The sequence below is a fragment of the Lottiidibacillus patelloidae genome (assembly GCF_002262935.1).
Lineage (GTDB): Bacteria > Bacillota > Bacilli > Bacillales > SA5d-4 > Lottiidibacillus > Lottiidibacillus patelloidae.
Genome location: NZ_NPIA01000003.1, coordinates 346,029 through 392,329, shown reverse-complemented (window position 1 = coordinate 392,329; position 46,301 = coordinate 346,029). Strand labels below are relative to the sequence as shown.

General features: G+C 33.1%; 46 protein-coding genes, 2 rRNA genes, 1 riboswitch and 1 other annotated feature (1 of these 50 only partly in view). Of the genes, 38 read left to right on the top strand and 10 right to left on the bottom strand.

Features of this window, described 5'->3' with window-relative positions; translation table 11 throughout:
* Positions 1 to 99: ribosomal RNA gene (locus tag CIB95_RS08560) — 23S ribosomal RNA — on the top strand; the annotation flags it as partial.
* A gap of 188 nt (positions 100 to 287) precedes the next feature.
* Positions 288 to 404, top strand: a 5S ribosomal RNA gene (gene rrf, locus CIB95_RS08555).
* Positions 405 to 479: 75 nt separating this feature from the next.
* On the opposite strand, the gene CIB95_RS08550 is transcribed toward rrf, so the two are convergent.
* Both CIB95_RS08550 and CIB95_RS08545 read right to left on the bottom strand, forming a co-directional pair.
* On the bottom strand, positions 480 to 671 hold the full coding sequence (locus tag CIB95_RS08550) for a hypothetical protein (protein ID WP_094924194.1): 192 nt from the start codon (positions 669 to 671) through the stop codon (positions 480 to 482).
* 40 nt (positions 672 to 711) lie between these two features.
* The gene (locus CIB95_RS08545; RefSeq protein ID WP_094924192.1) at positions 712 to 1,896 is read right to left on the bottom strand and encodes a CapA family protein; all 1,185 of its coding nucleotides are present in this window, start codon (positions 1,894 to 1,896) and stop codon (positions 712 to 714) included.
* Positions 1,897 to 1,990: 94 nt separating this feature from the next.
* On the opposite strand from CIB95_RS08545, the gene CIB95_RS16505 reads away from it, so the two are divergent.
* The gene (locus CIB95_RS16505) at positions 1,991 to 2,119 is read left to right on the top strand and encodes a hypothetical protein (RefSeq protein WP_269844981.1); all 129 of its coding nucleotides are present in this window, start codon (positions 1,991 to 1,993) and stop codon (positions 2,117 to 2,119) included.
* A 51-nt stretch (positions 2,120 to 2,170) separates the two neighbouring features.
* Here CIB95_RS16505 and ligD read toward each other — a convergent pair whose 3' ends face one another.
* The 3 genes from ligD to ku are packed head-to-tail and all read right to left on the bottom strand — an operon-like array spanning position 2,171 to position 4,808.
* Positions 2,171 to 3,085, bottom strand: coding sequence for a non-homologous end-joining DNA ligase (ligD, locus tag CIB95_RS08540; protein ID WP_158217589.1), 915 nt, complete (start codon positions 3,083 to 3,085; stop codon positions 2,171 to 2,173).
* A complete protein-coding gene (locus CIB95_RS08535; protein WP_094924189.1) occupies positions 3,052 to 3,993 on the bottom strand; it encodes an ATP-dependent DNA ligase in 942 nt (313 codons plus the stop codon). Before CIB95_RS08535 ends, ligD begins: the two co-directional genes overlap by 34 nt.
* Positions 3,993 to 4,808: a non-homologous end joining protein Ku gene (gene ku, locus CIB95_RS08530; protein WP_094924187.1), complete on the bottom strand. Its 816-nt coding sequence runs from the start codon at positions 4,806 to 4,808 to the stop codon at positions 3,993 to 3,995. Before ku ends, CIB95_RS08535 begins: the two co-directional genes overlap by 1 nt.
* 316 nt (positions 4,809 to 5,124) lie before the next feature.
* Between ku and CIB95_RS08525 the strand changes: the two genes are divergently transcribed.
* From CIB95_RS08525 to CIB95_RS08460, 14 genes are all read left to right on the top strand, one after another.
* Positions 5,125 to 5,835 (top strand): YveK family protein, encoded by a 711-nt coding sequence (locus tag CIB95_RS08525; protein ID WP_094924185.1) that lies wholly within the window; start codon positions 5,125 to 5,127, stop codon positions 5,833 to 5,835.
* Entirely contained in the window at positions 5,835 to 6,467 is a 633-nt protein-coding gene (locus CIB95_RS08520) for a tyrosine-protein kinase family protein (protein ID WP_094924183.1), read from the top strand. Before CIB95_RS08525 ends, CIB95_RS08520 begins: the two co-directional genes overlap by 1 nt.
* A 54-nt stretch (positions 6,468 to 6,521) precedes the next feature.
* Positions 6,522 to 8,456: a nucleotide sugar dehydrogenase gene (locus CIB95_RS08515; protein WP_094924181.1), complete on the top strand. Its 1,935-nt coding sequence runs from the start codon at positions 6,522 to 6,524 to the stop codon at positions 8,454 to 8,456.
* The gene (locus CIB95_RS08510; RefSeq protein ID WP_094924179.1) at positions 8,453 to 9,427 is read left to right on the top strand and encodes a Gfo/Idh/MocA family protein; all 975 of its coding nucleotides are present in this window, start codon (positions 8,453 to 8,455) and stop codon (positions 9,425 to 9,427) included. Before CIB95_RS08515 ends, CIB95_RS08510 begins: the two co-directional genes overlap by 4 nt.
* A gap of 37 nt (positions 9,428 to 9,464) precedes the next feature.
* Positions 9,465 to 10,565 (top strand): DegT/DnrJ/EryC1/StrS family aminotransferase, encoded by a 1,101-nt coding sequence (locus CIB95_RS08505; RefSeq protein ID WP_094924177.1) that lies wholly within the window; start codon positions 9,465 to 9,467, stop codon positions 10,563 to 10,565.
* Position 10,566: 1 nt separating this feature from the next.
* Entirely contained in the window at positions 10,567 to 11,880 is a 1,314-nt protein-coding gene (locus CIB95_RS08500; protein WP_094924175.1) for an oligosaccharide flippase family protein, read from the top strand.
* Positions 11,870 to 12,805 (top strand): GNAT family N-acetyltransferase, encoded by a 936-nt coding sequence (locus CIB95_RS08495; protein ID WP_094924173.1) that lies wholly within the window; start codon positions 11,870 to 11,872, stop codon positions 12,803 to 12,805. The genes CIB95_RS08500 and CIB95_RS08495 overlap by 11 nt, the downstream gene beginning before the upstream one ends.
* A 27-nt stretch (positions 12,806 to 12,832) precedes the next feature.
* Positions 12,833 to 14,107: a glycosyltransferase family 4 protein gene (locus CIB95_RS08490; RefSeq protein WP_094924171.1), complete on the top strand. Its 1,275-nt coding sequence runs from the start codon at positions 12,833 to 12,835 to the stop codon at positions 14,105 to 14,107.
* Positions 14,100 to 15,299, top strand: a complete 1,200-nt coding sequence (locus tag CIB95_RS08485) for an O-antigen ligase family protein (RefSeq protein ID WP_233144093.1) — start codon at positions 14,100 to 14,102, stop codon at positions 15,297 to 15,299. Before CIB95_RS08490 ends, CIB95_RS08485 begins: the two co-directional genes overlap by 8 nt.
* Positions 15,300 to 16,427, top strand: coding sequence for a glycosyltransferase family 4 protein (locus tag CIB95_RS08480; protein WP_094924168.1), 1,128 nt, complete (start codon positions 15,300 to 15,302; stop codon positions 16,425 to 16,427).
* Positions 16,424 to 17,350 (top strand): NAD-dependent epimerase/dehydratase family protein, encoded by a 927-nt coding sequence (locus tag CIB95_RS08475; protein ID WP_094924166.1) that lies wholly within the window; start codon positions 16,424 to 16,426, stop codon positions 17,348 to 17,350. The genes CIB95_RS08480 and CIB95_RS08475 overlap by 4 nt, the downstream gene beginning before the upstream one ends.
* 13 nt (positions 17,351 to 17,363) lie before the next feature.
* Complete coding sequence (locus tag CIB95_RS08470) at positions 17,364 to 18,431, top strand: hypothetical protein (RefSeq protein ID WP_094924164.1); 1,068 nt, start codon at positions 17,364 to 17,366, stop codon at positions 18,429 to 18,431.
* Positions 18,432 to 18,524: 93 nt separating this feature from the next.
* Positions 18,525 to 18,740: a hypothetical protein gene (locus CIB95_RS08465; protein ID WP_094924163.1), complete on the top strand. Its 216-nt coding sequence runs from the start codon at positions 18,525 to 18,527 to the stop codon at positions 18,738 to 18,740.
* On the top strand, positions 18,721 to 19,041 hold the full coding sequence (locus CIB95_RS08460; protein ID WP_094924161.1) for a YbjQ family protein: 321 nt from the start codon (positions 18,721 to 18,723) through the stop codon (positions 19,039 to 19,041). Before CIB95_RS08465 ends, CIB95_RS08460 begins: the two co-directional genes overlap by 20 nt.
* A 43-nt stretch (positions 19,042 to 19,084) precedes the next feature.
* Here the strand turns inward: CIB95_RS08460 and CIB95_RS08455 are convergent, their stop codons facing one another.
* Both CIB95_RS08455 and CIB95_RS08450 read right to left on the bottom strand, forming a co-directional pair.
* Positions 19,085 to 20,110, bottom strand: a complete 1,026-nt coding sequence (locus CIB95_RS08455) for a cytochrome d ubiquinol oxidase subunit II (protein ID WP_094924159.1) — start codon at positions 20,108 to 20,110, stop codon at positions 19,085 to 19,087.
* 12 nt (positions 20,111 to 20,122) lie between these two features.
* Positions 20,123 to 21,451: a cytochrome ubiquinol oxidase subunit I gene (locus CIB95_RS08450; RefSeq protein WP_094924158.1), complete on the bottom strand. Its 1,329-nt coding sequence runs from the start codon at positions 21,449 to 21,451 to the stop codon at positions 20,123 to 20,125.
* A 170-nt stretch (positions 21,452 to 21,621) separates the two neighbouring features.
* Here CIB95_RS08450 and CIB95_RS08445 point away from each other — a divergent pair, with 170 nt between their 5' ends.
* From CIB95_RS08445 to CIB95_RS08390, 11 genes are all read left to right on the top strand, one after another.
* On the top strand, positions 21,622 to 25,233 hold the full coding sequence (locus CIB95_RS08445; RefSeq protein WP_094924156.1) for a dynamin family protein: 3,612 nt from the start codon (positions 21,622 to 21,624) through the stop codon (positions 25,231 to 25,233).
* Between the two features lie 186 nt (positions 25,234 to 25,419).
* A complete protein-coding gene (locus CIB95_RS08440; RefSeq protein ID WP_094924155.1) occupies positions 25,420 to 26,091 on the top strand; it encodes a phosphatase PAP2 family protein in 672 nt (223 codons plus the stop codon).
* A 133-nt stretch (positions 26,092 to 26,224) separates the two neighbouring features.
* Positions 26,225 to 27,328 (top strand): type III polyketide synthase, encoded by a 1,104-nt coding sequence (locus tag CIB95_RS08435; protein ID WP_094924153.1) that lies wholly within the window; start codon positions 26,225 to 26,227, stop codon positions 27,326 to 27,328.
* Between the two features lies 1 nt (position 27,329).
* Entirely contained in the window at positions 27,330 to 27,872 is a 543-nt protein-coding gene (locus tag CIB95_RS08430) for an isoprenylcysteine carboxyl methyltransferase family protein (protein WP_094924151.1), read from the top strand.
* 25 nt (positions 27,873 to 27,897) lie between these two features.
* Complete coding sequence (locus tag CIB95_RS08425) at positions 27,898 to 28,656, top strand: DNA polymerase beta superfamily protein (protein ID WP_158217588.1); 759 nt, start codon at positions 27,898 to 27,900, stop codon at positions 28,654 to 28,656.
* A 205-nt stretch (positions 28,657 to 28,861) separates the two neighbouring features.
* Positions 28,862 to 29,128 (top strand): DUF2533 family protein, encoded by a 267-nt coding sequence (locus tag CIB95_RS08415; protein ID WP_094924147.1) that lies wholly within the window; start codon positions 28,862 to 28,864, stop codon positions 29,126 to 29,128.
* 22 nt (positions 29,129 to 29,150) lie between these two features.
* Positions 29,151 to 29,978 carry a sulfurtransferase gene (locus CIB95_RS08410; protein WP_094924145.1) on the top strand — a complete coding sequence of 276 codons (828 nt, stop codon included), beginning with the start codon at positions 29,151 to 29,153 and terminating at the stop codon, positions 29,976 to 29,978.
* Positions 29,979 to 30,134: 156 nt separating this feature from the next.
* Complete coding sequence (locus CIB95_RS08405) at positions 30,135 to 30,608, top strand: GNAT family N-acetyltransferase (protein ID WP_233143993.1); 474 nt, start codon at positions 30,135 to 30,137, stop codon at positions 30,606 to 30,608.
* A 36-nt stretch (positions 30,609 to 30,644) separates the two neighbouring features.
* On the top strand, positions 30,645 to 32,036 hold the full coding sequence (gene fumC / locus CIB95_RS08400) for a class II fumarate hydratase (RefSeq protein WP_094924143.1): 1,392 nt from the start codon (positions 30,645 to 30,647) through the stop codon (positions 32,034 to 32,036).
* Between the two features lie 77 nt (positions 32,037 to 32,113).
* Complete coding sequence (locus CIB95_RS08395) at positions 32,114 to 32,692, top strand: glycerol-3-phosphate acyltransferase (RefSeq protein ID WP_094924142.1); 579 nt, start codon at positions 32,114 to 32,116, stop codon at positions 32,690 to 32,692.
* Between the two features lie 80 nt (positions 32,693 to 32,772).
* Positions 32,773 to 34,044: an MFS transporter gene (locus CIB95_RS08390; protein ID WP_094924140.1), complete on the top strand. Its 1,272-nt coding sequence runs from the start codon at positions 32,773 to 32,775 to the stop codon at positions 34,042 to 34,044.
* 481 nt (positions 34,045 to 34,525) lie between these two features.
* Here CIB95_RS08390 and CIB95_RS08385 read toward each other — a convergent pair whose 3' ends face one another.
* Positions 34,526 to 35,440 (bottom strand): zinc dependent phospholipase C family protein, encoded by a 915-nt coding sequence (locus CIB95_RS08385; RefSeq protein WP_094924138.1) that lies wholly within the window; start codon positions 35,438 to 35,440, stop codon positions 34,526 to 34,528.
* Positions 35,441 to 35,597: 157 nt separating this feature from the next.
* Positions 35,598 to 35,772, top strand: a binding site (T-box leader).
* A gap of 80 nt (positions 35,773 to 35,852) precedes the next feature.
* Here CIB95_RS08385 and CIB95_RS08380 point away from each other — a divergent pair.
* On the top strand, positions 35,853 to 37,235 hold the full coding sequence (locus CIB95_RS08380) for a glycine--tRNA ligase (protein ID WP_094924136.1): 1,383 nt from the start codon (positions 35,853 to 35,855) through the stop codon (positions 37,233 to 37,235).
* Positions 37,236 to 37,271: 36 nt separating this feature from the next.
* On the opposite strand, the gene CIB95_RS08375 is transcribed toward CIB95_RS08380, so the two are convergent.
* Complete coding sequence (locus tag CIB95_RS08375) at positions 37,272 to 38,216, bottom strand: AEC family transporter (RefSeq protein ID WP_094924134.1); 945 nt, start codon at positions 38,214 to 38,216, stop codon at positions 37,272 to 37,274.
* 165 nt (positions 38,217 to 38,381) lie between these two features.
* Positions 38,382 to 38,487: riboswitch (TPP riboswitch) on the top strand.
* 99 nt (positions 38,488 to 38,586) lie between these two features.
* On the opposite strand from CIB95_RS08375, the gene CIB95_RS08370 reads away from it, so the two are divergent.
* The 7 genes from CIB95_RS08370 (at position 38,587) to CIB95_RS08340 (ending at position 44,818) form a co-directional block, all read left to right on the top strand.
* Positions 38,587 to 39,192, top strand: coding sequence for an ECF transporter S component (locus CIB95_RS08370; protein ID WP_094924132.1), 606 nt, complete (start codon positions 38,587 to 38,589; stop codon positions 39,190 to 39,192).
* Between the two features lie 13 nt (positions 39,193 to 39,205).
* On the top strand, positions 39,206 to 40,687 hold the full coding sequence (locus tag CIB95_RS08365; RefSeq protein ID WP_094924130.1) for an ABC transporter ATP-binding protein: 1,482 nt from the start codon (positions 39,206 to 39,208) through the stop codon (positions 40,685 to 40,687).
* Complete coding sequence (locus CIB95_RS08360; RefSeq protein ID WP_094924128.1) at positions 40,677 to 41,474, top strand: energy-coupling factor transporter transmembrane component T family protein; 798 nt, start codon at positions 40,677 to 40,679, stop codon at positions 41,472 to 41,474. The genes CIB95_RS08365 and CIB95_RS08360 overlap by 11 nt, the downstream gene beginning before the upstream one ends.
* A 155-nt stretch (positions 41,475 to 41,629) precedes the next feature.
* Positions 41,630 to 42,157, top strand: a complete 528-nt coding sequence (locus tag CIB95_RS08355) for a DUF420 domain-containing protein (RefSeq protein ID WP_094924126.1) — start codon at positions 41,630 to 41,632, stop codon at positions 42,155 to 42,157.
* Positions 42,158 to 42,282: 125 nt separating this feature from the next.
* Complete coding sequence (locus CIB95_RS08350; protein ID WP_094924124.1) at positions 42,283 to 42,687, top strand: DUF4878 domain-containing protein; 405 nt, start codon at positions 42,283 to 42,285, stop codon at positions 42,685 to 42,687.
* Between the two features lie 78 nt (positions 42,688 to 42,765).
* A complete protein-coding gene (locus CIB95_RS08345) occupies positions 42,766 to 44,457 on the top strand; it encodes a M3 family oligoendopeptidase (protein WP_094924122.1) in 1,692 nt (563 codons plus the stop codon).
* Positions 44,458 to 44,491: 34 nt separating this feature from the next.
* A complete protein-coding gene (locus CIB95_RS08340) occupies positions 44,492 to 44,818 on the top strand; it encodes a hypothetical protein (RefSeq protein ID WP_094924120.1) in 327 nt (108 codons plus the stop codon).
* 61 nt (positions 44,819 to 44,879) lie between these two features.
* On the opposite strand, the gene CIB95_RS08335 is transcribed toward CIB95_RS08340, so the two are convergent.
* The gene (locus CIB95_RS08335; protein ID WP_094924118.1) at positions 44,880 to 45,263 is read right to left on the bottom strand and encodes a VOC family protein; all 384 of its coding nucleotides are present in this window, start codon (positions 45,261 to 45,263) and stop codon (positions 44,880 to 44,882) included.
* A gap of 144 nt (positions 45,264 to 45,407) precedes the next feature.
* Between CIB95_RS08335 and CIB95_RS16340 the strand changes: the two genes are divergently transcribed.
* Both CIB95_RS16340 and CIB95_RS08325 read left to right on the top strand, forming a co-directional pair.
* A complete protein-coding gene (locus CIB95_RS16340; protein ID WP_094924116.1) occupies positions 45,408 to 45,548 on the top strand; it encodes a hypothetical protein in 141 nt (46 codons plus the stop codon).
* 107 nt (positions 45,549 to 45,655) lie between these two features.
* Positions 45,656 to 46,301, top strand: partial view of a 5'-3' exonuclease gene (locus CIB95_RS08325; protein ID WP_269844980.1) — the 5' portion only. It continues 227 nt past the right edge of the window; 646 of the gene's 873 nt are visible here — the first part of the coding sequence; its start codon is at positions 45,656 to 45,658; its stop codon lies beyond the right edge, outside the window.

Here is a 46,301-nt window from a genome sequence, read left to right as displayed (position 1 = left end):
AAGTAAGATCCCTTAGAGATGATGAGGTTGATAGGTCTGGTGTGGAAGCGTGGTAACACGTGAAGCTGACAGATACTAATCGATCGAGGACTTAACCAAAATATAAAAAGCGAGGCGACTGTATAGTTTCGACAAGCGCTGGAACTCATGAATGAGAAGTCCAAAAGACTTCGACTGAGTGAGTGAAGCGACCTCGAGAAACTAGGAGCCGCAGCTGGACTATTAAATGTATGTGATTGTCGTTATCTAGTTTTGAAGGAACGATGTTCCTTTAATTTAATAACTTGTCTGGTAATGATGGCGAAGAGGCCACACCCGTTCCCATACCGAACACGGAAGTTAAGCTCTTCAGCGCCGATGGTAGTTGGGGGCTGTCCCCCTGTGAGAGTAGGACGTTGCCAGGCAAACAAAAAAAGAGATTAGCCATATGGCTAGTCTCTTTTTTTCATATTTTCTTTCTAAACTTTGAAATTCAATACTTAATCTTCGAAGTATGAAAGTACCTTTTGGTTTTGAATTTTCATTTCTTCTTCATTATAAGGATTTTGATCTAAAGCTGTTTTAGGATCAGAATCCATTTTGGCAACAATTTTTGGAGAAGTTGACGGCTCAGCATACAAACGGTTAGAAGTATTTATTTTAGACATGTTTTTTTCTTCATCATTATGCATTGCTATCACCTCTGTCTTAAGGTATGTTGTTTCGAATAAATTATTCAGTTGAAGATGTAGTTGATATCTTATCTATATAATTAATATCAGCTACCCAGTTTGTCATTAAATCTTTATACCTGTTTAGGTGTTCGTCAACATTTTGTAATTGTTCATTAGTTAATGATGCCATTGGTAAAATTCTAAAGTTTTTGAAACCTGGTGCATGTGTATATGTTGGAATAAATGTTGGTTCTTTTAATGAAATATCTATTTTTTTACCAACTACTTTTTTCTCAACATCAATTTGTAAAATTCCGCCTACTAGTTGGTCCACGCCATACATGGCAGATATAAAGTTGCCAAGTGAATAAGCGACAAAGGTCTTCTTTCCATCTGGTCGGTTTATCCATTGCACAGGTTGTAGGACATGAGGGTGGTGGCCAATAACAATATCAACACCTTCTTTTGCTAGAAACTCTGCCAAATCAATTTGATAATTATTCGGCATAAGTTCATATTCATTTCCAAAATGCATTGATACGATTGTTACATCACTATTTTGTTTTGCTTCGTTAATGTCTTTTTTCATCTTATCTTTATTTATCAAATTGACTAAATAATCTTTGCCCTTAGGAACGGGTATTCCGTTTGTTCCATATGTATAAGAAAGGAAAGAGAATTTTATATCATTTTTATTCATATATCTTATTTGTTGACTATCTTCTTTTGAAATATATGCCCCTGTATAAGTGATATCTAATGCATTCCAATGGTTTATTGCATTTTTAATGGCAACTTCTCCACGGTCTAATGTATGATTGTTTGCAAGTGTGACTACATCTACTCCGACATATTTTAGGGCATCCCCAACCTCAAAAGGGCTATTGAAACGAGGATAAGAAGATAAACCGATATCAGTACCACCGATCATCGTTTCTTGGTTAGCAATTGTTATGTCAGCGGACTCTAAGTAATGTTTTACTGGTTCAAACATCGGTCTAAAATCATAACCACCATCAGCAGTCTTTGCATCATAATAGACAACATTATGAATGAGAATGTCACCAATCGCTGCTATTTTAACGGTCGATATTTTAGGTAGTAATTGTTCTTTGTTAACATAATATAATTCTTTCGTTGTATGATGGTATACATATCTTTCCGAGTTATTTGGCTGATATGTTATAAATATAATTCCAAAAATGCCTATAATGATAAATACGATAATTGTTATTTTCTTCATGAGTAGGTCTCTCCTAGCAATTTTATTATGTATGAATAAAAATAGATATATGTACAATACTACCATTATATAGAAGTATTGAGGAGATGTTTTTATGACGAAAAGAAAAACGCAACGTAAAGCTGCTCTTACAAATAATCAAACACCGACAGAGAGTTTAAGAGAACATCATGATCCAGGAAAAGATACTTACACAAGAGAAAAAGAAAGAAGAGATGAGTAGTAAAAATACGCCAATTAGGCGTATTTTTTTGTGATAATTCATAAGATGCCTCTACGTTAAATTGTTTATATTTTTGATTAACTGGTGTAATCCTTTATTCTTTATTTCCATTTCTTTTAAATTAAGTTTCAGATGATTTTCACCTTTAATCCTATTTATAACTTCCCCCATCGTAAATGTACTTGGATTTAATTGTCTTGTTACTTCAGACCATTGTAATGGGGTAGAAACAAGAGCATCTTCATTTCCCCTAACAGAATATGGAGCTATAATTGTTTTTCCTTCTGCATGTTGAATGAAATCCACATAAAGTCTTTCCTTTCTATTCTTTTTAAGCCTTTCAATTGTAAACCATTTAGGTTCTTTATTAACTAAGTAAGACGCTATAAAAGCAGTAAATACCTTTGTTTCTTCATATGTAAATGAATTTGATAGGAGAGGAATAAGAATTTGCATTCCTTTGTTTCCTGATGTCTTTATATATGAAACAATATTTAACTTTTCAAGGATCTCTTTAATTATTAGAGCTGCCTCAATAGCTAACAAAAAGTGATCTCGAGAGGGAGGGTCTAAATCAAACACAATTTCTCTAGGTCCATTTTCATCAAATTGTTGAAATGGAATGTGATATTCAATTGCTCCTTGATTTCCTAACCATATTAATGTTTCTAGGTTAGAGCATAAAATATAATTCTTTCCATCATCCATTTTTGTTTCCACAAAGTCGGGTGTATACTCGGGACTGTTTTTTTGAAAAAAGGCTTCATTTTGTACACCGTTTGGGTAACGAATAACTGTTAATAAACGCTTTCTCAAATAAGGTAATAGCAAGGGGGATACTGTAATTAAATAATTGATATATTCACTTTTTGTTATTGAAGGCCATAGTTTTTTCATCGGATTAGTGATTGCTACTTCTTGGTCATTAATAGTCAGTTTGATGCGTTCATTTTTAGAAGCTCCCATGTGCATTCCTCCACAGGTTCATTTAATTCAAATGAGACAAATCGTGGCTCTCTTAACGTTCCGTTTTGTAAGCCGATGATATTTAAAACAACGACTATCCTTGCTTCCATTAGGACAGAGTTATTTTTCTTTGTAATTGCATTTCGATCGATAATGGTCTTTAGGGCAAGTTGTTGATCTGGAGTTAATCCATGAATAAAGGAACCAACATTCATTATCTTATTTTCATTATAGACACTGGCAATAAAATAACCGTTATCTATGTGATAACCAGTAACTATTATTTTTACTTTTTTATAATTTTTAATTTTTTTCCATAATTCTGTTCGTTTTCCTGGTATCCATTTACTTGAAGTATGTTTAGCGATAACTCCTTCATGGTTTTGGGATACTACTTTATTCCATAAAATTTTGAAGTTCTCTTCTTGTTTTATCACTGATAAAAACTTTCCATATACATCAATTTGTGAAAAATAGGATATTAGCTTTCGCTTTCTTTCTATATAATTAAGATCTAATGTTTTTTCATTATTAAAATATAGTAAGTCAAAAGCAAGAAAAGTAGCTGGATGATCCTTTGCGGCAGCTACCCTTTTAGTTTCGTTTTTAAGTCGACCTCTATATTGAATGGCATCAAAGTTTGGTACACCGTTTTGGTCCAAACAACATAGTTCGCCATCTAGGACAAAAGAGTTGTTAGCAAAACCCTTAGTAAACAGTACTTGTAGCTGCTTTAATTCAGGAAAGTAGTAACCCAAATCTTTCCCATTTCGACTGTATAATATTAGATTCTCTTGATCCCAATGTAATTGACAGCGAAACCCATCATATTTTATTTCGAAGTGCCACTCTGAACCTTTTGGAACAAGATTTGTAAGAGTAGGAAGAATTGGTTTTATGAATGACATTATTCACCTGACACTGCCTTCTTTTTTCTTATTTTCTTTTTCTTTTTAGGTGTCGTTTCATCTATACTTGCTTGCAAGGCATCCATTAAATCAATAATATTTGTTTCTGGTTCTTGATGAGGTGTACTATACTCTTGATTTTTCATTTTACTTTCAATTAAGTCCATTAAACCTGTACGGTATTCATCTGTATACTTATCTGGGTTAAATTCTGTCGTTAATTGTTCCACTAACGTTTTGGCCATATTTAACTCTCTTTCATCTACTTCCAATTGTTCTGAAAAATTAGGAATATGTTCAATATTTCTAACTTCATCTGGCCAATGAATCGTTTCGAGTAATAATCCGTTTTTATACCCACGGACTACGGCCAATTGTTGTTTTGACCGTATGGTAATTTTTGCAATTCCTATTTTTCCAGTCTCTTCTATTGCTTTCTTTAGCAAACTATATGGTTTTTCACCGTTTTCATTAGGACCAATAAAATAAGATTTATTATAGAAGATTGGATCAATTTCCTCAATCGAGACAAAATCGATGATTTCAACTCGTTTACTTGATGTATTTGTTAACTCTTTAATGTCCTCAGGATCTACAATTACATATTTGCCTGGTTCATATTCATAGCCTTTAACAATATCATCTTGGTTTATTTCTTTATCACAGACAGCGCAAACTTTTTCATACTTAATAGGATTTTTACATTCTTTATGAAGCGAGCGGAATTTAATATCCTTGTCTTCTGTTGCAGCAAATAATTTAATCGGAATATGGACGAGTCCAAAACTAATTGATCCTTTCCACATTGTATGCATAATCTCACACCTTATCATAAGTTTACCTTTAGTGTTTGTACAACATTTGTTATACATACATTTAAAGCAGGTAAAACATTTAAATATAGATCTCTTTTTGTAACAGGAGTACTTTTGTACTTCTTTTTTTCCGCTTTTTTATCAATGAATTGAAAAAAATAGTGGTTATACCCATACACTTAAGGCATTGTGTCAATAAGATATGGGGAGTAGGTAATGTTTGGATAGTGTTATTACTACACGTAGGTATTTTTTTGCTAAATAGAAGATTGAAGAAAAAACCACATATGAACAACGTGGTAGAAAGGATTGAAAAATGGAGGAAATTATTCAATTTAAATATATTCTTTTAGTATTAAAGAAAAGGTGGAAGTTAGTCTCATTGACAACAATACTATTCACTTTTTGTACAGCTTTATATTGTATCTTTTTCATTACGCCAATATATGAAGCAGAAACTGAACTATTAGCAAGTGAGACGGATCCTGTCACAGGGCAATTTGCAGGTGATATAGAAACAAGCATTTTACTTATCGATACGTACCAGATTATTATTAAAAGTCCAGCAATTTTAGATAAAGTTGCTAAAAAGTTAGGAAATCAAACAACAAGAAGCGAACTATCCGAAAAGGTTGATGTAAAAAAGATTAACCATTCGCAAGTGTTTACTATTGCAGTTCAAGATACAGACCCAAATAGAGCTGCGTTAATAGCAAATTTAGTAACGGAAACATTTCTAGAAGAAACTGAAATTATCTTCGGAAATAAAAATGTGAAAATCCTGACGCCAGCTTCCATTAGTAATCATGGAGAACCAATTAAACCTAATATAAAGCTAATCACTTTAATAACATTTTTTTTAGTGTTACTTCTTGTTTTAACATTTGCTTTTATTATTGAGGTATTGAACGTAAAGTTTCAAAACATTAATGAAGTATACGAGGATATGAATATTAAAGTAATTGGCCATATTTCACATTTTGACGCCTTTATCATTAACGAAAAAGATAAAGAGGGTGAAAGTTAATGAAACATTTCGATGAACGTTTTTTAAAGATGGCAACAGTTTGGAAACCAAATTCTCCAGCAGCCGAATCTTTCAAAGCTATTCGAGCTACCATTGATGTGATGAATATCCATGGACATAAATCAATTCTAATTACGAGTACTAAAGAGGGAGAGGGAAAATCTCTTATTGCAGCAAACTTAGCAACCGCCTTTGCTCAAAGTGGAAAAAACACAATTTATATTGATTGTAACCTTAGAAAACCAGCCGGACACTTAGCATTTCATTTGTCTAATAAAGAAGGATTAACAAATTTTTTACTTGGTGAAAGTAAATTAACAAGCATTATACAAAAAGCTGATATTGATAAGCTTTATGTTATTACCGCTGGTTCGATCGTATCTAATCCGGCAGAATTAATAGCATCGAGGAGATTAAAATTATTAATTGAAAAATTAACTGCAAAGGCAGATTATGTTATAGTCGATAGTCCTTCTTTAACTGTTGCAGATTCCACTTCCTTGGCAGCTATTTCAGATGCATCATTGCTGGTAGTTAATATTAATAAGTGCACTAAAAATGAAGTGCGCAAGGCAAGTAACCAGTTAAATTTATCCAGTAATCATGTCTTAGGTATCGTAGGGAATGAGTGATTATTGTAGGTATAATTGTACTTATACTTACAATTGTGAAGGGAGCGTTATACTATGAAGCGTTTATTTGATTTTTCAATTGCTCTTATTCTCAGTATCGTTTTATCACCGGTCATGTTACTGATTGCACTTGCAATTAAAATAATAATAGGCTCACCAATTTTGTTTAAGCAGGTTAGACCTGGAAAAAATGGTGTACCGTTCACAATTTATAAGTTTAGAACTATGACAAATGAAACAGATAAATTTGGTGAGCTATTACCAGATGATAGGCGGTTAACTAAACTTGGAAAGTTAATGAGGAAAATGAGCATAGATGAATTACCACAATTAATCAATGTACTAAAAGGAGATATCAGTTTGGTTGGTCCTAGACCATTATTATTAGAGTACTTACCAAGGTACAATGAAGAACAAGCAAGACGTCATGATGTTAGACCAGGAATTACTGGTTGGGCTCAAGTGAACGGACGAAATCTATTAAGTTGGGAAGAAAAATTTAAACTAGATGTGTGGTACGTAGACAATCAAAGTTTCTTACTAGATCTTAAAATACTTCTATTAACTATAAAAACAGTTTTATTTTCTGAAGGAATTTCACATGAAGGGCATGCGACAATGCCTATATTTTTAGGAAGTAATGAAGGGAAGGAGATTATGGAGAAAAATATGACGACAAAAGAGAATTTATTGAAAAAAATCACAAAGCGTCAAGCTAAAATAGGTATAGTTGGCCTTGGTTATGTTGGGCTTCCTCTAGCAGTAGAGTTGGCGAAACAAAACTTTTCTGTGGTTGGTATAGAACTAAATAAAAGAAAAGTTGCAGGTGTCAATGAAGGGAAAAATTATATCTCAGATGTTGAAGACGAAGAACTAATTACTGTTGTTAATAATGGAAAACTAAAAGCTGTTGATCATTTTGAAATCGTAAAAGATTTAGATGTTATTATTATTTGTGTGCCGACGCCTTTAACAAAAAACTTAACTCCAAATTTAGAATATGTTGAAGAAGTCAGTAAAAGTATTGCGAAACATTTAAAAAGAGGACAATTAATTTGTCTTGAGTCAACAACATATCCTGGGACGACAGAGGAGGTATGTTTACCTTTATTAGAAAAATCGACCTTAAAAGTAGAGGAGGATTTTTACTTAGCTCATACACCTGAAAGAGTTGACCCAGGTAATAAAAGCTTCTCCACAAAAAGTACAAATAAAATAATTGGTGGAGTCGGGAAAAATTCAAATGAACTGGCAAAAATATTATATGAGCAAGTAATTGACCATGTAATTACAATGTCGAGTGCGAAAGCGGCTGAGTTAGTAAAAGTGTATGAAAATACATTCCGTGCCGTAAATATTGGATTGGTTAATGAGCTAACCTTACTTTGCGACAAAATGAACTTAAATGTTTGGGAGGTATTAGACGGGGCATTTACAAAGCCATTTGGAATTATGCCATTCTATCCTGGCCCAGGAGTAGGAGGCCATTGCATTCCGATTGACCCGCATTATTTAGAATGGAAAGCAAAAGAACTTAATTTTAATACACAATTTATTTCACTCGCAGGAGAAATAAATAGAAAAATGCCAGAGTTTGTTCGTGACAGAGCGATGCGAATTTTAAACAAAAAAGGTATCACTTTATCAAAAGCAAAAGTATTGATTGTCGGGGTTGCTTATAAGAAGGATATAAGCGATTACAGGGAATCACCTGCTCTTCAACTAATTAAACTTCTTCAAAAAGAAAATGCTTCGGTCATGTACCACGACCCGAATGTACCACAAATATTTTCTCCGGGAATATCGCTCTCATCTACACCACTTACCGTTTATAACATATCAAAACAGGATTTAATTATCATTACAACAGACCATAGTAATGTCGATTATGAAAAAATAGTTGAAAATGCTTCTTCTGTATTTGATACGAAGAATATCACAAAATCAATGCCAAAGGAATATTTAAATAATAAGGTGACGCTACTATGATAAAAATTGCTGTAATTGGTGCTGGTGCATGGGGAATTAACCATGTAAAAACATTTTATAAACTTGGTGCATTAGGTGCTGTAGTTGAACCGGATGAGGCTTTACAGCGTAAGCTAAAAAATGAGTATCCAAACATTCCTACTTATTCAAATATGGATCATGTTCTTACTGATAAAAGTATAAAAGGTGTTGTCATTGCAACGCCGGTTAATACTCATTTCGTATTGGCAAAAAAAGCACTTGAAGCAGGTAAGGATGTTTTGGTGGAGAAGCCGTTTACACTTTCGAGTTCCGAAGGTGAAAAACTAGTTAAAGTTGCGGAAAAGCGTAATCTTATTTTAATGGTAGGTCATTTACTTTTATACCAACCGGCAATTCAATTTATCAAAAATTATATAAAAAGAGGTAAGCTCGGTGAAGTAAAAAGTATCCATCAACAAAGGACCAAGCTAGGGAAAGTTAGATCTTTTGAAAATGTTCTCTGGAGTTTTGCTGTTCATGACATAGCGGTAATACTTTATTTATTTGAAAAACATCCTCAGGTTATAACTTCAAAGAGTCAATCAATTCTTCAGGAAGATATAGCGGATGATGTTTACTTGCATTTAGGTTTTTCTAATAACCTCTCAGTAAATATGCATATCTCGTGGTATTACCCTGAGGATATAAGGAAAATGATCATTGTTGGAAGAGAAGGGATGCTCGTTTACAACGAACATGACCAGAGCGTCATCCTACATCGAAAAACAGTTAGTGATGATTTAGAGAATATTGATAAAGGAAAGAAAGTTTTGTTTATCGGTGATAGTAATCCATTGAAATTAGAATGTAATCATTTCTTAAGTTGTATATCGAATCGCTCAAATCCTTTATCTGATGGACAAAATGGGGTAGAGGTTATTCAATTACTTGAAAAAACACATCAAGAAATTAGGCAACAAAATAATAGATTTCGATTATTAGGAAATTAACTATATCGTGAATTAAGTAGGAGGAGGACGAAAGAAAATGGAGATCCCACCATTTACTTTAGAGAGTGAAATAGAAGAATTAAAAACAGAGATAAATTCTGCTATAAATAATGTCCTACAGTCTGGGCAATTTATTATGGGGAAAAATGTGAAAATGTTAGAGAAAGAGATTGCCAGTTATTTAGGAACAAAACATGCTGTAGCAGTTAATTCAGGAACTGATGCATTAGTTATCGCTTTACAAGCTGCTGGAATAAAAAAAGGGGATGAAGTAATAACAACTCCATTTACTTTTTTTGCCACTGCAGAAGCCATTCATGCTATTGGTGCACAACCAATTTTTGTTGATATAGATGAGAAAACTTTCAATATTAATCCAAATGAAATAGAAAGTGTTATAACAAGTAAAACAACTGCAATATTACCTGTTCATTTGTATGGTCAAAGTGCAAATATGACAGAAATAATGACTATTGCGTATAAGCACAAACTAAAAGTAATAGAAGATGTAGCTCAAGCGTTTGGAGCGACTTATAAAGGTAAAAAATTAGGGTCGATTGGAGAGGCCGGCTGTTTATCATTTTTTCCTACAAAAAACTTAGGGTGTTATGGAGACGGTGGAATGATTGTTACAAATAATGATGAATTAGCAGAGAAAGCAGCTATGCTAAGATCACATGGCTCTAAGGAAAAATATCATCATGAAATGCTAGGGTACAATTCTAGATTAGATGAAATTCAAGCGGCAATACTGCGCGTAAAACTTCCTTATATTGATAAATGGAATAACGCTCGGCGATCGGTAGCGTTAAATTACCAAAAGCTTTTAGGACATATTAACGAGATTACATTACCATATGAAGATGATGATTGTTACCATGTCTATCATCAATATACTACGAAGATTAGCAATGAAAAACGTGATATTGTAAAGGATTATTTAACGAAATCCAATATAGGATCAATGATTTATTACCCAATCCCAGTTCACCAACTGAACATCTATTCAAATAATAAAAAAATGATTATTAACTCTGAAAAGCTAACAAAGGAAGTCCTGTCACTACCGATTTGGCCACAAATGACATATGATAAGCAAGTATTCATTGCTGAAAAATTACAAGAAGTGTTGAAATAGCATGAAATGGAAGAATCTAATTCCTAAAGGAAAATTTGCTAAAAATGTAGGTGTCTTAGCTGGAGGTACTGCTTTTTCTCAATTAATAATTATTTTGTCTACACCTATATTAACGAGAATTTATTCACCAGAAGAATTTGGTGTTTACTCTGTATATTTATCTATTTTGTCAATCCTTGTTGTCATAGGTTCTTTATTATATGAGATGGCTATTCCACTTCCCCTTCCCAATAATAATAAAGAAGCAATTAACGTATTAGCATTATGTTTTATTCTTATTCTCCTATTTAGCATTCTCCATTTCTCCATTTTCACTTTATTTGCGGAAAATATTGCTTACTTTTTAAATACACCCACTTTAGCAGGAGCTCTTTGGCTCATTCCAATTGCATTTATTGGTGGATCTACCTTTCAAGCTGTTCATTACTGGTCTATCAGAACGGAAACATTTAAAAACATTTCAATAACAAAGTTAAATCAATCGACAATTCAAGTACTATCACAAATAATACTAGGTTTTAATAAATTGGGGAAAACAGGCTTACTTATCGGTGATGTCATTGGTAGATTAGTAGCGGGCATAACCATCACAATCTTATCATTCCGCCACGAGAAAGCATTGTTGAAGGAAGTGTCTTGGCATCAAATACGAAAAACTGCGAGTAGATATCGTAGGTTTCCAATGTTATCGAGTGGTTCAGCACTATTAAATAGTGTAAGCCTTCAATTACCAGCTTTATTGTTAACCGCTTTTTATGGCCCAATTGTTGTTGGGTTATATATTTTAGCTCAGCGAATTTTAGGGCTGCCTATCGCTATTATTGGTGGTGCTGTTTCTGAAGTCTACCTAGCCGAAGCTTCAAAGATTAATAAGTCGGATGAACGAGCAATTCGCCACCTCTTTTGGAAAACATTTAAATCTATTGCGCTTATATCTGTTGTATTTATTACTACTTTAGCGGTATTTGCTCCTCCCCTTTTTGCCTTTGTTTTTGGAGACGAATGGAAGCAAGCAGGTGTTTATTTGCAACTTCTTGCCATTATGTATTTCTTTCAATTTGTTTCTGCACCTGTTGGCTCTAACATTCCAGTTTTTGAAAGGCAGGATTTCCACCTTTATCGTGAAGTTATAAGGATCCTCTTACTTCTAATAACTTTAGTATTTGCCAACTGGCTAAATGTCACTGCAACTACAGCTATATTAATGTTAAGTATTGCCGGTACTTTTGGGTACATCATTCATACATTTTTTTCATGGTATGCAATGGAACGGCATTTTTCTTTAAAAAATAAGGAGCAAAATAATGAATATTGATGAATTCAACAAAAGTAAGAGTCCACTCTTATTAGAAGGGTGGCTTGAATTTAACAAGTTAAAGTGGGCGGTTGCACCATTTAAACTTAATTGGTCATTAGAGGGAAAGGCATTTCCTAATGTAAAAACTGTGTGGTACTTAAATAAACGTGGAAAGATTATTCTTCCACCTTTAAATCCATATATTGGCCTAGAATTTAGTACAACGAATACGCAAAAAATATATAACATTTATAACCAATGGATAAAGGTCTCTGATTATCTTTCAGGGGAAATGAAGAAAAGAAGATTAGCAAATATGTTGATGTTACCACCAGGAATTGAAGATAGTAGATCTTGGATTTGGAATAGATTTCATGTAGGAGTTAAATATACGTATAAAATAAAATTTCCTTATGAAATACACTTGGCCCAAACTGAAGTTAGAACGAATATAAGAAAAGCAATTAAAAGAGGATTTGTTGCTGAACGATCTAATAACCTTAAGGATGTTTATAACTGTTTATTAGATACAGAAAAGAGGCAATCCTTCTCTCATAATCTATCATTAGAAGATTTAAATTTATTATTTGATTTATTAGGAGAAAACCACTTAAGAACTTACTTATGTTACGCACCTAATGGTGAAGTGGCAAGTGCTACAATTTGTTTACATCGAGATGACGGATATGCAATTGGGTGGATTAGAGGAACAAAAGAAGAATATCTCACATCAGGTGCAGCTGTTTATTTAGATCAAGTTACGATTGATGACCTACAAAAAACAAAAGCTAAAGGAATTGATTTTTGCGGAGCAAATATTCGCAACATTGCTAAAGCAAAACGGAAATGGGGAGGACATTTAGTTCCGTTCTATTCATTAGAAGAATATAGCCTCATAACTATGGCTAAAAATTTGCGAAACATGTGGCTATTTCGTAAGTAGTTAAGCAAATTGGAAGGAGTGATAGAATTGAAGATTTTAATTGTCTCTTACTTTTTTGCACCATATAATACGATTGGCGCAGTAAGGGTGACAAAAATGGTGAAATATTTAGAGAGACTTGGGCATGAAGTTCGAGTCATTTCAGCTATAGATCAGCCACTTCCGGCAAACTTAACTGTTGAAAGTAAGGAGAAAAATGTTATTCGAACAAAATATTTTTCAATAGCTAAATATTTTCAATTTCTATTTGGTGGAAAAAAATCAATTGAAACAAAAGGATATCAGCTACCTTCGAAGGGGTGGATACAAAAGGTAGCATCGTTATATAAAACAATTTTTCATTTCCCAGATGGACAAATTGGTTGGTACCCATATGCATTGCGTGCTGGTAAAAAACTGACAAAGCGATGGAAACCTGATGTAATTGTAGCTAGTGGAGGCCCATTTACAAGTTTTTTAGTAGCAAAAAAGCTAGCAAAATATAATTCCATACCTTGGGTAGCTGATTTACGAGATTTATGGGTTGATAATGCGAACTATAATTATCCAACAATTAGAAAGTTATTAGAATCAATCTTGGAAAAGCGAACGTTAACAACAGCATCTGCTCTTATAACGATTTCAGAACCTTTAGCAAATAAGTTGCGTAATAAGTTCGATTCAAAAATAGAAGTTATTATGAACGGATATGACGAAGAAGATTTTCCAAAGCAAACAAAAAATTCTTCATCTAGAACAGGGAAATTACAAATTGTATACACTGGTATGGTCTATGAAGGATACCAAGATGTGACACCGTTATTTGAAGTGTTAGCTAAAAATAAAAAAATAGCTGACGAAGTTGAAGTCCATTTTTATGGTAGAAATCTGGAATTTATAAATAATCTTCGCAACAAGTTTGGATTACAAGATTATATTAAAATTTTCGATCCTGTATCCCATAGTAAAGTTTTAGAGATTCAAGCTCAAGCAGATATCTTATTGCTTTTACTTTGGAATGATGAAACAGAAAAAGGCATTTACACCGGTAAACTATATGAATATATTGGTGCAAGAAGACCAATATTAGCAGTTGGAAATGGGGAGAATGTTGCCGGAGATTTGATTAGAAATACGAATCGTGGATTTGTAAGTAATGAAGCCGGACAAATATTCAGGCAATTAAATAATTGGATTCGAGATAAAAAGAAATCAAGGATTGAGGATTTACCACTTTTAATTAGTTGTAATTTAACTAGAAAAGAACAAACTTACCAACTGGTTTCCTTATTAGAGAAGGTATTAAGTGATAGTTATGAATAATATTAGAAATGGCATTAGTAAATATGGAATTACTGGACTATTGATTGTTTTTTATTTGTTTTTATTACCAATACAATTTCGAACTCCCTTCGGAATAAGATTTGCACCAGCAGATCTACTTTTTATAATGTTATTTGTCGTTACGATTACGAAACTACAAATTAGAAAATATACATTTTCCATATGGCATGCACTACTATTAGTCTCATTTTTAATCGCTACTTTAAATGGTGTCTTATCATCTGGAATTCTAACAAGATATGTATTAATCCAAAAAGACGTTGGATTAGTGGTCTTGTTCAGCTTATTCTTCATCTTCTGCCAATTCATAACGAATTGGGAACGAATGAGATGGGTCCTTACCTATTTAATTGGATGTATTACCTTTCATACGTTACTTGCCATTTTATTCTTTATCACTAGTCAATTAACAGGCATTACTTTCACTTGGGTGAATTCCTTTACTGGTCGACTTTCAGGAATGCTAATTGATCCAAACGCATTTGGTGGGTTATTAGTCGTCATCTTTACCATTCACATTACCTCGTTATACTCTAAGAACCCTCTTTTTAGTAAGCGAATGGCTTATACAGTAACGTACACCTTATTGGTTGGAATTATTCTAACCTTTTCAAGGTCTGCATGGCTTGCACTTTCAATTGTCTTACTAATACAAGCGTTGAGAAACCCAATTTACATTCTTCGAATAGCCTTTATTTCTACTATTTCTTTAGTTGCTATCATACTAATCGCTGGTTCTGATTACTTACAAGAAATTATTTGGTTAGCTACGAGATCCTCTCAAATTGATACAAGACTTACAATTATTAAAACAGGTCTTAATTTATTCAATGAATCTCCTTTGTTTGGTATAGGGCTAGGTGCAATTACGGAAAAGTATCATATTATTATTCATAATACGCCTGTCTGGATTTTAGTCGAATTCGGACTAATAGGGTTTACGATATTTTTATTATTTTTAGCTAATATCCTTTGGCGAGGAGCGATAGCTTTTCGCTTAACAAAAAAAGGAAATAAGCCACTTATCTATGGGTTAATGTTAGCGTTTATTGCAATGGCAGGTCTCTCTTTAGGAATTGAGGCATTATATCAAAGACATTGGTGGATCGTAATGGCCTGTATAAATTCGGCATTTATGATAGAAATATATAAAAAAGAGGGGAGGGAATAAATGAAAAAAATATTAATTGTAACGACGATTGAGTCGTTTGTTCGAGCATTTTTAATACCTCATATCGCACATTTGCAAAAGAAAGGGATAAAGGTTGAAATAGCAACTTGTTTAGACAAAAACTCAACATTAAGTCATGATTTAAGTGATGTAAAAATTCATCATATTCCATTTAGTAGAAATATATTTAGTCTTAAAAATATATTCGCCACGTTTAAATTATATCATTTTTTGAAATTGAATAACTTCCATTTAATTCACGTCCACACTCCAATTGCTTCTTTTATAACGCGGCTAGTCAACCTTTCAAAAAAAGTACCTCTAGTATATACAGCTCACGGCTTCCATTTTCATAAACAAGGTAGTAAATTAACAAACTTCATCTTTAAATTATCAGAATCAATTGCAGGTAAATGGCTTAATAAACTAATTGTTATAAATGATGAGGATTACAATCAAGCAATAACATTTATAAATCCTAAGAAAGTTCAATTAATACATGGCATAGGAATAGATATAAATAGATTTTTAAGCGAGACAGTATCGGCTAATAAAAAAGCTATCAAATCTAAACTAAAAATCCCAACCGAAAAAAAAGTTTTAATACATTTGGCAGAATTTAATAGAAACAAGAGTCAAATAGACCTCATTGAGGCAGCAAAAATAATGAAAGAAGTACGTCATGACTTTATCTTTCTGCTTGTAGGAGAAGGACATTTAAGAGAAAAAATGGAAACTATTATTGCCGAAGAAAAATTATCAAACTATGTTAAGACACTAGGGTTCCGAACGGATATTGTAGATCTACTTTCAATTAGTACGATTGGTTTGAATGTATCACTTCGTGAAGGGTTACCCAGATCGATAATGGAAATGATGTTATTGAAATTGCCAGTTGTAGCTACTAACATTAGAGGTAATAGAGATTTGGTAAAACATAAGAAAAGTGGTTTCTTAGTACCGGTACAAAGCCCACAAGAGATAGCAAGATATTGCCAAGTATTACTAGATAACAGTGAAATGAGAAAAGCTTTTGGTCGGAATGGAAAAACCATTATTGAAAGTAATTATGGTTTAGATGAAGTATTAAAAGAGATAGATAAAGTATATGAGGAGGTAGGGTTATGAGGGTGTTAGTTACTGGAGGAGCAGGGTTTATTGGTTCGTACGTTACAAAAGGTTTATTAGATTTAGGATATGAAGTCGTTGTATTGGATAATTTCAGTTCCGGTGCAAAAAAAAATTTACCAACCTCTAATTTATTCAAAGTAATTGATGCAGACATTTGTGATCGGAAAAAATTACAGGATTTATATTCAGAAAGATTTGACGGGATTATTCATTTAGCAGCACAAGTTAGTGTGCCTGAGTCCGTGAAAAATCCTATGATAGATTCGCAGATTAATATAACTGGGACTTTAAATATGTTAGATTTAGCTAAAAATACAGGAGTTCAATCATTTGTATTTGCATCAACAGCAGCAGTTTATGGAAATCAAGTATCTGTTCCTATTCTAGAAAATTGTCAACTAAGCCCCGAAACACCTTATGGTATATCGAAATTAGCTTCCGAGTATTATATCCAATCGATTTGCAAACAACTTAATATAAACTATTGCATTTTAAGGTATGCCAATGTATATGGACCTAAACAAAGTGATAAAGGTGAAGGTGGAGTTATTAAAATATTTTCCGAACAGCTCCTAAATAATAGGAAATCTACAATTTATGGTAATGGATTGCAAACACGAGATTTTATCTTTGTAGAGGATGTCGCTAATGCCACAATCAAGGCACTAAATGGTAAAAATATAATTTTGAACGTAAGTACAAATAAGGAAGTTACAATTAATGATATTTATGACTTCATAAAAAAAGAATGCCAATCAAGCCTTGATCCAATATACACTAATGAACGTGAAGGAGACATTTTTAGAAGCTGTTTAAGCAACGATCTAATCAAAAAAGAATTAAGTTGGGCACCTTCGTTTGAAATGGAGCAGGGTGTTAAGCGTACTATTCAAGAGTTAACGGTACAAAAAAATGAGTGAGGAGGTGTGTTTGGTGCAAAATCAAAACTGTTTTCGTATTAGTGCATATACAAGAGATGGTTTTTCCTCACTTATCAACCAGTATTTAAGAAAAACTAGAAAAATAGTTGTATTAAAAGGTAAATTTGGATGTCATTATACAAATTTATTAACATCACTCGTGAAACGATTACAATCTGAAAATAGAAAAGTGATCATTTTTCAACATTCCTTATTAGAAAATGGAATTGAAGGATTATTGATTGAAGATAAAGGTGTTTTAATTATCGAAGAAATATTGTTACCAAAAAACGTAAAGAAACCTATTGAGGAAATTAATCTGACAGGTTTGTATGATGAAACAATGCTTATTAATAAGGAAAAAGATATCACTAGTTTGGAAAGTAATATTCAAACTAGCTTACAATTTGTTATGAAACATTTCTTAGAAGCAAGTTCTTTCGTAAAAGAGAGAGATAATTTAATTAGAAAATATACAAATATACAACTACTTAATAGTAAAAAAAACCACCTTCTACACTCACTTTTTAGTAGCATTAAAAGGAAGCCTAGCAAACTATTAAATGAAAAAAGGTTTATCGAACCAAACACCAATATAAATTTGCAGAATTTCTCTCTTGAAAAGGTTGAAAAACCGATTAAATTGTTGTTTCTTAAAAATAATTTCTCAAATTTTATTATGGGAGAAATAGAACAGAAAGCGAAAGATTTAAACTTACAACTAGTTCGATATGTTAGCCCTATATTTCCCTTACAAACTTCTATGTTAATTCTTCCTGAACTTAATACTGTTATCTTTAAGAGAATTGCTGCTAATGATATCAATATTACTGGTGATTCACTACAAGAAGTTGACTTTAGTCATTCATTAACTTCTCAATTTTATGATTTCAAATCAAAGAAAAAAATTAACGACTTAGAAGCTAATTGCTCGATAAAAATGACGTTGGCTTTAAACTATTTAAAAGAAGCAAGACTGTGGTTTGAAGAATTAGCTAGCATGTATGAAAATGCAAAAGGAATTGAAAAGGATAATTTAGTAACCGAGTCATTGCTGGAAATAGTAAAGGTAACACCATAAAAATATCAGGTAAACTATTGCAAATAATTAGGAATAAATAGGGAAATTCTAGTATAATGAAGTTATACAAAAAATACCTTATTGGGGGAAGTTATGCTCAAAGCTGGCTTAGTTTTAATATTTATTGCAGCAGCATTGTACTTTGGGGGAATTGTGACTGTTTTTGCAAATGAAACGCTTGCAGCAACTTTATTTCCAAGTGCTGTTGTATTAGCTCTTTTAGGTTCAATTTTAATTATTATTGGTGTAATTAACGATCGGATAGTAGAGAAAAAGGAGGAAGATAAAGATGATCTTAGTAAATACTGATTCAATAGCAGGCTATGAAGTGACAGAGTCATTAGGTATGGCACGAGGAAATATCGTACAAGCAAAAAATATTGGGAAAGACATTATTGCAGGATTTCGTCAATTAGTAGGTGGCGAAATTAAGGAATATTCCGAAATGTTAACGGAGTCAAGACAAAAAGCGACTCAACGCATGGTACAAGATGCAGAAAGAATGGGTGCAGATGCAATTATTAATGTGAGATTTGTTACTTCACAAGTAATGCAAGGTGCATCAGAACTTCTTGCTTATGGTACAGCTGTAAAAATTGAAAAAAAATAACCAAACTTAATTAAAAGAATCTCGGCAATGCGCCGAGATTTTTTTAATCTTCTTGTTTAACATAACGCTTATCGGTCATAAACAATCGCCAAAAATAGATAAACCCAGGTAAAAGTATTGAAAACCCAACGATATATGTGATGAAAAGAGCTTTGAACATAGCTGGGTGTGTAAAGCCGGATTCAATAGTTACGTTTGGATAAACAATGTAAGGTAAATGTGCGTTGCCATAGGCATAGCTTGCAAATAAGTATTGAAATACGATAGCTATAACTGCCAGTCTTGGCATTCCTATCTTTGCATTTCTCTTAATAAACAACGATCCATACCCAATTAAGAAAAAGCAAACGGAAAGAAGTAACCAACTACGATAAAATAGTAAATTCTCTAATAACCAATTAGCCTCGAAATCCATAGTTAATAAAACAAGAAAGGCCATTAGAAGAGAAATTGGTCCGGTAATAATCGCATCAAACCGATACGTATTATAAGCATCATCATCATCAGCAGCGCGTGAATAGTCTGCTAATAATAATGAAGATAAAAACAAAGTGCTAGCAATACCAAACCCTGCAAAAGCATAAAAGCTAAAGCTACTTAATAGTTTTCCAAGTAGTAATTGTTCGCCACTAGCATTTACTGCGATAAATCCACCTTGTGTTATTGGTAATACACTGATTAAAAATCCTGGTATTAATATACCTGTAATACCTGATACATAGCTAAGTTGAACGCGATGTTTAGAAGCTGCATACGAATAAACCATAAATGCACTTCGAATTGCCAGTAATAACAAAACAATACTACCAGGAATTAATAATACAGCACCTAATGTAAATGTAGCACCTGGAAAAAAAGTAATAAGTGCTACTACTAATAGTACGATAAATACATTCGTAATTTTCCATGAAGGTGATAAAAAACGATTGGCAATCTTAGTAGCTTTTGTATGTCTTCGTTTGGCATAAAACATTGACCAAAATCCAGTACCAAAATCAATGGAAGCGGCTACGGAATATATAAAAACAAACAGCCAAAGCATGGCAACTGCTAAATATTCATCTCCCATAAGAACCACCTCCTATTGTATCGTTCCGATCTTCTCTTTTTCTAATGGATGACGTTTAAAATAAAAATGAAGTACTAAAACAGTTGCAATAGCTAAAAGGATATACAATCCTATAAATAAGAAGAAAATGACGCCAATTGCATCAGCCCCAGTAGCTGCATCTTTCGTTAATTGGATACGGTAAATGGTCCAAGGTTGACGTCCAGTACAAGCAAAGATCCAACCGAACTCAATTCCAAGCATGGATAGGGGACCTGCAGAAACAAAAGCCCACATTAACCATTTTGGAAATTGCTTTTTTCGAATATGTCGCCAGTAAAAACCAATGATCGAAAGGAATAACAGTGAAAATCCAATTCCTACCATCGCGTTAAATAACGTATGAACAAAGAGCGGTGGCCAATATTCTTCTGGAAAGTCGTTCAAACCGACTACAACTTCATCAAAGCGATCTCCAGCTAAGAAACTAAGTGCCCAAGGAATTTCTATTCCATATTTCACTTCTCTACTTTCACGATCAGTAAAACCGCCGATTGCTAATGGAGCATAGGATTGAGTTTCAAAAAGCCCTTCAGCTGCTGCTAATTTTTCTGGTTGATATTCATGTAAGTATTGTGCAGATTCATGGCCGTTTACTGCTGTTAAGACAGAGAATATCCCACCAATAATTAAACCTAACATGAGAGCTTTTCGGTGAAATATATAAACTTTCGTATCTTTTTTTTCTTTCAACATTTTATATGCAGCTACAGATGCAACAACAAAAGCCCCGGTCATATACGCAGAAACTGTTACATGTCCAGCAGTGACGAAAAAGCTGGGGTTAAAAAAAGCAGCCCATGGATCAACATCAACGACTTCTCCATTGACCAATCGGAAGCCGGTTGGTGTCCCTTCCCAAGCGTGAATATTTGTTATTAAAATTGCAGATGCAACCGCTCCTAATGCCACAAAAAACAAACTGATTATTCTCATCCATGGCGAAAGTCGATCTGCTGCATAAACATAAATAGACATAAACAATGCTTCCAAGAAAAATGCAAATATTTCAATTTGAAAAGGTAGTGCAATGACTTTTCCGACAATTTCCATAAATCCTGGCCATAGTAGTGACAACTGAACCCCTGCAATAGTTCCGGATGGGATAGCTACACCGAGTAAAATCGCAAACGTTTTCGTCCAGCGCTTAGCCATGATTGCGTAATCATGATCATTTGTTCTTTGGTATATTATTTCTGCTGTTAAAATCATTAATGGGAGCCCAACACCGAGTGTTGCAAAAATTATATGAAACCCCATCGTTGTACCAAATAATGACCTAGATATTAGTACCTCATCCAAGCTTTTCATCCTCTCCCTACGTTTGTTCTTCTATAAATTGTGTAAAATTAGGTATTTTATTCTTTTGAGGAAAATGTTGGTGAAGTTAATTTCTTTGTAAGAAAAATTGAGGAAAGTCATATTCCGTTATATACTAAGTTAATAGTAAGTAAATAAAGGTTGGATTTCATATGACAAAAATGACAATTACAAAAGATATATCGCAAGACCAATTATTAAAAAGATTAACAATGGTTCATGAACAACTTGTAACATTTAATGATCTGATTAATGCTGAAAAAATAAAGCAATTAATTGAAAAAGCGTCTACTCAAGAATTAAACATTGCATTTTGTGGGCATTTTTCTGCTGGTAAATCTACAATGATTAATACACTATTTGCTGAAGATTTGTTGCCTTCGAGTCCAATTCCGACAAGTGCAAATGTCGTTAAAGTTAAATCTGGTAAACCGTATGCTAGAATTCATTTTCGAGATTCAGAACCGGTTCAGTTTTCGTACCCATATGATATCAATAAAGTGAAAAAGTACTGTCTTGATGGGGATGAGGTTAAGTCTGTTGAAATTAGTCACCCAACTACCAATTTTCCTGAAGGTGTAGCAGTACTTGATACGCCGGGAGTAGATTCTACAGATGATGCTCACCGAATTGCAACAGAAGCTTCCCTTCATTTAGCAGATGTCATTTTCTATGTAATGGATTATAATCACGTTCAAGCTGAAAGTAATTTTCAATTTACAAAGATGTTGCAAAGTTATAATAAGCCACTTTATCTAATAATTAATCAAGTGGATAAACATAATGATGATGAGCTTTCTTTCGATGCCTTTAAGGAAAGTGTAGTGGAAGGATTCTCAAACTGGAACGTCAAACCTGCTGGCGTATATTTTACGTCTTTATATGAACAAGAAAATAAATACAACCAATATAACGAAGTAAAAACTACGTTATACAATTATATAGAAAAGAAAAAAACAATCATTTCCAATAGTATTTACGATACGACATCCTTCTTAATAGAAGACTTTCATAAAAACCAAAAACACTTGAAGCAAGAAGAGATGAATGAACTGCTGTCCTTAATGGATAATGAGCCAATAGACGAGTTACATTCAAAAGAAAAAAAATATATAAAAGAACTCGCATTAATTCAAGAGGCTGTTGCTGACATTGACCATTCATTTAAAGACTTGTTAGCTAGCATATTAAAAGATGCAATCCTAATGCCTTTTAAAACACGTGAATTAGCAGAACAATTTTTAGAAGCAAATCAACCAAATTTTAAAGTTGGACTACTATTTGCTAAGTCGAAAACCGAACAAGAGAAAGAAAAAAGACTACTCGCATTACATGAAAATGTATGTGAACAGATTTCTTCTAGTTTAGAATGGGTTGTTAAAGAACAAATGATTTCATTTACTAAAAAACACAATGTGTATGATGAATCATTTAAAGAAGCGGTATTCGATGCAAAATTCACTTTTACAAAAGAAAAACTAGTAGAATTAGTGAAAAAAGGTGCAACGTTAAATAGACAATATATTTTAACTTATACTAATGATGTAGCAAATGAAATTAAGAAGGAATATAGAAAGTACGCTATGGAATTATTCCAACCTTTAATTAAACAAGTTGCTCAATCAAATAAAGTTGTTGAAGATGAAATTGTTAATAAACTAACTATCGTTAAGAATAAAATTGATGCTTACGAAAAGCTAACTAGCATCAAGACAACAATTGAGAATAAGACTAAATCGCTAAAAGGTTGTTTAGAGGAAATAGCTGCTGAAGATTGCCAAATTCTAACTGTTTCACATCATTTTAAACAAATGTCTACCGATCAAATTGTATTTGATAGAGGCGGACAAAACCAAAATAAAAATAAGGATAAAGTCGATCGAGTTGTAGTCGATCATCAAATTGACTTACAACAACGTTCAAAGCAATTATTAGAAATATCGAATTTAATTAAAACTATTCCGGGCCTTCAAACAGTGGAGAGACAAACAAGAACACGTGCTGCTCGATTAGCAAGTAATAGATATACCATTGCATTATTCGGGGCTTTTTCAGCAGGGAAATCTTCTTTTGCAAATGCATTAATTGGTGAAAAGGTTCTTCCTGTTTCACCTAATCCAACAACAGCAACTATTAATAAGATTTTGCCAATTGACGAAAAGCATGAGCATGGAACAATTTTAGTTCATATGAAAGAAGAAGCGGAAATTTTAGCCGACATTCAACATTCGTTAAAAGTGTTTAATAAAGAGGCTGACTCATTTAAGCAAGCCCTTACTGTTATAAGGGATATACCTGTTAATGATATCGTTGAAAATGCAAAAGCACATTATTCATTTTTAAAAGCTTTTGCGAAAGGTTACGAATCGGCATCAACTAAGTTTGGCCAGATCGTAAAAGTAGACCGTAAGCAATATGAGGAATATGTAGCTTTAGAACATAAAGCATGTTTTGTAAATAACATAGAGTTATATTATGATTGTGAACTAACAAGACAAGGTGTCATTTTAGTTGATACACCAGGGGCGGACTCAATAAATGCTAGACATACAGACGTAGCATTTGATTATATTAAAAATGCAGATGCTGTGTTATTTGTAACATATTTCAACCACGCATTTAATCATGCAGATCGAGAATTTCTAATACAATTAGGGCGAGTGAAGGATGCATTTGAGCTTGATAAAATGTTTTTCATTATTAATGCGAAAGATTTAGCGCAAAATGACGAAGAACTTCAACTGGTAATGGACCATGTGGAAGATAACTTAACGGAATGTGGAATTAGAAAGCCTAGGTTATATCCAGTATCTAGTAAGAATGCTTTAGTAGCTGATAATAGTAATGACTCTGGCATGAGTAATTTTAAAGGAGACTTTCTCCCATTTATTTCTCAAGAATTAGCCTTCAATGTAGATAAAGCAGCTGTAAGGCAAATTGAATCGATTAAAAATGTATTATCGGATTATATTTCAACTGCTTTAGGTGAAAAAGAAGAAAAGGAACTTCAGAAAGAACAATTATTAAGTTCAATAAATTATGTAAAAGAATCGATAATAAATCGCTCCTTACATTCTAGTAATCAAGCACTTAAAAAAGAAATAGAAGAACTCTTGTTTTATGTTAAAAAGCGTGTATTGTTCCGTTATAATGAAGGTTTTAAACATGCATTTAACCCTTCATCGCTACAAGAGGATGGAAGAAACATTAAAGTAGCACTAAATAAATGTTTATTAGAACTAATTGAGTTTTTATCACATGATTGGGGGCAAGAACTTCGTGCCACAACATTAAGGATTGAAAATTACATTAATCAACAATTAAATACGATAGTTTCTCTGGATGAAAAAGAATGCAAAAGTTCGTCAATTTCAATTTCTTTTACTGAGATTGAAGATTCAGATATACATTCACCGAAAATATCATCAGAGTTAAAAATGTTAGATTTAAATAAGCTTAAAAAGTCGCTAACGATTTTTAAAAGTGGTAAACAGTTTTTTGAACAAGATGGTAGTGTGAAAATGAAGGAAAACCTTGAAGGGCAACTAGATGAAACGATGGATAAAGAATTAAATCAAACATTAAATCAGTTTATTAAACACTATATAAGACAACAAGAGTTAAAAAGACAACATACAGTAAATGCTATGTTAGAATTGCTAGAAGACTATAAAGTTGGAAAGATGGCGGCATTTGACACATCATTTAATGTGAATGAAGTGAAAGAAATATATTCAAAAATTGATTCGCAAAACAGAAATTAGTGAATAAAAATGAAAAGGAGCGATTTTCCCGCTTCTTTTTCCTTTTTATATGAGATGTTTCGCAATTGAAGTTTTTCCTTTCATTATTAACAATTACAAGTTACAATTAAAATTGTCGCATTTTCCCAAACAATTTAATTGTTTATAAGATAAATAGTTTTTATTTGCAAATGAGGAGTGAACAGAATGAAGCAATTAGTACAATATGTTTTAGCACTAGCAGCGCTTCTTTTAATCCCGCTTTTTCATACATTTTATAATTTATTAAATAACGATCAACGTGGGGCGCAGTTATTAATTACAAAGGTCGATGAGTTAATTCCTTTCGTTGATATTTTTATAGTTCCCTATATTATTTGGTATCCATTTATCTTTTTAACCATGGCATATTTGGCTTGGAAAGACCGAGCGATCTATTGGAAAACATTAGCTACAATGCTTATTTCAATGTTAGTTTGTTACGCAATTTATTTTGTTTTTCAAACACATGTCCCAAGGCCAGAATTACAAGGTAAAGGTTTTTTCACTTCCTTAGTTAAATTAATCTATGCTAATGATGAACCGTACAATGCCTTTCCTAGTATCCATTCATTGACGAGCTTTTTAATGCTATTCGGTATTGTTAAGGCAAGGGGTATTAGTAAACCAGTTGTAATGACGGTTTCAATTACTTCACTGTTAATTATTATATCTACATTATTTGTAAAGCAACATGTTATCCTAGATGCAGTATCAGCAATCCTTTTAGGATTTGTAGTTTTTCAAGCAATCGAAGCTATTGTTAGTATTGGAGTTCGTATAGACTTAAGCAATCAAACTGTGCGCAAAAGTCAGCTTAGTAGAATAGGTAATAGATAAGAAGCATGCATTCTATGCTTCTTTTTTATGTATTTTTAATACTTTCTTCCTGGGAGTAATATTCCAAAATTTGCATAATAAAACATAATAGTAAGCATGATAACGGTATAGAAAAATGCTGGGAGGATTACCTATGCCATTTATTACTTCCGTTGCTCATGCCAATTTGCCTTATGCTTTAAAACAAGAAGAGGCATTATCATTTGCTAAAACGATGTTTTCTGATCGCTTTGAAGATATCGATCGACTACTTTCAATTTTTCATAACGGCCAAATCAGGACAAGATATTTTTGTATGCCATTTGAATGGTATAAAGAGCCTCATACATTTGAAGAGAAAAATAACGCTTATATTGAACATGCAACAAAATTAAGTATTGAAGCGGTTAAGAGTTGTCTAGAAAATAAGTCTTTTTTAGAACAAAGCGTGGATTACGATGAAATTGACGCCATTTTTTTTATATCTACTACAGGACTAGCAACTCCGACAATTGATGTGAAAATTATTAATGCTTTGCCTTTTTCTAGGCATGTAAAAAGAATACCGATTTGGGGTTTGGGATGTGCTGGGGGGACTGCAGGTATAGCGCGTGCGATGGATTACTGTAAAGCTTATCCAAAGGCTAATGTTCTTGTTATTACTGTTGAGCTTTGTAGCTTAACGTTTCAACGAAATGACAAATCAAAAAGTAACTTAGTTGGAAGTTCCTTATTTGCTGACGGTGTCGCATGTACATTAGTTTCTGGAACAGAAGCGAAAACTTTAAGGAAAGTTGCCACATCTAATTTATTTGAAATCATAAACACAAGATCTACATTAAAACCTGATTCCGAAGATGTAATGGGTTGGGATGTTAAGAATGAAGGGTTATTTGTTGTTTTTTCAAAGAGTATTCCTAATTTAGTTAAAAATTGGTTTTCTGAAAATGTAGATGAATTTTTAGACAGTAATATGGTAACACAAAAAGATATTTCGCATTTTATTGCTCACCCTGGTGGAAAGAAAGTACTAGACGCTTATGAAGAGGCGTTACAATTACAACCAAACATGACTGATATTTCACGCTTCGTCTTAGAGGAATATGGGAATATGTCATCAACAACAGTAATATTTGTGCTTGAAGAGACAATGAAAAAAGGAATAAAGGATGGAGAACTTGGCTTAATGACTTCATTAGGTCCTGGTTTTAGTTCTGAACTAGCGTTACTAAAAGGCACAAGAAAGGAGAGTGTGTAAAATGTTTTTTCAATTTTTGATTACTTTTATCATTTTCCAACGGATTATCGAATTGTATATTGCTAAAAAAAATGAAACGTTCATGAAAAAACAAGGAGCTATCGAGGTCGGAAAAGAACATTATAAATACATTGTTTCGCTCCATGTGTTTTTTTTCATCTCACTATTTATTGAAGTTCTTTATTTTGAAAAAGCATTGTCACAAGTGTGGCCAATTTTAATCGGTTTGTTAATTTTGACACAATTGCTTAGAATATGGGTTTTAGTTACGCTTGGGAAGTATTGGAACACCAAAATAATAGTTCTTGAAGGAGCAAAAGTAAAAGCTAATGGTCCTTTTCGCTTTTTTAAACATCCGAATTATTTAGTAGTTTGCCTGGAAATTTTTTTAATCCCAATGATTTTTCAAGCCTATGTAACATTAATCGTATTTTCGATTGCAAATGCTTTTATTTTGTTTAAAGTACGAATTCCAGCAGAGGAACAAGCATTAATAAGAGAAACAAATTATTCTGAGGTCTTTATTAAACCAGAGAAGAGTTAGTAGTTAGAAAGGTGTTTTGATGAGGATGGATAGGCATTTAATAATTAATAAATTATACGATTTGGCTGAAGAATTAAATATCACCATCCTTTATGCTGTTGAAATTGGCTCTAGAGCCTATAAAGTAGAACATACTAACAGTGATCACGACATTGGTATTATTTATAAACATACAATTGATAATTATTTGAAAGTAAACAGACCTAAAGAAGCGTTTCATTTGCAATTAACAGAGAGCATTGAAGTTCATGGTTGGGATATTTATAAAATGAGTAATCTATTACTTAAATCTAATTCCTCTTTATATGAGTGGTTGAATTCAGATATTGTATATATAGAAAATGGGGAAATCATTAGGGAAATTAAAGCAAGATGGATACATTCTTTCTCGTTATTAAAATTAGCAATGCATTACCAACAGATGGCGGTTCGCAACTTAAAACTATATAACGAAAGAGAAGACAATAACAGCAAGTTACTTTTTCAAAGTGTGAGATGTTATTTAGTCACAAACTGGATAATTACTAAGCGAACGCACCCACCAATAATATTTCTTGAACTTCTTAAACAAAATTTTGAGGAAGAGGCACAGGGGTGGTTTCAAGAAATATACCGGGTGAAAAGGATGGAGCAAAAATTAGTATTAAAAGTTGAAAAGTTACATGGTTATTTAGATGAAAAGTTAAATAGAATGTTACCTACCATAAAACAGCTACAAAATGATAAGATAGCATTAGCGGATATCAATGAATTACTACTAAAAGAATTAATTAATCATGATTAGGAGAATTCGATGGACATTAACAGTTCATTCCACTGTTGTGCGACTTGTCAACATTTTGTGGTAGTCAAAGAGAATAGGAAAACATCTTATTATTGCTCTCGGTTAAAGTATGAAACGAAGCCAAAATATCAATTTTCTTGCTGGAATCCGAAAGAACAGGTAGTATCATTAATGGAAAAAAGAAAAAGCATCTTGGAGGATAATAATGACCGTACATAAAGCAATTTCAACACATTCAAAAAATCAAGCGAAAATGGTGAAAACCTTTCAACAAATGGATGAATTGCGAGAAGAGGCAATAAATACAATGCTAACACTTGCTAAGAATAATGAACCGTTTTCTTTAGAGGAAGTAAATAACATCTCAAAAAAAATGAATGAGTATCGTAAGCAAGTAAATTTTGAATTGCCCGAAAGAAAATTAGTCACAAAAGAAATGGTGTTCCAATTTTTAAGTAAAGAAAAGCATTAATTTTACCGAGGGGGAGCCAGTTGTGCAGTATATTGTAAATGATGAATGGTTATTAGATCGCTTACATGATGAAGATATAAGAATAATAGATTGTCGTTTTCCTATGTCTACTGGTACCGACGGTCGGCAATTATTTTTGAAAGATCATATTCCAGGTGCAGTATATTGCGATTTAGAAGTAGATCTATCACGTAATGTAAGCACTCATGGAGGTCGTCACCCTATACCGAGTAAGAAATCGTTAGAGACGTTATTTGGTAGGTTAGGAATAGAGAAAACTACAAAAGTAGTCATATACGATGACCAAGGTGGAGCAATGGCAGCAAGACTTTGGTTTTTGTTACGATATGCAGGCCATACTAAAGCTTTTATCCTTAATGGGGGCTATTCTGTATGGAAAAGTGCAGGACTGCCAATATCCGATGAACATACTGAAGTAAAAGAAACGAAATTTGTCGGCAACTTCCAAAATGACATAATAGTTGATATGGAAGAGGTTCAACGTGCGATTATTGATGATAATACTATATTGATAGATTCACGTGAGGAAAAGCGCTACAAAGGTATTCATGAACCGCTCGACCCTATTGCTGGGCATATACCTTCAGCTGTAAACTACTTCTGGAAAGATTTGTTGGACGAAACTGGGAAATGGAAAAGTGATGAGGAAATTAAAGCTCGTTTTGCACAGCTTCCTAAAGAAAAGTCTTATATAGTATATTGTGGATCTGGGGTTACAGCATGTCCTAATATTTTAGCTTTAATCGAATCTGGGTATAAAAATGTAAAACTGTATGGCGGTAGTTGGAGTGACTGGTGTTCATATAAGGATAATGAAATAGAAAAATAGAAAAGATGCTGATAAATAGAGGGCCTCCAATAATTCATTGGTGGCCCTTTTTCTAGTTAAAATTAAATAAATCTGATAATTATGTGTATATCATTTTAAACTCATTTCAAACATGGGTACAATAAAAGTAAGAAAGAGTTAAAGGTGTGATAAATCATGAGCATAGAATATGTATCAATATGGCTAATGTCACAATCAGATGCTGAAGAAATTGCATCATGGAAATATGAAGGTCCATATTCCTTTTACAATGCAGAAAATGATTTGGAAGATTTAGAAGAATTATTAAGTGAAAAGGCAAGAGGAAGCAATTACTATTCAGTTAAAGATTCAAATCAAAATCTTATAGGCTTTTTTAGTTTCCTTTTTCATAAAAATGAAGCAGTAATTGGCTTAGGTTTAGCACCTCACTTAACAGGACAAGGTATAGGGTTAGATTTTGTAAATAGGGGAATAAATTACATAGAAAATAATTTTAGTAATATCAATAAAGTAAACCTGTCTGTAGCGGCGTTTAATGAAAGAGCGATCAAAGTTTACAAAAAAGCAAAATTTAAAACAGTATCAACATACATGCAAAGAACGAATGGCAGTGAATATCCTTTTATTAAAATGGAAAGAACACTTTAATAGGAACAATTTCCGGCAAAAGGAGGAATGAAAAGAATGAGTTATAGAATTGAGAAAGATTCCATTGGTGAGATCAAAGTGCTTGAGGGGAAATTATGGGGGGCGCAAACACAAAGAAGTATTGAAAACTTTAATATTGGTAGTGATAAAATGCCAATGGAAGTAATTCTGGCATTTGCTATTTTAAAAAAAGCTGCAGCAAAAGTTAATTGTAATTTGCAAAAGATAGATAAAAAGAAGGCAAAAGCAATTATGACAGTTTGTGATGAGATTAGTGCAGGTAAATGGAATGCCCATTTTCCATTAAAGGTATGGCAAACTGGTAGTGGAACGCAAACACATATGAATGTAAATGAAGTAATAGCAAATCGAGCAAACGAATTACTGAAAGAAGCTGGTATAGAAAATATAACTGTTCACCCTAATGATGATGTTAACTATGGGCAAAGTTCAAACGATACATTTCCAACAGCAATGCATATCGCAGCAGTATTAAGCTTAAAGACAAAATTACTTCCATCTATAGAGATTATGAAAAGTACGTTGCAGGAAAAAAGTAATGAATTTAGTAGCGTTGTAAAAATAGGTAGAACCCACTTACAAGATGCTACTCCATTAACTTTAGGGCAAGAGGTGAGCGGCTGGCATCGAATGGTTGAAAAATGTGAAAAAATGATACTGGATTCTATTGAGCCTTTAATGGAACTTGCAATTGGTGGTACCGCAGTTGGTACAGGGGTAAATACGCATCCGTATTTTGATTTATTTATGGTGAAAGAAATATCACGAATCACAGGGTTACCATTCAAAGCATCTGAAAATAAGTTTCAAGCTTTGACTAGTCATAACGAAATCGTTTATTGCCATGGCGCATTAAAAGCACTAGCAGCGGATGCTATGAAAATTGCAAATGACGTTCGGTGGTTAGCTAGCGGACCAAGATGTGGAATTGGTGAAATTTCAATTCCTGCCAATGAACCTGGAAGCTCAATTATGCCGGGAAAAGTGAACCCTACGCAAAGTGAAGCACTAACGATGATTGCAGTACAAATAATGGGGAACGATGCAACGATTGGGTTTGCAGCTAGTCAAGGAAACTTTGAATTAAATGTATTTAAGCCAGTAATAATTTATAATTTCTTGCAGTCTAGTCGTATATTAGCTGATGGAATAACGAATTTTACGACAAGATGTTTAAATGGAATAACCGCGAATGAAAAAACAATCAAAGATTACGTTGATAGTTCTTTAATGCTAGTAACGGCATTGAACCCTTATATTGGTTATGAAAAGGCGGCCGAGGTTGCAAAGTATGCTTTTGAAAATAACATATCTTTAAAAGAAGCAACATTAAAAAAGAAATATTTAAAGGAGGAGCAATTTGATCAAATAATGCAACCTAAAAATATGATAAACCCTCAAGAATAGCCGCTTTTTAAATGAAGCGGCTTATTTTTGTAGTTTTTTAAACTATTTCTTCGTATACTTTATTTGAGGTGTATAATATGGAAATTATGATCGTAATTATTTTTAGTTATTTATTAGGTTCAATTATGTCCGGCTATTTAGTATCAAAAATATTTGCAGGTAAAGACATTAGAGAGATGGGCAGTAAAAATGTTGGTGCACGTAATGCAGGTACTTTATTTGGTAAAAAAGCATTTTTTATTACAGCTATAGGAGATGGGTTAAAAGGCTTAGTTGCAATATTTATTGCAAAAGGACTAGGTTTATCTATAGAGGTACAAGCGGTTGTTCTCCTAGCTGTATTAGTTGGTCACTTATTTCCTATCTTTTTAAAATTTCATGGTGGAAAAGGAATTGCTACATTTATCGGGTCATTTTTAATTTTTGATTTCATTTCCTTTCTGTATTTCCTAGCTGCTTTCGTCTTATTAGCATTACTTTCGAGGAGTGCAACAATTGCTGTTTTGGGTGCATTTTCTCTGCTGCCAATTTTGTACTTCGCAACATACGAAACAACTGCTGTTCCTTTATTAATTACAGTAACGGTTATTCTTCTGTTATGGGCAAGTAGAACAAATATTATTGAGAAATTTGCTGCTAATAGCAGTAGAAAATAAGTCTGAAAAATAAAAATATTTTAATGTTTTTTATAAGAAATATGCTATTCTATAAATAGAAGTAGAATGGGGGATTATATATGAATCCGAAACGGAAAGAAATATGGAGCTGGACAATGTACGATTGGGCGAATTCTGCTTTTGTTACTACAATTATGGCGGCTGTTCTCCCGATTTATTATGCAAACGTTGCTGGTTCAGGTTTAGATAAGGGTGTTGCAACACAATATTGGGGTTATACACAATCAATTGCCGCGCTTTTAATCGTTTTCTTAGCACCAATTTTAGGGGCAATAGCAGATTATTCTAGTTCTAAAATGAAATTTTTAAGATTCTTCGCCTACATGGGTATGATTGCAAGTGTGTTACTTGCATTCGTTGGAGAAGGTGACTATTTATTTGCCTCACTCATTGTCATTATTGGGACAATAGGATTCTCTGGTGGAAATTCATTCTATGACGCGTTTTTACCGGATATTGCAAATAACAATGAAATCGATCGTATTTCCGCAAGAGGTTATGCGTTTGGATATATCGGTGGTGGAATACTACTAGCTATTAACTTAGCAATGATTATGAAATATGAATGGTTTAATATACCAAATGGAACAGTTGCAACGCAAATTTCTTTCGTTACTGTTGGGATTTGGTGGTTTGTATTTTCTATTCCAATGTTTAAAAATGTTAAAGAACGTAAAAATGTAGTTGAGAAAATGAATGGAAGTTACATTTCTATAGGGTTTAAGCGAGTAGCTACAACATTTAAAGATATTAAACAATATAAACAAGTTTTAATCTTTTTAATTGCTTTTTGGCTCTTTAATGATGGTATTTCGACCATTATTAAAATGGCAACTATATATGGTGCTGAGATTGGTATTGGTACTAATGAGTTAATACAAGCGCTATTAATTACACAATTTGTAGGTATACCTTGTGCATTTTTCTTTGGTTGGCTAGCACAAAAAATTAAACCGAAAAGAGCATTATATATTGCTTTATGGATGTATGTTTTCATCGTTATTCTTGGCTATTTTATGACTTCTGCAATTCATTTTTATATTTTAGCGATTTGCGTAGGGTTAGTACAAGGTGGAGCACAAGCTATATCTCGCTCTATTTTTGGTAGTATGACTCCAAAAAACAAACGAGCGGAATTTTTCGGCTTTTACGGTATCTCAGCAAAGTTTTCTGCTGTCTTTGGTCCAGCAGCCTTAGCTTATGTAGGTTATTTAACAGGCTCAAACCGATTAGGTATTTTATTGTTAGTTGTCTTTTTCCTAGCAGGAATCTTTATATTAAGTAAAGTAGATATCGAAAAAGGTAAAGAAGAAGCTATGAATAGTAATTAAAAAGATAATGCTGCGACAAAAATGTTATAAAATTAGAAATAACCGAACTCATTCAGATTTACGATCTAAATGAGTTCGGTTATTCTTTTTACTAATAAGAAAATATAATTATGCTCCGTCAAAATCCATCGCTTTCCACGGGCCTGGCCTCAGCCTCCAATGAAAGCAAACACCGCTTTCGAACACGGGCTTTCCCGTAGGAGTCTCCGCATTTTGACTTCGCCACATTTACTATTATATTATCCAGTTTTAAAGTTCTTCTTTTGCATGAACTCTTTTAGTTTTATCCTAGGCTTTTTTTACGCTGCTGAGCGTTCGCCTCGCTTTTCTTTATTGATCCAGCTGCGGCTCACAGCGACTAGTAACCTTCACACTTTTTATTTACGATAAGTCATCATCAACTCGCTGTGCTCGTTGTGATTCCTTTATCTCAAACAAAGTGCTCCAGGTTTTACGTCGCTGAGCGTTCGCCTCGCTTTTCTTATAAGATACAGTCAGAGAATTTATTTTTAATATCTAAGGATGCATCTTTTCCAGTATCATAGGATATGTTTGCAAGTAACTTTTCAATATCATTATATGAATTTTTATCATCTTCCCAAAAAGAAAGAATTGCAGGAAATAAAAGTTTCCCTTCTATTTCAGCTTTTTCAAAAAGCTCGTAAAAAGATTCTGTGCTTTCCTCGTCTTTAATTGCTGGGTGATACCAAACTTTCTTTTCTTTGTTTAAGTAATCTTTCTCAATAAATTCTTTTTGGTAAGTGAAAGAAGAAACTTTTTCTTTTAAAAGTTTCGTTTTTAAACCGTATGGGTCAAATAATACTTTTAAAGCTTGTTTCATATGTTTATATGAATCTGCAACATAATTGTTAGGCATTTTAATTGCAGTGTCAGTGAAATATTTTTGAATAACTTCCTCTAATAAGTTTACAATAGGTAAATATAAGTACTTTCCAACATCAATCTCTTTATAAACTGGCGTCTTCCAAGTTTCAATATTACGATGTTCTTTCATTAAAATTGTATCAATAATAATTTCTAATTTTTGATGGTCGTTCCCTTTGTAACCAGCTTTATAATGTATATAAGGATGCGTGTTTCTATCTAGTAAATGATGAGTGACAAAGCCTAAAACATAGGCTTTTACTTTATTATCATTTAATATTTTTGCACCTTTAATTAAATCTAATAGAACGGGTCCACAATGTTCATAATGCAGCTTCAAACCAACTTCAGCGACAGGTGTACTTTTCCAAGGTAAATAGTTGTGATAAAAAAATGGATCTGGTCCTTGAGTTCCTAGTTTGAAAAGTTGCATTTCTTCTGTTTCCAATGTTGTATTAGCTTCTTTCAACATCTTTTCGCCATATAAAATATGGGTCCATACATTAGGCATAATAACCAACCTCTCTTAATTGCATATGGTTTATTATAACTTTTTTATGCTTATTTCGTAACTTATAAACAATTTATAAGATACCTCATATACTATTTATATAATAACATGATTGACTTACAGTTCGTTTGTTGGTAATATGACTTTAAAATTTAAATAATTAACGATGAAGGATTTATAGTAGCTGAAATAATTGTTTTCCAAGCGAACTAGGGATGGTGTAAGCCTAGTAAAACAGTTCAGTGAAACGGCAATCTCGAGTTATTCTGATAAAGTGGGTATTTCTTTAAATACCAACTAGGGTGGAACCGCGGGTTACTCTCGTCCCTAGGCTAATAAAGCCTAAGGATGGGAGTTTTTTAGTTTTTTCTATTTACTTAGGTCAATATGAAACGATGAAGGAGAGAATGTAATGACAAAATCGATGGAAGAAATTGTTTCGCATGCTAAACATAGAGGGTTTGTTTTTCCTGGCTCTGAAATATACGGTGGACTTGCAAATACTTGGGATTATGGTCCATTAGGAACTGAACTTAAAAATAATGTTAAGAAAGCATGGTGGAGAAAGTTTGTTCAAGAGTCTCCATACAATGTTGGTTTAGATGCAGCTATCTTAATGAATCCTAAAACTTGGGAAGCTTCAGGTCACTTAGGGAACTTCAATGATCCTATGATTGATTGTAAATCTTGTAAAGCTCGACACCGTGCTGACAAGCTTATCGAAGATGCTTTAGATGAAAAAGGAATTGAAATGATTGTTGATGGACTTCCATTTGAAAAGATGGAAGAGTTAATAAAAGAGCATGATATTGCATGTACTGAATGTGGTAGTAAAGATTTTACAGGAGTTCGTCAATTTAACTTAATGTTTAAAACGCATCAAGGGGTTACTGAATCAAGTACGAATGAAATATACCTTCGTCCGGAAACAGCACAAGGAATATTCGTTAACTTTAAAAATGTTCAACGCACAATGCGTAAAAAGGTTCCATTTGGTATTGCTCAGGTAGGTAAAAGCTTCCGTAACGAGATAACTCCAGGAAATTTCACATTCCGTACTCGTGAATTCGAGCAAATGGAACTTGAATTTTTCTGTAAACCTGGTGAAGAGTTGAAGTGGTATGAATATTGGAAAGATTTTGCGAAAGATTGGCTACTTAATCTTGGAATGAAAGAAGATAACTTAAGACTTCGCGAACATGATGCTGATGAGCTTTCTCATTACAGTAATGCGACTATTGATTTTGAATATAAATTCCCGTTTGGTTGGGGAGAACTTTGGGGTATTGCTTCCAGAACTGACTTCGATTTAAAACGCCATATGGAGCATTCTGGAGATGACTTTGAATACTTTGATCAACAAGCTAATGAACGTTATGTACCTTATTGTATCGAACCATCATTAGGAGCTGACAGAGTAACACTTGCTTACTTAATTGATGCATTCGAAGTAGAAGAGTTAGAAGATGGTTCTAGTAGAACTGTGATGCGTTTCCACCCAGCGTTAGCACCTTATAAAGCAGCGATATTCCCGCTATCTAAAAAACTCTCAGAAGAGGCTGGAGATGTCTTTGCAGAGTTAGCTAAACATTTTATGGTTGATTATGATGATGCTGGTTCAATCGGTAAACGTTACCGCCGTCATGACGAAATTGGAACACCTTATTGTATTACGTATGACTTTGACTCTAAAGAAGATGGTATGGTTACAGTTCGTGACCGTGACACGATGGAACAAAAAAGGATGGCAATTTCAAATTTAAAGAGCTTCTTAGAAGAGAAAACTTCATTTTAATATGAAAAAAGTACAGAGTGAAAGCTCTGTACTTTTTTAGAATATACAAAACAAATATGATGCTAGCCAAAACAGGAATGGAATTGTTAAGCAAGCAAGAAGTGTTGTAATAAATACGCCTACCGTTGCTAAACGATAATCCGCTTTAAATGATTTTGCATACAATGCAATTGTTGGTGCTGATGGTGTTGCTGTTAATATAATTGCGACCATTATAACTTCATATGAGATGTGTAGTAATAAAAATGGGAATAAGAGTAATGGTAATAGTAATAATTTCATAAAAGCAAGCAACCAAAGCGGATAATATCTTAAATAGCAATATAAGTCTGACTTTTTAATATTTCCAAGCAAACTTCCAATGAACAGCATTGATAGTGGAATAGTACACAATCCAATCAGTTGAAATGATTTAGATATCGTGTATGGAAGTGTTAATGGAGTCGTAATAAGAATAAGGCCGATTAAGGTAGCGATTAAGCCTGGATTAAACAGGAGCTTCCATAATGGAAGTTTAACTTTATCTCGGGCAACTAAATAGACGCCATATGTCCAAATCAATATTAAAAAGAATAAATTAAATATAGTGGCGTAGGCAATGCCCTGTTCTTTAAATAAAAGAAAACAAAGTGCGAATCCAATAAACCCTTGGTTTCCAAATATCATCAACGCTTGAAAAACACCACTTCTAGAACTAGACAGTTTTATAGGTTTGACTAAAAAATGTGCAATTATTACTGCTATAGATAATATGAAAACTGACAATAAGATTAACCATAAAAAATCTTTGAAGATATACAAGCTAATTTTATAGTCGAGTGAATGTATGATTAACAGAGGTAATGTAATAAATAATATGATTTGCGTAAAAGCAAAATCAATTTTTTTATTAAATATTCCAAACCACTTTGCACTGAATCCTATAAAAGCAATGAGAAATAAAACAAAAAATTCGTTAAAGATTGAAAAAAAACTTATCATAATTAAAAATCCCTCCCATGTATTCTATTGCAATAGGACAAGAGCGGTGAGGGCTATTTATACACATTTAACAAAAAATAGAGGAGATTTTTCTTTTCTAACCAATTAACTATTTACAAAAAGATAAGTAACCGATAAAATGAAAGCGACAATAAAAAACCAACTAATTATTACTAGGGGTGCCATCTATTTGGCTGAGAGGCAATGTTATTGCTAACCCTCAAAACTCGATCTGGATAATACCAGCGCAAGGAAGTAATAAGTCGATAACGTTTAATACTGCGATAGTCAACTTATACATATTTGCCTGCACTGGATCTATAGTGCAGGTTTTTTATTGTTCAAATATAATTTCAGGGGAGAGATTAAAATGAATAATAGTGTATCAGAAAGAAAATCTAGTAAGTTAACATTAGCCGATATATTAGTAACCGCTGTCATTGCATTAGTGTTTGCAGTTGTTTACGTATTGTGGGCACAATTTTATGCATTCGTAACTCCATTTGGCTTTCATATTAACGAGCTTGTTTATGGTATGTGGTTTATTGCTGCAACTATTGCATTCTTAGTGATTCGTAAGCCGGGTGTAGCAATTATTGCAGAATTAGTAGCTGCTAGTGGAGAGTTTATCCTTGGAAGCCCTTATGGAGTTCCATTATTAATTTATGGTCTAATACAAGGGATTGGAGCAGAACTTGTTTTTGCAGCATTCCGCTATAAACGTTTTTCAGTAATTGTTGTTTCATTAGCTGCAATTGGTGCGACAATTGGGTCACTTGTTGTCGATTACTTCAATGGGTATATCGTAGATTTAGCGTTATGGAATTTATTAATTATGATTGGTGCACGTACACTAGGGGCAATTGTTATTGCTGGTATTTTTGCATATGCTATCGTTAAAGCATTAGAACTTACAGGTGTAACTAATCTAGTTCGCCCAGTAGAGCAAAAAGACTATGAGGCATTAGAAGATTAAAAAGGAGTATCTTATGACATCAAGTTATGGTGTAGATAAATTAAGACTAAAATTTCCAGGGGGAGAATCCTTATTATTTAAGGATTTATCCCTTTGTTTTCGCAAAGGCGAAAAAGTATTAATGCTTGGTCCATCTGGTTGTGGTAAATCGACGTTACTACAAGTCATGGCTGGAATTATTCCAAATTCTATAGAAGTGCCAATGAAAGCTGAGAGTATTAATGTTCCAGAATCTTGGGCTTATGTATTTCAAGATCCGGAAAGTCAATTTTGTATGCCCTTTGTTGATGAAGAAATTGCCTTTGTTCTAGAGAATTTACAAGTTCCTCAACCTGAAATGAAAGAACGTATTGAACAACTGCTCGCTACTGTAAATCTTCGTTTAGAGAACTTGCACACAAATATTCAACATCTTTCTGGGGGAATGAAACAAAGGCTAGCCATTGCATCTGTTTTGGCATTAGACCCAGAAGTTCTTTTTTTAGACGAGCCGACTGCAATGTTAGACCCCGAAGGTACAAAGCAAGTTTGGCAAACACTTAAGGACGTTAGTAAAGATAAAACTGTAATTATTGTTGAGCATAAAATAGATGAAGTTATTGATTTTGTAGACCGAATTATCTTATTTAACAGTAATGGACAGATTATCGCAGATGGTAAAAAAGAGGATGTTTTTGCTAATAATAAAGCGGAACTAATTAGTGGTGGTATTTGGTATCCAGATGTTTGGAATGAATATATAAATAGCAAACAAAAGAGTTATCAGCAAGAAATCCACTTTAATGAGCAGTCTGATTTATTGAAACTTGATGATTTTAAAGGATATAGAGGGAAAGAAATAAAAATAGCTGTTTCCTCTACTTCAGTAAAACCAGGGGAATGGATTACTGTCATCGGGGAAAATGGAGCTGGTAAGAGCACGTTTTTACATGCCTTAATGCAACTCATCAAAACTAGTGGAACGTATGAATTTGCTGAGAAAGTAGTTTCAAAAAGAACTAAACTAACTGAAGAGATGTCCTTTGTCTTTCAGAATCCGGAATATCAGTTTGTTACAAATACAGTTTATGATGAAGTTGCTTTTACCTTAAGAATAGATCAAGTTCCGGAAAAAGTAATAAAGCCAAGGGTGGAGAAAATATTACGTCAATTTCAATTAACGGCGTTTGCAGAAAATCACCCGTACCAATTATCAATTGGGCAAAAAAGAAGGTTAAGTGTCGCAACAGCAATTGTAAAAAATCAAAAAGTATTGTTACTTGATGAACCAACTTTTGGTCAAGATGCAAAAAATACGTTTGAGATTTTAGAACACCTTCAGTTATTGCAAGAAAACGGTACTTCGATTATTATGGTTACCCATGATCTTCATATTGTTGAACACTTTGCAACTAGGGTTTGGCAAATTGAACAAGGAATATTAACTGAAGATTACGAGGTTAGGAAGCGTGAAAGACCTGCGTCACTAGAGGGGAGCGAGCTCTATGTACGATAGTCTCGTTGTTAAAGAAACTTGGATTCATAAAATTAATCCAAGTCTAAAATTAATTTTATTAACTGTAATCTTCCTTACAGTATTATTTATTCATAACCCTAATGTGATGATTAACTTAGCGATCGTCCTATACGCCGTATTTTTCTTTATGACAGGTCATCCAAAAAAACGAATATTGTTATTCAGTATCCCTTTTTTTCTGATTTTCATTTCAACTGCAAGTACGATGATTATGTTTGGAAAAGGTAGCAATGTCTTATTTGAATGGGCATTAGTGAAAGTGAGTGAAGAAAGTTTATTCAGAGGGATTCACATTGGTTTTCGTGCGTTAGTATTCGCGTCATTAAGTCTTTTGTTTGCATTAACAACACGCCCAGTAATGCTCTTTTATTCCTTAATGCAACAATTAAAGGTAAGTCCAAAATATGCTTATGCTTTTATGGCAGCATTGCGATTATTACCTATATTATTCGATGAATTGCAAACGTTAAGGTATGCTTTAAAAGTCCGGGGTGCAGAGAGTGGTAAGGGATTAACTAGCTTTTATTTACGCCTTAAACGCTATACTATTCCGCTATTCTCACAAAGTATTCGTCGTGCACATCGAATAGCGGTAGCAATGGAAGCAAAACGTTTTTCTGCAGCTAAAAATAGAACGTATTATTATATAACAGGCTTTTCTAGGGTGGATTTATACTTTATCACGTTGATGATATTGATCATAATATCTACCTATTATATCGGGTTACAATTTCCATATTTCCAAGTTATTGATGTTCGTCATTAAACTCACAAATCTTTTGTGAGTTTTTTCTTGAAAATAAATAAAGCCAAGTTGACATATGTTCTCTTATTAATTAGAACTTCTCTTTCTTATTGCGTTCTATTATCCTCTCATGTATGCTACTAATTGTATAATAAGTTTAAAGGAGTAGGACGCCAATGAATGAAAATACTAAAAACTACACACCAATCATTGTCATTTTAACAATAGCTATTAATGCATTAGTTGCAATCCTATTTTTCCTCCCAGGGTATGAAGGGAAGACAGGATTTGATGTCACTATCTTACCAATGTTTAATGCAATTTTTAATAGTTTTACATTTGTATTTTTACTAGCTGCACTTTACGCTATTAAAATGAAAAATATTACTTTACACAAACGATTTATTATTGCAGCATTTTCTACAACAGCGTTATTTTTACTATCTTATGTTACTTATCATTACTTAACAGAGTCTACACCTTTTGGTGGAGAAGGATTTATAAGATATGTTTATTTCTTTATTCTTATTTCTCATATTTTATTAGCAATTGTAATCGTACCTCTAGCACTTACGACTGTAGTTCGAGGATTTACGATGCAAGTAGAAAAACATCGCAAAATTGCTCGATGGACTATGCCACTTTGGTTGTATGTAAGCTTAACAGGCGTAATTGTATATTTAATGATTTCACCATATTACTAAACTGTAGTACCTTCACTTTAAGTGGAGGCTTTTTTTTATTGTTCATATAATTTTGCAGAAAAATCTAATATATTTATGGTAAGATAGGCTTACAGTGATTTTACTTCATAGAGGAGAGATAAAATATGAAAAAATTGGTAGTAATGATGACACTTTTATTTATGACAGTTGTATTAATGGCTTGTAATAATCAAGATTCACCCGAAGCTACAGCAGAATTGTACTTAAAATCAATGAAAAAACAAGATATTAAGGCAATGGTTAGTTTGTTAGACCAAGAACATCTACAAGAAATTGCGGATTACTTAGGTACAACAATAGAGGAAATGACGGAAACGGCTGAGGCTAGTAAAAATGATAAAATTCTTCATTCATATGAGATGGGTTCCACTGAAGATGGAGAAGACGGTCGAAAAATCGTAAACGTTACTGTTACAATCGTTGTTGATGGTATGGCTACTGAAAAGGAAGCACAAATTCAACTACTGAAAAGAGACGATAAATGGTGGGTTATTTCAGAAAACCTATAGAAAGTTTATTGTAGCTCTTGTCAATTGGCAGGAGCTATTTCTATGTATAACTAATAATAAGAATAGGTGTGGTATTAAATGAAAAAATTTTATCAAGAAAATATACCTCTAAATGATGAGAACCTCGTTAAGGATAAGCTAGAAACGCTTTTAAATGTAGAAATAAAGTCAACAAGTGATTTAGTCCAATGGTTGCAAGATAAATCAGTTGTCCTTGAAGAAATTGAAGAAACGTTAACTGGACATTATATTGCCTTACAATGTGATAATACAGATCAAGACATTAAGAAGGCTTACCAACATGACTCAGAAGTTATTCAGCCATTAATAAAAAAGTATACAGCGAAGTATGATGAGAAATTTTACAATAGTGAATTTCGCCATGCTTTAGATACTAGTTATTATGAGCAATACATACTAAGTAAAGAAAATGCTATTAATTTATTTAGAGAAGATAATATTCAGCTAGAGGTAGAAGAGGAAAAACTTTCTACGCGTTACTTTGAGATTACGGGAAGCTTAACAGTTAACTGGAATGGTGAAGAAAAAACATTAAGTCAAATGGCAGTTTTTCTAAAAGATAGTGACCGTACTGTGCGTGAGAAAGCCTGGAAATTAGTGCATGAATCGCTTCTTTCTAAAAATAATGAACTAGGCGATATAATGTCAGACTTAATTAAGATTCGTGAGGAAAAAGCCAAAAATGCTGATGTTGCTAATTATAGAGACTTTATGTTTAAAAAATATGAGCGCTTCTCATATACTGCAGAAGATTGTCATGAATTAGCAGCTGCAATTAAAGAACATGTTGTCCCTTTAAAAGAAGCATTAGAAAAAAAACATCAAGCGGAAATAAATGTTTCGAATTATAGACCATGGGACGTACAAGCAGTACCAGAAGGAAAACTGCCACTAAAACCATTTAAAAATGTAGAAGAATTAATTTCTGGAACAGAAACAATGTTAAATAAAATTGATCCTAAGTTCGGCAATTTAATTTCTGAAATGAATAAGCGAGACATGTTAGATTTAGAAAACCGAAAAGGAAAATCACCTGGTGGTTTTTGTGCGCCGCTACCGGTATCTAATCTTTCATTCATCTTTATGAATGCTACAGGAAACCAGTCAGATTTAACAACATTAGTCCATGAAATGGGCCATTGTATTCATAATATGTACAAAGAACAACTGCCGCTTTCTGAATATAAGGATACACCGATGGAGTCTGCAGAGCTAGCGAGTATGACAATGGAGTTATTCTCAATGCATTTATGGGATCAATTTTATGATAATGAAGAAGATTTAAAGCGTGCAAAGAGAGAACAATTAGAAGGCATAATTAAGTTCTTGCCACATGGAGTGGTAATTGACCAGTTCCAACATTGGATGTATGAAAATCCTTCGCATTCGAAAGAGGAAAGGAACGAAAAGTTTTATCAGTTAGCAAAACAGTTCTTCGCAAGTAATACTGACTTCTCAGGATATGAAGATGCACTTGCAAACCGTTGGGTAATGACCCTTCATATTTTTGAAGTTCCGTTCTATTACATTGAATACGTAATAGCTCAGCTTGGTGCAGTACAAATGTACAAACAATTCAAAGAAAACCCAGAAAAAGCTGTTGAAAACTATAAAAAAGCACTTTCTTTAGGAAAGTCAAAATCGTTACCAGAAGTTTATGAAACAGCTGGTATATCCTTTGATTTTTCTGCGAAGATGGTAAAAGAATTAATGGAGTTTATTTCAGAAGAATTGGATGCTTTAAAATAAATCTTATAATGTGGATAGGAGTGCTTATCCCTAAATGTTTTCTTATAAAAAATTCATTATAGGATTTATCATAAGTTTTTATGCCTTAGCTACATTAAGCATAAAACTTATCCCTTTTGATTATCCTACATGGCCTTTATTAAAAGTGCTTCGCTATCAATTAGATCGCCAATTATTGGAGTATGGCCACATATATTTCATACTGCCAATTTCAGTCGTATTAGGTATAGTATTTAGCTTAAAGTTAAATACGAACCTTGATATGGCAAGGTTACTTCTCATTTTTATTTTAATAATTATGTTTGGAGTTACATGGTTTTATTTAGAATTTAGCGATTTCGTCGTTAACAACTATGCATAGAATGAAAGACGCAGGGATACCATCTCCCTGCGTTTTTATCTACTCTTTTATAACTTGCTCATCATGCTTGATATAATTGAATTAAGTTTCCACAAGTATCGTCAAAAACAGCAATTGTTACATCACCAGCTTGCATCGGTTCTTGCTTAAATCTTACTCCTAAACTTTTTAGTCGAATAAATTCTTTGTCCATATCGTCCACTTCAAATGCAGTAATTGGAATACCTGCATCATAAATCTCTTTTTGGTACACTTTAGCCGCAGGGTGCTGATTTGGTTCAAGTAATAATTCTAGATCCTGAGAGCCTTCTTTAGAAACGACAGTTAGCCATTTGTATTCACCTGCAGGTAATTCTGTCTTCTTAATAAATCCTAAAACTTCTGTATAAAATTTCAATGCCTTTTCTTGGTCTTCTACAAATACACTAGTTAATTTAATCCTCAACATAATTCTTCCTTTCCTCTTCCATTATCTATTTACAGTTTAGCATAACTTTTTAACACATCTAATTTTATGCTGCAACATAACACGAATGATTTACACTGATTTTACAAATAGTAGAAACATTAGGAAAGGGGTGGTGGAAGAATGGGTAAAACTAAAAATGCAAATGCAAATGCTATGCGAAATAATAATGCAAAACAAATGCAAAAACGTTCTCAAGACGCAGAATTTGCTTCATATGCGGAAGTAGAAACGAAAAAAATGAGTAATCCTAAAAATAAATAAATTAGTTTGTAAGTATTTGGAACCTCTTTCCTTTCTACAGGAAGAGGTTTTTTCTTATGTATTTCATGTTAAAATAGAAGTTGGAAAATGGGAGAGGGGCGATTAATTTGTCAGAAAAAAAATCTTTATTATTAGTAGATGGGATGGCGCTTTTGTTTAGAGCGTATTTTGCATCTTCATTCAGTGGATACATTATGAAAACTAGTAAAGGGTTGCCAACAAATGCTGTCCATGGATTTGTAAAGTACTTTTGGGATTCGATCGAAACTTTTAATCCAAGTCATGTTATTTGTTGCTGGGACATGGGTAGTAAAACATTCCGCACGGAACAATATACAGAATACAAAGCTAACCGAGATGAAGCGCCAGTCGAGTTAATTCCTCAATTTGATTTAGTTAAAGAAGTTGTTGATAGTTTTAGTGTACCGAATATTGGGGTGGTTGGCTATGAAGCAGACGATTGTATCGGAACAATTGCTAAACAATACGCTTCTGAAGAATTAGAGGTTAAAATCCTTACTGGTGACAAAGATATTCTTCAACTAGTCGACGATAATATAAAAGTAATTATTATGAAAAAAGGCATTGGAAATTATGCGGTTTATGGTCCAGATACACTATTGGAAGAGAAGAACTTAACTCCTGCTCAGTTTATAGACTTAAAAGGTTTAATGGGTGATACGAGTGACAATTATCCTGGTGTAAAAGGTATCGGAGAAAAAACAGCATTAAAGTTACTAGCTGAACACGGTA

Bases quoted from the DNA above. Each gene is read 5' to 3' on its own strand.
- CIB95_RS08550 (WP_094924194.1), bottom strand. From the start codon at position 671: ATGCATAATGATGAAGAAAAAAACATGTCTAAAATAAATACTTCTAAC.
- CIB95_RS08545 (WP_094924192.1), bottom strand. From the start codon at position 1,896: ATGAAGAAAATAACAATTATCGTATTTATCATTATAGGCATTTTTGGA.
- CIB95_RS16505 (WP_269844981.1), top strand. From the start codon at position 1,991: ATGACGAAAAGAAAAACGCAACGTAAAGCTGCTCTTACAAATAATCAA.
- ligD (WP_158217589.1), bottom strand. From the start codon at position 3,085: ATGGGAGCTTCTAAAAATGAACGCATCAAACTGACTATTAATGACCAA.
- CIB95_RS08535 (WP_094924189.1), bottom strand. From the start codon at position 3,993: ATGTCATTCATAAAACCAATTCTTCCTACTCTTACAAATCTTGTTCCA.
- ku (WP_094924187.1), bottom strand. From the start codon at position 4,808: ATGCATACAATGTGGAAAGGATCAATTAGTTTTGGACTCGTCCATATT.
- CIB95_RS08525 (WP_094924185.1), top strand. From the start codon at position 5,125: ATGGAGGAAATTATTCAATTTAAATATATTCTTTTAGTATTAAAGAAA.
- CIB95_RS08520 (WP_094924183.1), top strand. From the start codon at position 5,835: ATGAAACATTTCGATGAACGTTTTTTAAAGATGGCAACAGTTTGGAAA.
- CIB95_RS08515 (WP_094924181.1), top strand. From the start codon at position 6,522: ATGAAGCGTTTATTTGATTTTTCAATTGCTCTTATTCTCAGTATCGTT.
- CIB95_RS08510 (WP_094924179.1), top strand. From the start codon at position 8,453: ATGATAAAAATTGCTGTAATTGGTGCTGGTGCATGGGGAATTAACCAT.
- CIB95_RS08505 (WP_094924177.1), top strand. From the start codon at position 9,465: ATGGAGATCCCACCATTTACTTTAGAGAGTGAAATAGAAGAATTAAAA.
- CIB95_RS08500 (WP_094924175.1), top strand. From the start codon at position 10,567: ATGAAATGGAAGAATCTAATTCCTAAAGGAAAATTTGCTAAAAATGTA.
- CIB95_RS08495 (WP_094924173.1), top strand. From the start codon at position 11,870: ATGAATATTGATGAATTCAACAAAAGTAAGAGTCCACTCTTATTAGAA.
- CIB95_RS08485 (WP_233144093.1), top strand. From the start codon at position 14,100: ATGAATAATATTAGAAATGGCATTAGTAAATATGGAATTACTGGACTA.
- CIB95_RS08480 (WP_094924168.1), top strand. From the start codon at position 15,300: ATGAAAAAAATATTAATTGTAACGACGATTGAGTCGTTTGTTCGAGCA.
- CIB95_RS08475 (WP_094924166.1), top strand. From the start codon at position 16,424: ATGAGGGTGTTAGTTACTGGAGGAGCAGGGTTTATTGGTTCGTACGTT.
- CIB95_RS08465 (WP_094924163.1), top strand. From the start codon at position 18,525: ATGCTCAAAGCTGGCTTAGTTTTAATATTTATTGCAGCAGCATTGTAC.
- CIB95_RS08460 (WP_094924161.1), top strand. From the start codon at position 18,721: ATGATCTTAGTAAATACTGATTCAATAGCAGGCTATGAAGTGACAGAG.
- CIB95_RS08455 (WP_094924159.1), bottom strand. From the start codon at position 20,110: ATGGGAGATGAATATTTAGCAGTTGCCATGCTTTGGCTGTTTGTTTTT.
- CIB95_RS08445 (WP_094924156.1), top strand. From the start codon at position 21,622: ATGACAAAAATGACAATTACAAAAGATATATCGCAAGACCAATTATTA.
- CIB95_RS08440 (WP_094924155.1), top strand. From the start codon at position 25,420: ATGAAGCAATTAGTACAATATGTTTTAGCACTAGCAGCGCTTCTTTTA.
- CIB95_RS08435 (WP_094924153.1), top strand. From the start codon at position 26,225: ATGCCATTTATTACTTCCGTTGCTCATGCCAATTTGCCTTATGCTTTA.
- CIB95_RS08430 (WP_094924151.1), top strand. From the start codon at position 27,330: ATGTTTTTTCAATTTTTGATTACTTTTATCATTTTCCAACGGATTATC.
- CIB95_RS08425 (WP_158217588.1), top strand. From the start codon at position 27,898: ATGGATAGGCATTTAATAATTAATAAATTATACGATTTGGCTGAAGAA.
- CIB95_RS08415 (WP_094924147.1), top strand. From the start codon at position 28,862: ATGACCGTACATAAAGCAATTTCAACACATTCAAAAAATCAAGCGAAA.
- CIB95_RS08405 (WP_233143993.1), top strand. From the start codon at position 30,135: ATGAGCATAGAATATGTATCAATATGGCTAATGTCACAATCAGATGCT.
- fumC (WP_094924143.1), top strand. From the start codon at position 30,645: ATGAGTTATAGAATTGAGAAAGATTCCATTGGTGAGATCAAAGTGCTT.
- CIB95_RS08395 (WP_094924142.1), top strand. From the start codon at position 32,114: ATGGAAATTATGATCGTAATTATTTTTAGTTATTTATTAGGTTCAATT.
- CIB95_RS08390 (WP_094924140.1), top strand. From the start codon at position 32,773: ATGAATCCGAAACGGAAAGAAATATGGAGCTGGACAATGTACGATTGG.
- CIB95_RS08385 (WP_094924138.1), bottom strand. From the start codon at position 35,440: ATGCCTAATGTATGGACCCATATTTTATATGGCGAAAAGATGTTGAAA.
- CIB95_RS08380 (WP_094924136.1), top strand. From the start codon at position 35,853: ATGACAAAATCGATGGAAGAAATTGTTTCGCATGCTAAACATAGAGGG.
- CIB95_RS08375 (WP_094924134.1), bottom strand. From the start codon at position 38,216: ATGATAAGTTTTTTTTCAATCTTTAACGAATTTTTTGTTTTATTTCTC.
- CIB95_RS08370 (WP_094924132.1), top strand. From the start codon at position 38,587: ATGAATAATAGTGTATCAGAAAGAAAATCTAGTAAGTTAACATTAGCC.
- CIB95_RS08365 (WP_094924130.1), top strand. From the start codon at position 39,206: ATGACATCAAGTTATGGTGTAGATAAATTAAGACTAAAATTTCCAGGG.
- CIB95_RS08360 (WP_094924128.1), top strand. From the start codon at position 40,677: ATGTACGATAGTCTCGTTGTTAAAGAAACTTGGATTCATAAAATTAAT.
- CIB95_RS08355 (WP_094924126.1), top strand. From the start codon at position 41,630: ATGAATGAAAATACTAAAAACTACACACCAATCATTGTCATTTTAACA.
- CIB95_RS08350 (WP_094924124.1), top strand. From the start codon at position 42,283: ATGAAAAAATTGGTAGTAATGATGACACTTTTATTTATGACAGTTGTA.
- CIB95_RS08345 (WP_094924122.1), top strand. From the start codon at position 42,766: ATGAAAAAATTTTATCAAGAAAATATACCTCTAAATGATGAGAACCTC.
- CIB95_RS08340 (WP_094924120.1), top strand. From the start codon at position 44,492: ATGTTTTCTTATAAAAAATTCATTATAGGATTTATCATAAGTTTTTAT.
- CIB95_RS16340 (WP_094924116.1), top strand. From the start codon at position 45,408: ATGGGTAAAACTAAAAATGCAAATGCAAATGCTATGCGAAATAATAAT.